Here is a 57671-nt window from a genome sequence, read left to right as displayed (position 1 = left end):
CATTGGGAAACGGGAAATCAATGATAAATCGCAGTCGTCGCACAAAAGCGTCATCCATATTCATACGCAGATTGGTTGTCAGAATGGTTATTCCTTCGTACTCTTCCATTTTCTGCAATAAATAACTGATTTCTAAGTTAGCATAACGGTCATGGGCATCTTTTACTTCACTGCGCTTACCAAATAGGGCATCTGCTTCATCAAATAAAAGAATAGCATTGGCGTAGGTAGCAGCAGTAAAAATCTGATTGAGGTTCTTTTCTGTTTCCCCAATATATTTACTCACAATTTGGGACAGGTCAATTTTATATAAATCAAGTTGTAATTCTTGGGCGATGATTTCCGCCGCCATGGTTTTACCTGTTCCTGGGGTTCCAGAAAACATGACATTTAACCCCCTACCCTGGGATAATTTACTGGCAAAACCCCACTTTTCCCACACTAAATGCTGATGCTTGACTTGATTACAAATTTCCCTTAATAAATTATTTTGATTATCTGGTAATACAATATCCTCCCAAGTATACTTGGGTTGAATTTGACGGGCTAGACCGCCTAAATCTTGCCCTGATAAGCTTCTGACAGCAGTAAATAAATCCGTTAATGTTATCAGTTGTTGTTGACTAGATTTTCTGTCACCAAACCCTGATACTGTAGTTTTCCAGGCCACTTGATGAGTTGCAGTGGCAACAGCATTGGCAATTTGTTCAGAAGTAAGACGAAAGCGATCGCTCAAACTATCTAATTCCATATCATCCAGGGCAATATCTGCGGATTGTAAGTAATTTTGCCAATAAAAACGGCGCTGTTCAAAATTTGGCATCAAAAAGGGAATTGTAATGGCTGATATTGCTGTATTTGCCGTATTTACCCCAGGTTTAATATCCCCTAGTATAGTAACTATAGGATATGCTTTTAACTCCTGGATAAAACTGTCATATAAAAGAGCATTTTCTTTAGTTTGCAAAACATCTAAATCTTCTATATACAGCAGAGAATTTTTAAACCTAGCTTCCCGGAATAATAATTTTGTATTCGTTTCAAATTCCCCTTTATTATCGACAATCCGCCCCAATACTGCAATTAACAAAGGTACTCCCAATGATTGGGCGATGGCTTCAGCAGTGTGACGTTTCCCAGATTTATCCTCACCTGGAAAATATAAATTGAGGGGTTTACCTGCTTGCCAATTAGCGGTGATGATAGCGAGTAGACCTTGCTTAAATTCTGGTTTTAAAGGTAATTTATCTAAATTAAATTTAGGGGTAATTAGTTGACAAAAGCCCACAAGTCTGCTATCAATTCCCTGTTCTCCTAATAATATTTGAATAACTTGGGCATCGAGTTTAAGATTATAAGCTAGTAGGGGAGGATCTGTTTGGTGAGATTCTGGGTAAAGGTGGAGTAAATCATGAGTAATTAGGGGCGCACTAGCACTAAAATGAACCCGGCGGGATAATTTCTCTATGGCTGAACTACACAGTAAATTCAGGGCTAAATCTACCGTGGGGCGTTTACAGCGGATATCATCTTGGAGATAGGCGTAAAGTCTTTCATAGCGGCGGTCTAGTTCTGGAGCCAGTGCGATCGCGATAATATTGATATCAAAATCTGATAAATTAAAATTATCCTGTAGCCAGGCTAACCCAGAATTTTCCTGAATCCTATCAGTAAAAAATTCTTTAACCGCAGGTTCTTTAATTGTCAATATTGGTATTCCCGGTTCTCTGTCCAGCAACCTTTGCACTTGTGCGTCATTGATTTGTATTCCCTGATATGGGTTATTAGCTGCCTCTGAACCATAAGCAAATTCCGCGGATGCTATAGCATTTTCTAGCAGTTGATCCAATTTCTGTAGAAGTAGCAGTAGTTGATTATAGTTCCCAATATGCCCGGGTAATGTACTTTCAATCAACATGAGAGTATTTAACAATTGCAAAATATTAATAGCATTTTCATAAAATAAGGTATGGAGAATGAAGAGTAAATTATTCCCCATACTTGATGATAATCAAGGGAATTATTGAACCTTACATGGTAATTTTTGTTGATTGCAGAATGGCATTAAATATTGGTAAATATTTTTCTGCTAATGGTTTTAAAGTTGCCGCATTGATGAGGTAAAAACTAGAATCATTTAATTTGATTAAAGATTGTAGTTGGGAGAGCCGCAACCCGGTATTTTCTTCCGTCCACTCGTAGTGTCTCACATAGGCGGGGTGATCTGCTATTGGAGAATTTTCTTGGCTGATGAGTTGAAATTCATTATAATCCTGTGCCATTTCTTCTAGAGATTCTTCAATCAATGTTTCAAACCAACCAGGATTATTGTTATCAGGTTCTCCTAGTCTGTAACTCATTGTAGAACGATACTCATCGAAATAATCTTCAAAACCCGTTTCTGGTTCGCCAAAGATTCTAAATTGCAATTCACTAATAATTTCTCCACTCCAGTTTTCAGGTACAGAAATAGATATTCCTATTTCCTCATTTAAATAAGTTACCATTGGGGGTAATTCTGCCATGTTTTTCTGCTTTTGATGATAAAAATTTTTGGTTTATCAAACTAAGAAGGGGGATAATTTTGAGCCATTTCCCCCTTTGAAAGGAAACTAAAATTCAGACATCATTCCTCAGATTCAGATTCGCTATTTTTTCCAGATTGATAGATGGATTTACCTATTTTGTATATTTTTTTACCTTTATCATACACCTTGTTAGCGACTCTTTGTCCTTTAGCTGAAAGACGGGCGAATATTTTCTTCTTGACCTTATCTTTAACCTTGCTAGCAATAGCCTTACCAATTCCTTTGACATCGACCTCGATATCACCATCGACACCACCACCAATACCCAGAGTGGTGCTCAAACCACCGCTTAACTTCAGCTTACCGTCCTTAAATTCAAAAGTACCCTCTACCTTACCGCCGATACCTGCTTGCGCCTCTACCTCACCGGAAAGTTTCACTAAAACTTTACCTTTGTATGACAGGGACTTACTACCTTTAGCAGAAGCTCTAGCTCCAGCAAAGGCTTCCAGCTTAACTGATGAACTTATTCCTTTTTTGGAAATGCTGAAATTGCTATCAGCTTTTGCTTCAGCACCCGCAAAAGCTTCACCTGATAACTCAGCAGCTACTTTTAAATTACCGATTTCACCACTTAACTCTATTTCTATATTGCCTTCAACCCCTGCTTTAGCTTCAGCTTCACCAGATAGTTCTAAACCTATCAAAGCTCCCAGTTTAGCCTCACCTTTGGCTGCGCCCTTAATACCCATAAAGGTACTGAGCTTGGCTTTAAAATCTCCTTTGAACTGACCAATTATTGCTTGATGTTCCGTAGAAAGTTCAGCACTTAAGCCGATACTGCTAGATACTTGAGCGATCGCCGAAAAGCCATTGACGATATCCATGACTACTTTAAATTCGGCTTCATTTTGTATTCCTATACTTTTTTTCAGAGAAGTTTCGGAACTATAATTGAGTATATCTGATTCTATTTTAGTTTTCTTAGTAGATTCACCAAAAAAACCTATTTGCTGCATGACTTTTACAGCTTTTTCGATTTGTTCTGGAGATGCTTTATTAATTTTTTCAATTTCTTTTTCTATCCCTTTAGTAATTTTTTCCTCTCTCTCTGTGGTCTTTGTTGTGCCGTTTCTTTCTGAAATTACCTTACTTTTATCTTCCGTAGTTTTTTTCTGAATTATACCCTGTCTTTGCACCAATCCATTATTTTGCTGTACGACGTGGGTTAATTCATGGGCAATTAATTCCTGTCCCTGCTGACTACTAGGTTGATATTCTCCCTGGCGAAAGAAGATATCTTTACCTGTGGTAAATGCTTTAGCTTGTAGAGATTGACTGAATTGATGGGCTTGACTGTCTTTGTGAACACGAACTTGCCTAAAGTCAGCATTAAATGCCTGTTCTAAAGGTTGCTGTAAATTTTGAGGTAGGGATTCCCCTTTCCCTCTTGCTTTTTGGATAGATGCTTCTACATCAGACTGTACCATTGTCTGTGTGGGGTGAGGTACAGACTTACGCATCAATTTTTGGCTGCGAATAGCCTCAACTTCTGGGTGAGGTAATGGCTGGGAACCAGGCTGATTTATCTGCTTAACGACTTGTACCGCTACTTGATCAGCTTCTTGTTCGTATTTATCACCGGCTTGATGAATTCTGAGTTTTGTCTGTACCACATTACCCTGTCTATTACTTGTCAATTCATGGGATAAACCCCGAAATAAGGGGCGACGTTGAATTGATGAGTTATCTGGTAGTTGATGCGGCGAACTTGGGGAGGAAATGAGCTGACCTAGGGCTCTGTTACCAAATATCTCTTGCAGTTCTTCTGCTGGATGGATATCGCGGTTATTGTGAGATGGGCTTGGCTGTTGAGTGGTGGGTTTGGTCTTTTTGGTTTGGCTTTTTCGCAAATTACCCATAATATTAGCCTCTACTTTGTTCATGACAGGTGTGGATGTGAATAATGCTGATGAGATTGTCGATTTTGTCAGCAATAAATTGAGAAAAATTCGACTGGATGCTGCACTTAATGGTTATGGAAATGACAGCAAATAATGGTTTGAGAGAGAAGTGATATTAGTTAATTTATCCGAATTGTCGGTAATTAAGGTGAATATTAACTTTTATGTTCCTTTGACACGAAAGTTAGTAGTGATGAAACTCCCAGTCCCAGAATATTGGGGTGTGGGGTCCGGAACAGGTCCGCCGGGTGTGGGTTGCTGTGCAGGAACAACAACTTGAAATTTAGCTTTAAATGTACTTCCTTTGAGTAAAACGGGTTTGCTGTTACATTTGGTTCTCAGGGCTTTTTGATTGGGGGCGAGGGAGTCTATGGAAAGGATTCCTACGCCGGGAATGGGATGGGAGGGGGTCATATAGGGACAACCGGGAACGATGACGCTTTTTTCATCCCCATCAACACACACCATTTTTTTGTTAATCATGTTTTTACTCGACCCCACTATATTACCAGGAATTACGGTGACAATTGCTTGTCCAAATGGGGGGTTAAACATGGCGATGTCGCCTGTGGTTAAAATATAGTCTGACATAATAATTGGGATAAAAAAATTAATTAATGTTCATCAATCTACCCAAGCTTCTTCTTTAATTGCGGCATCCTTGAGCATTTGGGGGGTAACTCTACCAATGATGGTGTTACCTTGTACTCGTCCGTTATTGTTTAACCGACAAATTTCCAGTACATTCACCCTGGGACTCAAATTAAACTCTTGTTCTACAATGACTTGAGAAACCGGTTGTTGATTGAGATTAAAGTTGATTTTGATGGTGATTTTACCTGACACTGGACAGTCATTAACGTTAGATAAGACGACATAAAACCCTTTGGGATTCTCCAAAAAACGCTGATAGCTAACTTGGTGTGTCCCCCGTATTCCTTGGGCGGAAAATTCTAAGTTAGGCATTAAGGGTCTAAAGGTGGAAGTACAAGATTGAATTCTTAATGTTAAAAGTCTGGCTATTTTTTCTCCTGCGGTTTCTGCTACTCCTGTAAGTTCGACAATTGTTTCTATTTCTATTTTCTTTTTGGCTGGAGAATCAAATAATTTAAAGCGATAAATTCTTTCTAACCATTGGGAGTTATGAACCAGTCGCATGGTTGCGCCGATTTTAGTCCCGATCAATGTATTACCAATTTTGTTTTCTTGATGGCGACGGTAAATTTTTAATTGGGTCTGTTCAGCGTTTGTGGGAATTTGCAAGGATGCACCCACTTGGTTACCTAAGCGAGTATTACCTTCCATGCTGTGCCATAATGGTCTGGGTTTGTAAATTCTTAGCCTGGCATCATGGACTAAACGCATGGTTTCACCGACTCTCGCACCCAGGCGAGTATTACCGTCTATCGGTGTGATTTGGGGCTGATGAATGTTTAAGGGGGGGTCTTGATGGAGATGTAAGGTTTGTTCTGGTTCTGAGTCCAGGCGAGTATTTCCCGGCATTAATTCTAATTGATTCAGGGGGCGATAAATTCTTAAGTTAGGTTCTAAGTCAAAGGGTAGGGAATCAAAGATAATGTGGGAATATTGTTGCCGGTTGAGATGAAAGTTAACTTGAACGGTAATTTTACCTGTGAGTTGTTCACTGCTTAAATTAGATAGGGCAATAAAAAAACCATCAGGATTGCCAATAAATTGTTCATAAAATACAGTTTGTCTGACATCAGGCCCCATCTGGCTGCCATTGGGTTCTAGGGGTAAGTTTTTTCCCTGAATACGAATTAATATTTCTTTTTCTAGGGGATGTTCTGGCGGGTAATTATCGAGTTGAATCCTGGCCTGAATTTGAAATTTTTGTTCTGGGGGTGCATCAAATAAAATAAAGGGGTAACAACCTCCCCATGCTTGGGTAATTTGCATGGTGAGTGTTAAGATTCTTAAAGCATAATAAGTATGGGCGGGTTTTTCTTGGTCAATAATTCCTTTAGAAATGCGGAATTCTCGCCAATATCTCTCTGGGTCAATAACTTGATTGCTGGGTAAGGCCAGTTGAACTTGAAAATAATGGGGTTTGTTGTCAAATTCAAATATAGAAATTGTCCGTTGGGGATAAGTCAAACCGAAACTTTCTAAATAAATTTGCAGCATATTTTTCATGCCGCTAACTGTTCCCCGAAATTTGTACAGGGGAACTATCTTACTAATAAATTGGCGTTTGGTTTTCTCATCCCAATCATCCCGCAAACTTAAAGCTACCCATCCGGCTAACCAGGGTAAAAATTCCGCTGGGGTTTGTTGGGGGTCAAAATAGGTGTGAATTTGATCAATCAGGGTTTCTAAACCCCAGGGGGAGGCTGTATTTTTGTCAACAATTTGGGGTGTAAAATCTGTTTCTTCCTCATTAAATCCACTGAGAATATTTTCAAAGGCGAGTAAAAATCTACCTAAAAAGGGATCTGTTTCCAGATAAGCTGGTAGATATTCTAAATAACTACTTAGTCGTTCTTTTTCCATTTGTCTCCTAAACGTTGCATTGTGGTAATTTCACCAATCTCTAGTGTGACTAATTCATTTTCTTGTAAGGAAATGGCGGTGAGTTGATTTTGGGCGTTTATTTGCCGTCGATGTGCTTCAAATTCGCTGATGTGAATTTGTTCTACATAATCAACTCCTGGTAAATGATCAAATAATTCATAAAGTTCAGAAACATAAATATCTCTGCCAAAGGGATAACCTTGATTATGCCAATATTCTGCACAGGGGAAAGGATTAAAGAAACCTGTGAGTCGGTGTTTGGCTTCTGTTTGCACTGCCTGATATGAGGCACTATCATGTAAATATAAGGTCACCGCAACTTTAATGTTGACATAGTTGGGTTCGACTATGTGCAGACGGGTGCTAATTAGTCTTCTTTGATCAAGAAAATTTTTAATTGTTTTTTTAATAATTTCTGTGTCTGGAGTCTGGATTTTGGGTAAGACGACTAAGGTAATATGTGCTTCTACTAGCTGGTTAATGTCTGCATTTTCCAAGTCTCTTTCTGGTAAACAATTTACCCGCGCCATGATCGCAGCTTCTCCCCAGCATGCGGCTGTTTTGGTTTGCAACCAGTCAAATAAGATGATTTGCTCAAAGTCTGTGGCGGTGACGGCTCGGTAACGTTGCCGTATTTGTACTAGTGTTTTCTGAATTTCTGCTTGTAAAATGGCATTCTGTTGACTGGTTGATTTTGCTGCTTGTAATTTGTAAGGTTCTCCTTGAAGTAGTGTTAAAAAGGCGGATTGGTTGCGATTGGTAATTTGATTGGTGCGATATAACACCATTTCTGTTAACCAGGCGAATAATTCAATCAGGATAATTCCTGTATCTGAGGGGTTGTGATCTGTCCATTCGGGGGCTTCACTGGGAATGAGGCCAATGGCTTCTTGTACTAGGTCGGTATAGGTGCGATCGTCCAGGTTGGGTAAGGGTAATGTCATGGTTTAAGTGTCTCCTGGTAGTTTTAAGGTGACGATATGTTGACCTGAGTAAATCATGGTCTGGATATCGATGACTGCATCGACAGGTTGAATATCTAGGGCGCGGACATACTTAACTCCTGGTACTTTTTCCAGGACAGCATAAAGGTCAGAATGATGAGGTTTACGGCCAAAACTCCATCCCTTTCCCTGATCTCCCCCTGTGAGGGGATGTAAAAAACTATGTATGCGATCGCTCACAGCTAGTTTTACCGCATCAGCATTTTCTACAGCCACCGGTACAATTTCCGTAATTACTCTGATTTCTTGCCATTTGGGTCCTGAGACCACCAGGGTCATTGTGGGGACAAATCGGGCTTGTAAATAATTCCGCACGCGATTGAGTAATGCTAGTGTGGGGGTGGGTTGGCGTTCTTCACCGTAGGGAACGATAATAGCTAAAACTCGACCAGCGCGAATTTCGTGATTGAAAACCTTGATGTTATTTCCTTGTAAAGCTGGCTTAGATGTACCATCAGGTTCTAGCCAGAGTTCTTCTAGCAAGGGATTATAATCAGGAAACATCATTTCTGGGGTGATAATTTTTACCCTGGCTATATCTATAGATGCTTCATAAACTAGGTCTTCAAAATCCTGGGCGGTGACGGCGCGGTTACGGTGGCGCAGTCGTTTGGGCGATCGCTCTTTGAGTTTGTCTAAGGATTCTTGCTCGTTTCCTCCTGTGGCAGCTTCCCAATTAATTACACTGTCTATATAGGGAATAGTGGTTTTGAGTTCGGCTACGGTTTGGGGGGCGCGATTGCCTTTAATACCGCCTCCAGTACAGTATTTACTTAGCCTGATGTTGTTACGTCCTCGTGGGGGAATCATCCCCCCTTGTCCATCACCAAAATAAATTTCCCCCGTTTGGCGGTCAAGAACATAATGACGGTCTCTAGGTGTAGAACTATAAAAATCTGGTACTTCTTGCCAAGGTATCCACACTTCCACTAACCGCCCGGTTTCATCTATGACAGGTGCAATATTTCCTGATGCCTGTACAATAATTTGGCGTTCTTCATCAGGTGGTATTCTCCCTTCTTGAATTTCTAATTTTTCTCCCCGCAGAATGGGGAAATGGGTAGTGGTAAATACTTGTTTTGGTTCGTTATTACTAGAACCTAAAATCTCATTTTCTAAGGTAATAGTTTGACTTGCCCAAACAGTATTAGTGCGAACAGAACGCAGCCGTGGAGGTACGGTAAAATCAGCAGAAGCGGCCAGTTGTTTAAAAAGGTAGCGCATTAAGCCGTATAACCTTAACTGTTGAAATCCTAATGCCCAATTAAAGATATACATCAAGCTAAAGGGCAGATTTTCCCAATTATTTGGCTGTTTTCGAGCGCGTAACCAATACAGTTGTTTACCAAAGTAAGGTGAGGTAAGAAAGTCTGTAGGTCCGATAAATTGAATTAAACCTTTCTCCACGAAGGCTTGGGTTTCATCCTGGACAATTAATGGTTCCCATCCCTTGGGGCTGGGATATTCCCAAACAATTCTCTGTAAATTAATGTCAGTTGTCCCCTGGTTGGCGTTGGGTAAAACTTCTTCTTGTTTTGGGGGTTCGATTTGCAAGTAAAGTGTGTTGGGACGGCGGGGAAATGGTTGATTAAATCCCAAATACAAAGCAGATTGACGATTAAGTTGGGGTGTTAAGGGATGAAAACAACGGATGACTCTACCAGCACGTTGATGATGATAATTTAGGGGTTTGGTGAAAATAACTAAGTTACCATCGCTATCAATGAGTTCAATTTGCTGTTTTTCTGGGTGATTATCATCAAATTTAAGAAACTCACCGATTTTAAAGGGGCTGACATCATCCAGATGTATGACAGTTTCCCCTGGTTGAGCGGCTTGAGATAATCTGACTAACACAGGGGTGCCTTCACAATAGATAAAATCATTGTAGGCATAATAAAAGGCTGGTTTTTCTAAAGCAACTGTATAAGTAATGTTTACCGATTCCACTACAGGCGGATCAAAGGTATCAGGAGTATTTTCCGCCATAGTAAATTTACTTAAGACTCGACTGCCTGCTGTGTAAGCATTGCGGGTGGTATTCTCTAAAATTAGCTTTCTTTGTGCTTCTACTTTGCCAATAATTTTAATTTCTTCTTGGAGGATTTCACCCCCAGAAGTTTGCAGGCGGATAATATTGTCAATTTCTAATTCATCGACACTATCAACGTATATTTCTGATTGTCCAGAGGTGATATTTTGAGCAACCAGGGTGACATCATTATAGACAACATATTTTCTTTCTCTGCCTTTTCTGCCATAAATACCGTTAGTAATTCTGGCACGAATCCAATAATAATTTTCTTCCTGATTCTCAGTTAATTCTGGTAAATTTTGGGGGAATTGAAAGGTAGATGATGTACTATTTTCTATAAACTTAATGGGTGATGAGTTATTGTACCATCTAAATTGATTTTCATTAGTTGTTGTTTCAATAATTTGCCATTCTTGCCCGTTGCCTATTTCCCAAATAGTTTCTAAATCTTGGGTATAGGTCGGTTGATGACTCAATTTAACATCAATGATGATACCGACTCCGGGTTTAATATATTCATTAGCTAGAGGAATAGAAAAAGTATCGTTACGCAAAGGTGTAGCCCCGAAGGGGTAAAATTCTTTGCTTAAATCGAGGGAAGAGGTGTTAAATAAGCAGAGTTTGGGGGTTTGGGTATGATTAATATTAATACTGAAATTAATTTGAGTGATTTCCGGTAAATTTTGCCGGTTGTGTGGTATCAAAGCGACTTTTAACCATTTGGCTTTTTGCCCGTTGATTTCTACAGGCATTAATTTGGGTAACTGTGTTAGGGTAATAATTAATTGTGTTGCATCTGATTGGGTTTGTACATTGGTTAATGTTTGCCATTGTTTTGCATCCCAATAAAACCATGTATCGAGTAATTTTTGCAGTTTGATGGCACTGTCTGGGCTATCAGTATCTATGGTGATGGTAGCAGTTGTTAATTCTGGAATCTTGAAAATTTCTTCACAATTGATATATAAGTAATGCTCCACTGATTGATGACCAGTGAAGGCTAAAAATGGTTGATTTTGGTGAACGGTAGCAGGGATGGTGTGTTCAGTGCGATCGCTGTAATAATCCCGGTCTTCTATGACAAACATTGCTTGTAATTTCGTACCAGTAACCAACAAATCTTGTTCGGTTTCAAAGATAACTTCTTCTTTCTCGTTTTCTAAAGGCGGTGCTGAAATTTGGGTGTGGGCGGGAACAAGGGCATCTACAGGACTACCACCAGCTAAACTAAAAGTGAGGGGGACTCTAGCCGGTTGGGGTGGAGTTTGTTGAGTCCCAATTAAGTTGAGAAATGCTAGTAAGTTGCGGTCGGGAACGCGATTGAGGCGATCGCTGACTACTGTAGCCATGCGGCTAAAAATCCGCATTAGTGCTAAACCCGCATTTGATTTGTTAAAATCTTTACCTGTATATTTCTTAACCAAGGCTTGGGTTTGTTCAACCAAATCTTCATAGCTGCGTTGGTCAATTTTAGGTGGAGGAATAGACATAATTCGCTACTGTAAATAGAAAGGATAAACTAAATTGAAGGCATTATTAGTGGTGCGAACTTGATAATTAATGGAAATGTGCAGCACATTAGGTTGAGAGGGATGGGAAAGCAAATCAATATTTAAAATATCTATGCGCGGTTCCCACTCCACTAGAGCCGAACGCACATCACTAATGATTTCACCCACTGTACCGGCGCTATTTGGTGCAAAAACGCGATCATGAATTCGACAGCCAAAATCAGGACGCATGACACGTTCACCCCTGGCGGTACTTAAAATAGCCCAAATTGACTGACGTACACAATCTTCGTACTTTGCCATTAGCAGTTTTTCTTTGTCATCAAACTGTACAGGATAAGTCCAACCTACCCCTAAAAAATTAATATCCATTACATCACCTCCAAAGCCCCGTTATTAACCTTGACTCCCGCCGCACAGGTAACTTCTAAGCCTGACTTAGCTGCAAATTCCGCTTTAGATTTAGCTTCAATGCTGCAATTTGAACCCGCTTCTATTTTACATTCTTGTTGAGTCTTAATTTCCAGATTCTTACATTCAATGGCAATATCTTTGTCTGTACTTTTGATAGTAATTTTTCCCTTAGCTTCAATATTGATGTCTTCTTCTATTTGGACACTGAGGGAATTTTTCTCACAATCAATGGTGATTATGTTTTTACCACTTTTATCCTCAATAATAATTTTCTCTTTATCTTCCGTATCATCTAAAACAATTTTATGACCACTGCGGGATTTAATCATGCGTATATTATTTTCCCCATCATCATTCTTTAAAGGGGGTTTATCTTTACCATTCCATAAACTGCCTAAAATATAAGGAAAGGCAATATCACCATGTTCAAAAGCCACTAAAACCTCATCATCAACTTCAGGTAAAAAGTAAAATCCCCTATCTTCTCCCGCCATGGGAGTCATGACCCTAGCCCAAGCGCTTTCATCTTCATCTGATAACCAGGGGAACTTGACCTTAATTCGGCCTACTCCATCGGGGTCTTTAATATTAGTAACTACGCCAATAGTGACACCATAAAAGCGAACATTGGGGTCATGTGGTATTAACAAATCTATTCCCATCATGATGCGGTTCTCCTAGCAGTGAATAAAGTACTATAACCCTGGGATTCCGAGTAATTATGTTCGGTTGATGTCACATAATACATTCCACTAAATCGCTTTCCTACTCCAGTTACTTCGATAACTTTGGCAATTCTCAAAGTAGGAATTCCCGGACAAGTTCCTTCAGCGTTTATGTAGGCGATCGCCATATCTTTAAACTGTCCTAAAGCTATTTGGTCAGCTTCTTCTTTGCTAGCTACTGGTTGAATAACTACAGTAGAAACAGATTTACCAAATGTTTCTACCGTCTTGGGACCAGTAGTTTTACCCCCCATTTTACTTCCTTCTTTACCTGCAGCAGCTTTACCTATGACTTCTTTTTTATCTTCCGGTACCCATCCCTTTACTTCCACCTCTTCCACCTGAGACATGGTACTTAAACGGGGTAAAAATTCCCGTAAATTTTCTTCAAACTTTAAACTTACAACCTTTTGACCATCGTTTTGCGGAGGTTGAAAATATAATGTTTTCTTATCAATAACTACTTCATAGCCAATGCGTTCTGCACGACTTTGGAGAAAATCCCAATCAGTTTGATTATGCTGCAAAACATACTCATGTTTTACATCAGTATCCTTAACTTTTGGTGATAGTCCCCTCGCTCTAGCAATTTGACTAGCAATATCACTATCTTTCATTTTCGCATAGGATTTCGTTTTAGTTCCCCGTAACAAACGGTGACGCAGATCATGTCCCCTTACTACTAAGATCGGCGCAGAACTTTGGAGAAACTCAGGTTCTAATCCCGTAATTTCTCCCACAATTACCGTTTTTAATTGATTCTCATAACCCATTTGAATTTCTACTTCATTACCAATCTCAAATAAATCATCATCAATCCAAGTTAATTTACCCTTCGCTAAATCCCAGCTAGCGAATTCCAAGGTAAACATACTTGGTGCTTCTATATCTTCATATACTTTAGCTGAAATTAAATCAGCACTCGCTTGAGCAGAAAGCTTTTGTCCTTTAATTAAAACTTTAATATTAGGAGAAAGAGTTTTTACACCACTATAATCAGACATAGTTCCCTCCTTTAAGTATAACTTTCAATTCGCAAAGGTGGAATTGTCAAAACTAACCCCGGTGGTATTTTACGGGGATTATCTAGCTGGTTTTCCGCTGCAATTATTCGCCATAAATTAGGATCACCATATTCTTCATGAGCAATACTGCTGAGGGTTTCTCCTCTTTTGACAATACGAACCGGATCATCAATTAAATTCTCTTCCTTTTGTTGGTTTTCTGGTTTTGTCCACTCCCTAAATGTACAATTCAAAGTAGCGCGCACAGGTGTACCATCTTCCAAAAACTGGGTTAGAGTTTTCGTCACACTTTCTAATACGCCATCTGGTAATAAAACGCTATCTTTTCCCCCAATAGTTCCCCAAACTAGCTTACATCGAGGTGGTCTTTTGTCGCTTGTCCCAATTCTGGGACGAGTTAAATTAAAAACTTTTTTGGTATATTGTTGGACATTTTCCGGAGGAGAACCTGTGAGAGTGGTATCAAAGAATAACTCTATGGTTAATGTTGCTAAAGCATTAGAAGGAATTAGACTTTTTTCGCCGATTGTCCAACCAGTTTTATTAATTTGTACTTGGTTAGGATTAAACAAAACTTCGATTTCATCGGCGAAATCTCCCTCACTACTTTTTTCAGCTTTAATTTTTAACTTTTCTAGCGCCATTTCCTTTTCCCTCTCCGTTCGCTTTCTATAACTAATCTGCGCATGATTCTCCGTTCTACTTTTTCTATTAAATCATCAACATTAATGTGAGGTGGTATACTCACTCCTTCCAGTGATGTTTTTTGACTTTGGTTAATTGGAGGAGGATGAGAATTAACAGAAGAATGGGATATATTTATTGTTTGGTTGACCGGAATACTATTGCTGATAGGATTTGGTAACTGATGGGATGATGTGCTACGATCAGCCGTTGACATCAAACCTGTCTGGTGATTTAGTTGTTCAGCATTTAAGTTATTTCCCTTTTGTTTAGCAATAGGATAATTAGACCATATTAATGGTTCTAATTGAGGTAAATAAGGTTCAGAATTAACTTTTACTATCTCAGGCTTTTTAGTTCTGGCATAAACTACTACTGTGTTTCTGTTTTCTAATTTTGGCTTAATTAGCCTGGTTAAATTTGAGCTATTTTTTTCAAAATTAATAACAGATGATAAACTTTCAACAATGGGATAAATATGATTATTTTTTTTTACTAAATCGAGTAAAGGTTCTGTAAGTCTTGGTTGAGGTATTTCATTAACTAGAGGGATATCTTGTAATGATTGATTTGGCAAAGAGTTCTCAGGTTGAACTACTGGTAAGCTGATACTGGGTGATGATGTGGTATCTAACTTGCTTTGAATGGGAATTTGTGGGGAAGAGTTGGGATTAACTAGGTTAACTAAGGGTATGTCTTGTAATGATTGATTTGGCAAAGAGTTCTCAGGTTGAACTACTGGTAAGCTGATACTGTGTGATGATGTGGTATCTAACTTGCTTTGAATGGGAATTTGTGAAGTTGGTGTAGTTCCCCCTAGAAAAGAGTTGGGATTAACTAGGTTAACTAAGGGTGTGTCTTGTAATGATTGATTTGGCAAAGAGTTCTCAGGTTGAACTACTGGTAAGCTGGTACTGGGTGATGATGTGGTATCTAACTTGCTTTGAATGGGAATTTCTGAAACATCGCTATTTTCTTTTATTGGGTTTGATGATATTAATTTCTGAGTTTGATTTAAAAAAAAATCTGTTCTTAGAGATTGAGATTGAGTAGAAATATTTGTGTCTAAATTAGGTAAAGAATTATCTGGTTGTAAAACTAATGGTGTTGATTGCGATCGCTGATTTTCTCCAGCAGTTTCTCTAACTGTCATCGCTTTAGCTTTAACAACTGGAAGTTGCTGGTTAATTTGAATAATATCTGATGATGATAAGCTAGAATTTATAGCTTCTGCGGCTTTATTTTTATGGTATTGATTTTGAATATAAATAATAGGGGTTGGTTCTGATTTTAAATTAATCGTAGTTGACCAGCGCTGCATTTGTTGAGCGAGTAAAGGTAGGCGATGCAAAATATCGGGCGATCGCTCAATAATATTTCTCCCCATGCGAATATTAACAACCCCGGGTTTTGTCAACAGACTATTAAATCTTTTGACAAGTTTAGGATTAAGATGTCTTTGCCATGTTGGTAAATTAGTAGATGTCATTGCAGATTTTTAATTAGTTATATTCTGGCATTCAATGCTGATATTATTACCATTTTTATTAAGCTTTATAAACTCCCCTATGCACTAATTCTAAACGTTCAAAAGCCACTTGCGAGCTATCACTAGCATTCAATTGTGGTCCTTCCCAAGCTACTGGATAAGCTTTTTTAAAGTTCCATGCAATTAATTTTGATTGCTGACCATCTCGCACCATAATTGTACCGTTGATGAGACGAATTTTACCCCTGGTAGCATCTTCATACCACTTCCATAAATCATCTCTTTCCCCCAGTCCCCGCACTAAAACTAGATTGGGATAAGTCATGTATTTGGGGAATTGATGAACACGATGATGAACACCCCCTTCTACATAACTTTCTAATTCCAGTCTGCTGCTTAATCCTGTAACTTCTGAAAAGCCACCTACTGTTAAACCATCAATTTCTACCATAAAATTGAAAGCCATATAGGGGTCATGGGCATTCTTATCAGAATTACTGTTCTTTTTTTTTTGCGATTTTGCCATAAACATCCTCCTATTGAGAAAATCCTGAATGTTTAATTACTATTACCTGACTGCTGATTAATCTGCTGATTAATGCGTGCTACTTGAGCTACCCACTGTTGTCTTTCCCAATGTTCCATATTCATTACTTGGTCATAAGACCAATTAAAGTGATAGGAAAGGTAAGCTACCTCCTCTAGAAGACGTTCTGAGGGGTAGCAAACTACTCCCCCACTGGGGAAGTTTCCACTTCAAACTCACCACCGCAATGGGGACAGGAAACCTGAAAGCGTGTATGACCATTTTGATTAATTCGTTGGTAAAAGTCTTGCAGGTAAACCAAGTCCCCAGAAAATAATTCTTCAATAATTTTGGTATTGAGTTGGTCTAAAGTTCCTAGCTTAGTAATCACTCGCGCTAGCAGAATAATCACCAGATAACCAGGATTTCTCTGTACCCTGGGGTCGCGCAGAGGGGCGATTTCATCAAAAGCTGTTGATAGTCGCATAGTTCCTTCGCGATGAAGGTTTCCTTCTGCATCGATGTAGCCGCGAGGTAGGGTAAAAAGAAATTCAGTCTGGTGCATTTTTCCTCACATTAACCAACGGTGATTCCTTCGTGAACAAATTCTAGTGATTCTATTGCTATTTCGCTAGCAGTAGCATTAAAATCTGGTCCGCTCCAATTAGTCGGCCAACAATTTTCTAGGTTCCATCTAATTGTTTCTTCCCCTAAGTCATTAGCGAGAATAATAGAAACGTTTTTGCGCTCTATTTCTTTACCATCCAATAAATCTTTGTGCCATTTCCACAGTTCATCATTATCAGTAATTCCTCGTTTGAGGCTGATGTTACCAAAGCTATTTAAACCAGGTACTTTTCTTTGTCCCAAACTTTTGTCCGTACCTTCTCGATATTCAATCACCGCTCTAGTGGCATTCAAACCAGCACATTCTCTAAAACCTGCATGGACGATACCATCCCACTCTACCCAGAAATTATAACCATTAAATGGATCATGGGTATCTTTAACATTAGGCATGATAATTGCTCCTCAAATTACTAAGATTCGACAAATTTAACGCCGCTACTACCGTGAACTAAGGAAATCACAATAAATTCACTGGGAGTAGTAGGTGCGAAACCAATTTCGGTAATTATCCTTCCAGTATTACGGATTTCTGGCGGGTTGGTTTGTGCGTCACATTTGACATAAAATGCCTCTTCTGTAGTTTCACCCTGAATTGCTCCTTGTTCCCAAAGAGTTTCTAAGTAAACTGTTAATTCCCGCTCTATCCTTACCCATAAATCTGTATTATTGGGTTCAAATACAGCATCGATTAAATGACGTTCTACCCACCGCAGAATGGTGATTTTTAGGCGGCGAATGTTGATGTATTGCCATTCAGGATTTTGACTTAACGTACGTGAACCCCAAACTCTAATTCCCCGACTTCTAAAACTGCGAATGCAGTTAACTCCGCCTCCTGTTGCTGAATTTAGGATTTGCCAATGTACATCGGAAAATAAAAAACTTAAATCCAAAACTCCTTCTAATAAATAGTTAGCGGGAGCGCGATAAACTCCGACTTGGGAATCATTACGCGCATAAATCCCAGCAATATGACCACAAGGAGGAATGTTACAGGAGGCGTTTTCTAGTTTCAGCCAGGGAGTATAAAGTGCACCATTATCGCCAATTAATCCTTGTTGTTGTGCTTTCAAAACTTTGATATCTTCAGTTTTGGAGATATTGAAGGCATCAAGAATGGCAAAGCGATCGCCCATTGTGTCACAATGCTCTAGTATAGCTCGTTGCATTTCCAGAGCTTCTTCTGGAGAGTTTTGCAGAACATCTGGCCCACATACTAAATCGATAATATCTAGTGGTTCGATGGACTGTAAGCCCCTTTGCAGTTCCGCCAGAGTCTGATTTTTTAAACCCACCACATAACACAGACGACCGCCATTTTCAAAGAACCCCCGTACCGCATGAGCTAAATAACTATTAGGTAATGGTTTACCAAAATACTGCACAAACTGAGTCCACAGTGTGAGCATTTGCGGTACAGGATGATGATTTTCCGGAAAATTATTAACCCCAGCAACCCCCAAGAACACCGGAACACCCGTGAGTAAATCTTCACCTGGTATAGCAGGAATATCCTGTAAATATACACCAGGGGCGGTTAAATTGAGGTGTGTGGATGTCTGCATAGGTTAATTAATTTGGGAATAGGTGAATAAGTTACTTTTTAAGTTATTTTTGCTCTCCCACAAGTTGGCTAATGCGGAAGATAACAAACTCTGCTGGTTCTATGACTGCGACACCAATTTCAGTCACTACTTGACCGAGTTTGCGGGTTTCTACAGGATTATTTTCTGCATCACACTTGACAAAGAATGCTTCTTCGGGTGTTAAGCCAAATAATGCACCTTTGCGCCATTCATTGGTCAGGAATGCGGTAATATTGCGGCGAATTTTTGCCCATAGTTCTGGGGTATTGGGTTCAAATACTACCCATTGGGTTCCTTCATCTATGGATTCACGCAGATAATTAAAGTGACGACGAATATTAATATATTTGAAGTCGGGATTATCTTTTCCTGCTCCTAATGTCCGAGCTCCCCAAATGCGGATGTTGCCGTTAAGATTACGAATGCAATTGATACCATCATTATTTAATGGTGCTTGTTTAGCCTTGCTGATATCCTGCTTTAACCCAACCGCCCCTAAAATGGGTTCGTTAGCAGGTGCTTTGTGAACTCCCCTTTTGTCATCTACGCGAGCATAAATACCAGCAATGTGTCCGCTAGGAGGAGCGAATTTTAGGTCTTTACTTACGGGGTCATAAACTTGAATCCAAGGATAGTATACAGCTGCATAGTCTGAGTTTCCTATTAGTTTGTCACTACCCGGCTTCAGTTGGTCGGAGTCAACGGGAATATCTTCTTCCGTGTCCAGAATAGCAAAGCGATCGCCTAAATTGCGGCAGTGAATATCAATTTTTGCTAAGGCTGTTTTACTGGTAACGCCAGGCGCTGCAACAATGGCAATTTCATCAATGGCTTCAAATTTATCCAAAGCTGCATCTAGGTTTGCTTCTTCTGCTACCCAAGTGACAAAACACCTGGTTCCGCCATTTCTGAAGAAGCCATAAACCGCATGGGCGAGGATACTTTGACCAGAATTAGTGGAAAAATCACCAAAAAATTTCTTAAATTCTGTGAAGTTTGTACACAGTTTGACTTCACTTTCAGCAGTTGGTATGGTTTCTGCTGCAGTATCTCCAGTGGCTGGAGCTAGAGTAATGATACCAATAAAACCAGCCGTACTCGTTCCTACACCGACAATTGGCGCTACCCCTGAAGATACTTCTTCAACATAGACACCGGGGGTCAAATAGGTGGGCATGATATGTTTTCCTTTGTTGATAATTGTGATTATCGGACAAATGCAATTGAGAATTAAGAAAATCTCAATTGACGGTTAATTGGAAATCTAATGATTTCACTTCTCCTGTTTGCAAATAGATTTGTTTTTGTTGTTTGGTATATCCCTTAGCTGAAACTATTACTGTAATGGGAGTATTTCTTGCTTCTATACCAACAAGTCGATAATTCCATTCTCCCTGTGATTGTTTAATGATTTCAGTAGAGCTAAAACCGTGGTCTCTACTCCCTTGAATTTCCACTCTAGCCATGCCAATCGCTTCGTTGTCATCTGCACTGGTGATTGTGCCTAGAAGCGTTGTTGGTTTTAATTTTAACTCTGCTGTATTAATAGTATCAAATACAGCAAAATTTTCATCCTCCTTAATAATATCTTTATTATTTTTGGCAGTAATCTCAACTTGACCTTGACTCTTGGCATAACGCCTGGGAGCATCAAATAAAGATGCTTCTAATTGATAGAATCCTGCTGGTAAACTTCTGAAATAGAACCAACCATCAAATATACTTTTAGTCCTGCCTAGTTGAGATTGTTTATTTTTGGGTTTGCAGGGAAAATAGTCAATAATTTCTTGATATCCTTGAAATTTATCCCGCCCACTCAGGTAATTATTTGCCAACAAAGCCTGAAATAATTGCACTTTATCAGCAGTATTCAAGTAAGGATTTCTCAAGTTTTGTCGAAATTCTTGAATTGCTGTAGGTAGGCTGGCTGGGGATGAATCAAGGTCGGTATTCCCTGAGAAACACTGCATTGAGCCTGGTAATCCTAGGAGTTGAGTTTTGAAGATGACAAAGTTAATAAACTCATCAGGAGCGTCAACAATCTTAACCATAGCCCCGGAAATTCCTTCCCCTGTGATGGCATCCTTAACTTGTCCAGCCATTGCTATTTGATGTTGAAATTGTTGTTGCTTTAGCATTTTTTACATAGTAGTTGCAGAACAATCTAAGCATGATGAATCAGATCCAAGGTATGGCACAATGAGGAATTAGCAGAATTGTTAAATTTAAATTCTGTTATTAAATTCTGTTAATTTCCGTGCGTTTATAAAGTACCAGAGGAAATTCTGTTTCTGGTTCTTCCACAGGTACGGAGATTGTTACTGTGTAATTGAGTGCTGCTTTGGGTTTTCCTCCAATTGCTTGCCAAAATTCCCCTAAACTTTGTAAGTAACTAGAACGTAAACCAACTCCTACGGGTAATGGTTCTTGTCCTTTTAAACTACCTTGTAAAATTGCTGCTGGTAAAGTCCGATAACGCAGCAATAATTTCATTACTTCTCCCAAAATGTGATGTTCTTGTTGGGGGTCATCGGAATTAGCCCAAGCAGTAATCAAATAGGAACAATCTATCCTAGCTGGAGGCCGTTTTTTAACGGCTGTGCCGTTTTGGCGACGTTGCACCGACCATTCACTACTCCGCATTTCCAGATTTTCCCGGACATCATACAGAAACAGGTTAATAGCTGGTTTTTGTTTGATAGAACCTTCAAAGGGCATATCAAAACTAATAGCCACGTTGGTTTCAGTTGACCGTTTTAACTCTGGTAATTCGTGAGTTAGTAATTTTTCTAGGGTGCTATCTAAGTCATCTAGCATGAATAAATTCCTATTTGTTTGACTCTATGCACTTAATTTTTGGCAATAACTTCTAGGGTAAAAGTGTCAATTTCTTGGGGTTTGTGATTGTTTTCCCTGTTAGCAATAGCTAATTCTTCTTCTAATACTTGTATTGCCCCGCTAATGCGGAGTAAAGTTTCCCGCAGGCTAGTTTTTTGTACTTCTAAATTAGCTAGTGCTTTCTGTCCGGCTTCGTATTCTGCTGTTAGTACCTGTAGGCGTTTCTCCAGTTGTTCCTTCATTGGTGTCTCACTTGCTGTTGAAAGTTGTTAATCTTCATCAGAAACCATAGGGAACTTCCAAATCATGAGTACCCATTTCTCGTAACCGCAGAGGTTCATTTTGCTTGCTCAGATCAATTCTGACGCTGAGATATGTCACCGGATAGTTACCATCAGACTTTGGTTTAGGAAGCAACTCAGCGGGGATACGAGCGGCGATATAGCGTTGAGTAACCTTACTGTTCCAATGACGAGCGAAGGGGTTATCATAAGTTGCTAGGAATCTTTCCACAGCAACGTATTCTTCAATTGGCTGCCCTTTGTCGCCAATCCTGGCTATTTTAATGCCTGTGTGTGTACCACCATTCGCGAACTCAGATGTGTTAGGTACTACTACATAAAGTAACTTGTCCTGTCCAGAGGATACAATTGGAACTCTTAAATCCAAATTAGTTTTAGGATTAATGAACCCCAGGAGGTCATAATACCAGCTGTCCCCATTTCCTTTGTCTGCCCATTGAATTCCATTTCCCTCACCACCATTGACGTTCCAGTGGTATCCGACGGCGGATTGAGTAGCGTGAGACCAAGGGTTTTTGCTGAATGCCAATCCAGACAGACAGAATTCACCGCTAGTACCTGATTTGGAAATCAGAGCTAGCTTACCCGATCTCCCTGCGGGAATCGGAAGCCATTGGTGTTTGTCCCAATGACTATCAGAAAGAGAACCATCGGGACAGTAGCAATTATTTTTTCTCAATCCACCCGTCCACCGTCCCAGGTTTTCTTTTTCCCCATCTATAAAGAAGGCCTTGATAACGTTCCATCGCTCACCTAAGACTCGCACCCAAACAGTATTGTATCCTTCGGGAATGGTTACTACTGCGCCATTGTCGTCTTCTTCGTTGTTTCCCCCATACCTAATCAGCTTACGATCATTCCACAAGTTAGTTACATAGCTAGTATCGTCGTAACTAGGTTTACCAAATTTAGTAATAGCACCCTGATCTCTGGCGTCAAAAATATCTTGATAAACTATTGGTTCATTGGGATACATCCGATGTCGCATGGGGTTTGTAGACTCTAGATGTAAGGCGCGGATGACACCGTTAACATCTAGTTTTCTCCCTGGACTGGTTGTACCAATACCCACATTACCTGTATCGCGTTCAATGGTGAGCCGTGTGGCGGTCTGGCCAGCGCGATAGGAGATTAACTTGATCACAGATGAAATATCTTCAGCCCCACCGCCTTCCGTTGACCAACCATACAGCCCATCCGGCTGAGTAGAGAGGGAAATTGCCGGTTTTTCCTCTGTGGGAGCATTTAAAGCCGCCAGTCGCTCTTTAATTTTGGCTTCTATGTGTTTTTTAACGGCTTTTTCTGAAGGTACTACATCCGTGCGATCGCTATCTGTGGCGATGGTTTCCGACACAAAACTAATCAGGGATTCCCCTAATTTTAACGACCCGGATACACTCAAGTTACCTTTAATCGCTAAGGATTCCCCATCACTTCTGAGGTTAATTTCTTCACCTTGGCTACTGGGTAACCTCGCCCCGGAATATTGGCGGACACTGTTATCTACTTGCACTTGTCCGTTTTCTACGACGAGTTTAGCTAACAGCACCGTTTTAGCATCTTTGGTTTCAATCGCTTCTAATGTTAACAGGGGAGTTTCTGCAAAGCGAGTGAAACTATCCGGTATTTCTGGTTGTTGTAATACTTTTGGCTCTTGATGATAGCGCAAACACACCCAACATAGAGAATTGATCTTGATGTTGGTTTTTTCTTCTGCTAATACAATTAGATTACCTTCCCCATCAATGGCTGTACCAGCCTTCACCGTAACTGCTGTTTCCCCGGCCATGGCTTCTACTTCTAGACCTTCCACGATGCCGGCTAAATGCAGCCTACTATTAATATAACGTTGGCGATCGCTGAGATATTTATGCGCCAACTCGAAATCTTCATCTAAGAGATATTGTCCAGGAAAATAATTCGGACGTTGTAACGAAAAATTCGTCCAATCTTGTTGCTGCACCATACGAATTTGGTTCCAAATTTTTGGTAGCTATACTTAAGAATGCAAGAAGTTTAGGGTTAAGAAAACTCCATCATCCAACTTAGTGAGTTCAAATCAGGAAAGTGATTTTCATCAAACAATTTGCTTGATATCTAATTCATCATTCCGACATAAACGCAAGTTTTTGTTATTGATAATTAAGCCAATACTTCGCCATTCAACCATCAGATTGCACGGAATAATCTGGCAGAGTCGCTCACATATTGAGTTTAAATCAATTTTCTTGCGATTGTTTTTGTTCGCTAACTTTAGCAGCAGCGACCAGGACAACCATGTATCAAAGTTGAGCCGTAAAACAGTTATCAGTCTAGATAATTATCAGGGAATTTGTCATCTTTTTGTAATAAAAGTAGACGATGAATGAATTGACGCTCTCTAATGCAGGGTAATATGAATTTTTTTCACCAAAAATTTAATAATGTTACAAAATTTTTCAATGGAGCCTCAGTATCGCCACTAGGCCAACAGCCAAAACTTTCTGTAGGCAAGGTTAAATTATAGGGGAGGGATTTTTATTGGTGCATTTTTTGATACACTCTTTAGCGGAAATCCCGACTTCTTCAAGCAGTGGGGGAACTTTGTAATAAGAAAAAAGCCCGGTTGTTATCACCGAGCTTGTAGTTATCAAAATCTATCACAGGAGGTAAAACAATTTGATTACGAATTCAACAAAACTGATTAGTCAGTAGCTTATGCCAAGTTTACCTTGACTACTGTGTTCTTTGCTTCTTCAGCTTTGGGTAAGGTCAAGTTCAAGATACCGTCTTTGTAATCTGCGGTGACATTGTTATTTTGAATTCTTACAGATAGAGGAATCACCCGTTGGAATTTGCCGTAGTAAAATTCACTTTTGGTAGTACCCTTGTCTTCGTTTTTAGTTTCAGATTTACGCTCACCGCTAATATACACAGCTTTTTCTGTTACTTGTATATCTAGGTCTTTTGCGGACATACCTGGCAATTCTAGCTTCAGATGAAGAGCATCTTCAGTTTCTTCTAACTCAGTCGGGGGAAATTTGATAAAATCTTTGTCAAATAATGTAGATACTACTGTTGTGTCTTCAAGTAAACTATTGATTTGACGTTGTAAAGTGCCAATTTCCATCCAGGGATTCCAACGTAGTAATGTCATAATTATTCCTCCATGAACTAGCTTAGTTTTAGTATTTATTGTTTGCACTGGGTTTTGTGCTGACATCTTTATAATATGTAAGGTTTATCTTTCTGTAAATTCGGTTTTTATCACCAAATAATTGATGATTACCGTTCATAATTTTGGTGGGGTAAATATTACGGTTAATGCTAATTTTTAGGTACGGTAAACCATAATAAATAAATAACAGTTACCGGATTATTTTTCATTATGTTGGTCTATTGATCAGTTTTGAAGATAAGTTCTACACTTTAGTGTTTGACAGCGGAAATTGCAGTATGGCATGAATAACTATACAACCAATGTGATGTAAGGGAGATGTACAAGAACGGGCAAGATACCGCCTGACAAGATTCATAATCTTAAACTCGTGAAGTGCGTAAAGAGTTAATCCTCAGTCCTATCCCCTAAAGCCTCTGAAAAAAATAACTTATTTAACATGGCAAAGCAAACCTACGTAGTAAGTTGCAACGCCACAGATGAATCCGGAGGCAGTTCAGAAGTAATCACTCTTGACTCAAGCTATAATGGAGAAAACTAATTCTTTGGCTTATTACCTTAGTTGCATTACTGATTTAATTTAAAGTGGCTCAGGTCGGATTTGAACCAACGACCCCAGGCTTATGAGTCCCGTGCTCTAACCAACTGAGCTACTGAGCCATATTTTTTCATACTTTGCTACTATAGCATATACATTTGGTTATGACTAGTATCTTGAGAGTTTAATTTTTCTGCATTTGAGCTTACGACGGTTTATGGATTAAGTCCTGACCCAGGGAAAATCAAGGGTGGTGTGTTGCGCCATGGGACAACACACCCTACAAAAAAGAAAACAAAACTCTTACTTCTTTGTGGGGGGATACTGCTTTAATACCTGCTGCAAATATTGTCCAGTGTGGGAACCGGGATGATTAGCAATTGCTTCTGGAGTACCCACAGCAATGATTTCTCCTCCTTTATCTCCTCCTTCTGGACCCAAGTCAATTACCCAATCAGCGCAACGAATGACATCTAAATTGTGTTCAATGACTAAAATTGAATTACCTTTATCCACCAATCTTTGCAATACATCCAATAACTTATGGACATCATAAAAAGACAACCCTGTAGTTGGTTCATCAATTAAATAAAGGGTCTTACCCGTAGCACGTCGAGATAGTTCCGTTGCTAATTTTACCCGTTGCGCTTCGCCGCCAGATAAAGTGGTTGCAGGTTGTCCCACTTTGATGTAGCCCAAACCGACATCATATAAAGTTTGCAAACGGTTCACAGCTTTGGGAATGTTTTGGAAAAATTGTAAACTTTCCTCAACGGTCATATTCAGTACGTCTGCAATAGATTTATCTTTGTATTTTACTTGCAAAGTTTCGCGGTTATATCTTGCACCTTTGCACACTTCGCATTGCACATAAACATCCGGGAGAAAGTTCATTTCAATGACATTGACACCTTGACCGCTACAAGCTTCGCAACGTCCACCTTTAACATTGAAGGAAAATTGTCCGGGCTTATATCCCCTTGCTTTAGCTTCTACTGTTTGGGAAAATACATCTCGAATGGCATCAAAAATGCCTGTATAAGTTGCAGGATTAGAACGTGGTGTACGTCCGATGGGAGATTGGTCGATGACAATGACTTTATCAATTGCATTTAAGCCCTTAATTTCGTCCATGTGTGTTGGTAAAGGAACTTTCTTGGTTAAATGATGTTGTAATCCCGGATAAAGTAATTCGTTAATTAAGGTAGATTTACCAGAACCGGAAACACCGGTAACAGCGACGAGTTTACCTAAAGGTATTTCTACATCGATATTTCTTAGGTTGTGGCGATGAGCATTTTTGATGATTAAACTGCGCCCATTTCCTACTCGGCGTTGGTGTGGCGTGGTAATTACTCGTCTTCCCGATAAATAAGCCCCAGTCAAGGAATCTTCTGCTCCTAGTAAAGTTTCTAAATTTCCTTGACAAACAATATGTCCGCCGTGAATTCCAGCACCAGGTCCAATATCAATGATATGGTCCGCTGCACGGATGGTTTCTTCGTCATGCTCAACTACAATTAGAGTATTACCTAAATCCCGTAATTTAGTTAAAGTTTTCAGCAACCGTTCATTATCTCGTTGATGTAAACCAATACTTGGTTCATCTAAAACATAAAGTACCCCAGTTAAACCAGAACCAATTTGTGTTGCTAAACGAATACGTTGGGCTTCACCACCAGAAAGAGTCATGGCGGGACGGTCAAGGGTAAGATAATCTAAGCCCACATCTAACAAAAATTGCAATCTGGCTTTGATTTCTCTTAAGACTAAATCTGCAATTTGCATTTGCCGATGGCTCAATTCTAATTGCTCAATTCTTTGCCCACAATCCCGGATGGAAACTCCAGTTAAATCTAAAATTCCATATTGTCCCAAGCGTACTGCTAAAGCTTCTGGTTTTAAACGTTTTCCTCCACAAACTTCACAAGGTTGGTCAACTAAATATTGTTCTAACTTTTGCTTAATTAACTCGGAACCACCTTCATATTGACGCTGTAAAATCGGAATTACACCTTTAAAATTTTTTGTTCTCCTGTGTTGTGTGCTGGATTCTTCTTTTTCTCCGTACAGCACTGCTTGCTGCTGTGTTACCGTTAGCTCCTTCCACTTGGCTTGTAACTCAAACTCAATAGTCTGTCCCAAACCATAAAGTAATTCCAGATAATAAGAATTATCTTTTTCTGACCAAGGGGCGATGGCTGCGTAAATTGGTGCTTCTGGGTCAGGTACAATTAAATCAGGTGTAAATGTTTTTAAAGTCCCGATGCCATGACAATGGGGACAAGCGCCATAAGGTGAGTTAAATGAGAACAACCGTGGCGATAATTCTTCCATCACCGCCCCGTGGACTGGACAAGCAAAGTTTTCTGAAAATACTAATTCTTCTTCTTTCTCTTGGCCGCTATCAGAGGAGCAACTGACAATAATGTTCGCAATACCACCAGACTGTTTAAGACAGGTAGAGAGAGAATCTACTAAACGCTCTTGAATACCTGGCTTTTTCACTAAGCGGTCGATGACAACTTCTATGGTGTGTGTGGCATTTTTATCTAATTCAATGGAGTCAGATAGTTCGCAGACTTCTCCATTGATGCGTACACGCACGAAGCCTTGAGAAGCAAGACCTGATAACAATTTGCGGTGAGTACCTTTTTTACCCCGAACAACAGGTGCAAGAATTTGGAACCGAGTGCGGTCTGGTAAATCCAAAATGCTATCGCACATTTCATCAATGGTCTGGGGTGCAATGCAGCGATGGCATATGGGACAATGGGGTTCCCCAGCGCGACCAAACAAGAGCCGCAAATAATCGTAAATTTCCGTCACCGTCCCCACTGTGGAACGGGGGTTGTGGGAGGTTGACTTTTGATCAATGGAAATTGCGGGACTTAAGCCTTCAATGGCTTCTACATCTGGTTTATCTAACTGACCTAAAAATTGCCGGGCGTAGGCGCTGAGGGACTCGACATAACGCCGTTGACCTTCTGCAAAAATAGTATCAAAAGCCAAAGAAGACTTCCCCGAACCAGAAACACCAGTAAATACAATCAGGCGATCGCGCGGTAATTCCAAGTCAATATTTTTCAGATTATGTTGCCTAGCACCCCTAATCCGAATGGTATTCTGGTTGTTGCAGTCATTGAATGATGGGGGGAGCTTGTGTTGTGACATATCGGCTTGGTGATAGCTAAGAAGCGGTATGTAATAGTCCTTAATAATACTATCTTTATCTTACTTGTTATACTACAACAGTACTATTTCCGGTATTGATTACGGCAATAAGAGCAGTTAGCTCACAGGGTGTGATGGCTGTAAATCAATATAATTAGCTCTTTTATCTGTGAACGGACTAAATTTCCCTAACTTGCCCATTGAATTGGGTCAGTTTTAACAATTGCTAGCTGTAATTAGATAACTATATAAAAAGCTTTATATAAATCAATTAAAAAGCTGAGAATTTTGAAACATATTTTTTTCCCTCATAGATTATTAATCAAGTTAAAAAAATAAAATATAGAATAGGACTCCACTTTGAGTTAATTTCCCGCCCTATATTTTTTGCAAAAAAATATTAAATTAAACTTAAATAAACCTGAAAATTTTTGTAATAGGATATTACCTTTGTTAAGGTTTCATGGAAACATCACAGTAGTTACTCAGTTACTTATTTACAAGTATTGAGAACTATGAATAATTGTGTCTAATCTTTCAGTAGCAAGGTGAAAAATTTGTCTTGAGTAAGATGGCTTATTTAGGAAAAACAACTAAACTTGCATACTGGCGCATTTATCAAAATAATGGAGTTCAATATGACTTTAGTAAGTCCGGCACAAGCAAAACCTTTAACAGAAGAAGAACTACATAAAATAGACGCTTACTGGCGTGCAGCTAACTATCTTTCAGTTGGGCAAATATATCTATTCGACAATCCACTATTACGAGAACCTTTAAGGGCAGAACACGTTAAACCCAGACTATTGGGACACTGGGGAACAACACCAGGGTTGAACTTGATTTATGTTCACCTCAACCGAGTGATTAAAAAGTACGACCTCAACACAATTTACATTGCAGGCCCAGGTCATGGTGGTCCTGGACTGGTAGCTAACACTTATCTCGAAGGCACTTACAGCGAATACTATCCTAACATTTCTCAAGATGTTGAGGGAATGAAGAAACTCTTTAAACAGTTTTCTTTCCCCGGAGGTATTCCCAGCCACGTTGCGCCAGAAACTCCTGGCTCAATTCATGAAGGTGGAGAATTAGGTTATGCTCTTGTCCATGCCTATGGTGCTGCTTTTGACAACCCTAATTTAATTGTGGCTGCTGTGGTGGGTGATGGCGAAGCAGAAACAGGAGCTTTAGCCACGAGTTGGCATTCTAACAAATTTCTCAATCCGGTTCATGATGGTGCAGTCCTACCTATTCTCCACCTTAACGGCTATAAAATTGCCAACCCCACGGTACTCGCCAGATTGAGTTATGAAGAACTGGAGCATTTATTTGTAGGTTATGGTTATAAACCATACTTTGTGATTGGTAGCGATCCCGCAGATGTTCACCAGCAACTGGCGGGGATTTTAGATAGTGCCATTGCGGAAATTCAAAGTATCCAAAGAGAAGCCCGTGTACATGGTTTCACTAAGCGTCCCCAATGGCCAATGATTATTCTCAAAACCCCCAAAGGTTGGACAGGTCCAAAAAATGTAGATGGTAAAAAAACTGAAGATTTCTGGCGATCGCATCAAGTACCCTTTGCTGAAGTAACTAGCAACCCAGAACACCTCAAGTTACTGGAAGAGTGGATGAAGAGTTATAAACCAGAAGAACTCTTTGATGCTAACGGTAAATTAATTCCTGAACTAGCAGAACTAGCGCCGAAAGGAAATCGACGCATGGGGGACAATCCCCACACCAACGGAGGTATTCTGCTGCGGGATTTGAAAATGCCGTACTTCCCAGACTATGCTGTTGACGTTACCCACCCAGCCACCACTTATGCCCAAGCTACCAAAGCCATGGGAGAGTTCTTGCGGGATGTGATGACAATGAATGCAGAAAGCAATAATTTTCGCATCTTTGGCCCTGATGAAACAGCATCCAATCGCCTCGGCGCTGTACTGGAAGTGACAGACCGGACTTGGGTAGCTGAGGTCCTCCCAGAAGACGAAAACCTCTCCCCCAACGGTCGGGTAATGGAAGTTCTAAGTGAAACCAATTGCCAAGGCTGGTTAGAAGGCTATTTACTCACAGGTCGCCACGGGTTTTTCTCCTGCTATGAAGCATTTATCCACATCATTGATTCCATGTTCAACCAACATGCTAAATGGTTGAAAACTACCCGTCACATTCCTTGGCGGCGACCCATTGCTTCTCTTAACTATTTACTAACTTCTCACGTTTGGCGACAAGACCACAACGGTTTTTCTCACCAAGACCCTGGTTTCATCGACCATGTAATCAACAAAAAAGCCGAGATTATTCGGGTTTATCTTCCCCCTGATGCTAATTGCTTGCTCTCAGTTACAGACCATTGCTTGAGAAGTCGCCACTATGTAAATGTAATTGTTGCGGGTAAGCAGCCATCATTGCAATATTTAGATATGGATGCTGCTATTAAGCACTGCACTAAAGGTCTGAGTATTTGGGAATGGGCGAGTAATGATAAGGGTAGCGAGCCAGATGTGGTCATGGCTTGTGCTGGGGATGTTCCCACCTTGGAAACCTTAGCAGCTGTAGATATTCTGCGTCAGCATTTCCCAGAATTAAAAGTGCGAGTGGTTAATGTGGTGAATTTAATGAAACTACAGCCACAAACCGAGCATCCCCACGGTTTAAGGGGTAAAGAGTTTGATACAATTTTCACCACTGATAAACCCATTATCTTTGCTTTTCATGGTTATCCTTGGTTAATTCATCGTCTGACTTATCGCCACACCAACCACAAAAACTTGCACGTGCGCGGTTACAAAGAAGAAGGAACTACTACTACCCCTTTTGACATGGTTGTGCTCAACGATTTGGATCGTTTTCACTTAGTGATGGACGTAATTGAGCGTGTGCCACAATTAGGTGCTAAAGCCGCTTATGTAAAGCAAATGTTAGAAGATAAGCTGATTGAACACAAGTATTACATTCAGCAATACGGTGAAGATATGCCGGAAATTCGCAATTGGAAGTGGCCTTATTAGGGTTAGCTGAAGATACTAAGACCCCAGTTTCAACTTCCACTGGAGAGACTGGGGTAGTTCATTACCCCAGAGCACTTGATAGCCATATACTAATTTCCGTTTTTTTGGCGGGGAATGGGAGGTATGTAACCCTAACCTTTGGAAACTATTGCTGTATTTAGTTTTCAAGGTGCAGTTGTGCTATACTACGTAAAATTAAAAGTATGAATTGTTTCCCATAGTAACTTTGGCAAGCTGATTCCGTAACGTCTCTACGAAGAGTTCATTGGGAAGGGTTGTTTTTGTGATTTTGAGTTTTTAGGAGAACACTGTCCTACCTCTGTTCTGTCTGTTACCAGAGAGAATGTAAAAGATATATTAGATATATTAAATCCCCCATTAGTTATATTTTCACCAAATTTATGGATGAAAGGCCTACCAAACAAGCCTCTATGAGTCAAGGTGTGGGATAACCTTGGCAAACCAATAACAGTCAATTGACCACAAAAATATAAAAAGAATTATTATGGTAATGATTATCGGGACTTTCAGAAAAAGGTATTTAAACTATGTTGGCTGAAGAAATAGCGAATACAGTGCCTGTAACTGTACTGACAGGATACCTGGGTTCAGGGAAAACCACTCTACTGAACAACATCCTCACCTACGAACATGGTAAAAAAGTAGCTGTAATTGTTAATGAATTTGGTGAGGTGGGTATTGATAATCAATTGGTTATTGATGCAGATGAAGAAATTTTTGAGATGAATAATGGCTGTATTTGTTGTACAGTCCGTGGTGACTTAATTCGCATTATTGGTAATTTGATGAAGCGGCGAGATAAGTTTGACCACTTAGTAATTGAAACCACTGGTTTGGCTGACCCAGCTCCAGTAATTCAAACATTTTTTGTGGATGAAGATATGCAAAATTTACTGTCTTTAGATGCGGTAGTAACTGTTGTAGATGCCAAGCATATCTGGCAACATTGGGATGCAGACGAAGCACAAGAACAAATTGCTTTTGCTGATGTCATTCTGCTAAATAAAACTGATTTGGTAACACTAGAAAATTTAGATGAGTTAGAAAAGCGGATTCGCAGCATGAATGCTATAGCTAAAATCTACAGAACCCAAAATTCGCAATTAGAAATGAGTGCCCTGTTAGGTGTGCAGGCTTTTGACTTATCCCGCGCCTTGGAAATTGATCCGGATTTCTTGGGTGAAGATGCTCACGAACATGATGAAACAGTTTACTCTGTAGCTTTGGTGGAAAGTGGCGAACTAGATGGGCAAAAACTAAACTCTTGGCTGTCAGAATTATTGCGTACCCAAGGGACAGATATCTTCCGCATGAAAGGTATTTTAAATATTGCTGGAGAAAATAATAGATATGTGTTTCAAGGTGTACACATGATCTTAGATGGTAGACCCGATCGCCCTTGGAAACCAAATGAAACTCGTAAAAATGAACTTGTGTTTATTGGTCGCAATCTGAACGAAGTTCAATTGAAGCAAGATTTTCTTGCTTGTTTCCTATAAGTCAGGTACAGAGATTTTCCCATTTCGCCATTTGCTCTTGAGTTATGAATCCCACAGCCAGCAAATCTAAGGAATTTAAAGAACATTATTCAGCGACGCTTTCAGATTATGTCAGTGCCATCGCTTGGTCACCTCATGGTAAAACTTTAGCGGCCACCTCTGCGGCTGGTGAAGTTGTAAGATGGCATGATGGCAACCCCACGACCTTACAAACTGGTGATGGTACATCAGTGGACTGCGTAGCTTTTTCCCCAGATGGCAAGTTTTTAGCCGTTGGTGGACAAAATGGACAAGTAAAAATTTGGCAGGATGAACAATTAATTGCCACACTAGAAAATGCTCCCGCATGGGTAGATCAGCTAGGGTGGAGTCCCATTGGTAATCAACTAGCTTTTAGTTTGGGACGTTACGTCCAAGTATGGGATGCTGATAGTAGGGAAGTTGTTGTTACTCTCAATTTTGATAACTCTTCCGTGTTGGGAATTGATTGGCGTAACGACGGAGAATATCTGGCTATTGGTGGCTATAAGGGAGTTAAGGTTTGGCACAGCCAAAACTGGGATGAAGAACCATATATTTTAGATATGCCTACTGTCAGTACAGTCATGGCTTGGTCCCCTGATGGCAAATTTCTAGCTTCTGGCAATATGGATCGCAGTATCACAGTTTTAGAATGGAATAACCCTGATCCTTGGATCATGCGTGGCTTCCCTGGTAAGGTTCGTCAATTAGCATGGTCAGAAGCTACCACTAAACTAGGTGCCCCGATTTTAGCATCCTCCAGCGTTGAAGGTGTCGTAGTTTGGGAAAAGCTCAAGGATGAATCTTTGGGTTGGGAAGCGCGAATTTTAACTAATCATGTGGACATTATCACAGCGATCGCCTTTGCCCCTCAAAGCTTCCTGCTCGCTTCCGCCGCTAGTGATGGTTGGTTGTGTTTGTGGAACAAAGCTAAACAAGTTTCCCAAGTACTGACCGGTGTTTCCGGGGGGTTTTCTAGCCTAGCTTGGCATCCTGAAGGTAAATTTCTCGCCGCAGGGGGTGACAAAGGGGAATTACTTGTTTGGTCTAAGCTGGCCAGAGGTCAAGGATTCGGACGTAGTTGATAATACATAATCATGCAGGTTGAAGGCGCTGAATTTATTGGCTATGCTGTATCAGAAATAGTATTTATCCCTGAATTATGAACATAGCCAAAATGATTTTGCTTGCCTGTCCTGTATTTCTTGCATCTATACTGATAGCAAATTCAGCACAGGCATCTAGTCTTAAACCTGCATCTGATACACAAATAATTGCTGTAGCATCTACCCAGTCAATGGAACAATTAGTCACCCTTGATAGCAGCAAACTATCTCATCCCATTATGGATCAACTTGGTTGCAATTGCGCTGTTTGTTTTCAGTCTAAATTCCAATCTCTACAAGGCAAATTGCCATCTTTAGATTTTTAGTTAAAGCCCTAAATATTTTTAGGACGCAGCATGGCTGTGTCCTTTATCATTACTTTAAAAATAATTAACTGCCGATAAATTAAGTTATTTCCATGCCAACTATCCTTAAAATTATTATTTGAAAATGATTATATTCTTGATAAATTTACTGAGGAGTTAATCATGCTAAAAAAAACACCATCAAATAACTCCTTAAGAGCTGGATTAATAGTGTTAACAATTGGATTTATTGGCTGTGGAAATCAAGGAGCAACCAACTCATTCACACAGACAAACATTCGGATAGATGAAAATCTACCCCGGGTTGTTGCCACTACCAGCATAATTTGTGACTTAACTAGACAGGTAGCTGAAAATACCATTAATCTGATTTGCTTGGCTGTTCCCGGTCGCGAATCCTACATTTATCGAACCACACCCGAAGACCGTGAGGTTATTGCACAAGCCAGTGTAATTCTCCACAGTGGCTACAATTTAGAACCAGAATTAAACAAAATCCTGGCAGAAAGTCAAAGTTCTGCATCTAAAATAGCTGTTAATCAGCTAGCAGTCACTCAACCACAACAAATTCAGTTATCCGGTCAAAAATTAATTAACCCTTATATTTGGCACAATGCCAAGAACACCATCAAAATGGTGGATGTAATTAGCAAGAATTTGGAGAAGTTAGCACCTGAAAATGCCACATTATATATTGATAATGCCAAATTTATTAAAAATGAACTAACTCAGCTTGATAGTTGGATCAAATCAAGAATAAATACTATTCCTGAGGGTCAACGCAAATTAGTCACAACTAGCAATTTCCTGAATTATTACACCACAGCCTACGGAATTTCTTTGGTAGGAGCGTTAAACAAGATGGGTAGTAGACAAAATCCCACCAATTCACAAATAAAAAATTCGGTGAAAACCATTAAGCAAGCGCAAGTACCAACAATTTTTGCCGAAACAACGCTTAATTACCAATTGATACAACCTGTAGCTAAACAGGCAAATGTGAGACTGTCAAGAAGGTTACTGTATACTAATGGATTGGGTGAACCAGGAAGCGAAGCAGATACCTATCAAAAACTCATGGTTGCTAATACACGGACAATTGTCGAAGGCTTGGGCGGGACTTACTTAATTTTTGCACCAAAAGTTCCCCAGTGACGTGGTAAGTTGGAACCCCCGGATTCATCCGTGGGGTAGTTCAGAGCTTTATGTAAAATCTGTATCACTAACGCAAAAATAGTCAGGACTTTAATCCTTTTTGCTCAGGTGTGGAAGCACCAGAGGAATAAAGTCCCTCACTAACATAACCTCACCCCCAGCCCTATTTTTTGTAATCAGAATATCTGAGGTAATTCAACTTTTGTCGAGATTTTACTTTCTCGATATGTTGTTACTTTTTGATAGACAACTCTGTTTTATTATTTACTATCTCTAAGTATTCATTGCGAGTTCCATCTAATCGGTAGTGGTCGCAAATTTGGCAGAGTTTTAAGATATCTATTTTGGTGAATACTTTTTGATGCTCAATGTTGTTATCATTTCTCCACCGCCAGAAAGTTGTCCGATCAATACGCCGATTACTATCAGGCCATCTTCGTCGGGATAGAAACTCTATCACTTCATCTTCATGGAGCGAATAGTTCTTTGGCAACTTCATGAGTTTTTCTTTTAATTCTGTTAACGGAATAAGTGGGTCTAGCTGCGATAGTTTCATGTCAGCAAGCTCTGATATTTTTATATTAGTCCAATTATGCGGAATGTTTTATGCACATTTTTTTATAGTATTAAATTGCACTGTAACTCTCTTAATTTAATAGCGAATGAAAATAAGAGGTGAATAAATGAATATATATCTTTATTTTTTTACTCTGGTTTATACCTCGATTTCGCTAAACAAATACTATAGAGTTACATTATTTATTTACAGAGAATAAACTGATTAATATACAAGTGCAAGTCATATGCAACAAAATTACTATTAAATAGTGGTGATAATATTATCAATAGGATGATGGAGTTAATAAAGAATCAAAATAAATGACTTTGTTTCCGGGGTGCTTGATAGATGGTTAATTGATCAAAGAGCCATACTTTTCAGTCAACATGATTGTAGGTTGGGTTAAGGGAGAACGCAACCCCACGAAATGCTGAAAACGTTGTCTTTTTTCCTCAACCCAATCTAGGCATTTAATTTTTTGGGCTTCTAACTGAAGCAAATTTTGATAAAGTTGTAAACATAACAAATAGTCCACAAAAATTACCCAAGTATCAGCTAATAGATAGATTTATTTCTAAGTATTGACACTATGTAGGCTTATGATCCAAACGAGTTGCTTGCTCTAAGGCTATTTTTTCTTTAGCCCTTGTGGCATAGGATTGTAATTGAGCGCGATCGCAACCTGTAAGAATACTCAAGTTTTCTCCACTCATACCCCGCATCAACATTTCTACACACCAAGTATCTTGTGCTTGAGCGATGGTAGGCGGTTTTCCTTGAGGAGTTAACAATCCCTGGGTCCATGTTTGCCAATGTTGTAATAAATCTGATTCTCTCATAGCTTGACCGGTTTTATTCAAAAACATGGTGGGTTCAGTGTCTTTACGACTTTTTAACCATTTGATTAAAGGGTTGTTGCTGTAGGAACCATAACGTTTACCCAAAATCCACTGATTAACAGGAACTTGGCGGCGAAATTCCGGGGTGGTAATTTGCAGGAAGTGTCGGGAACTATCACAGATTTGGTGGTTTTTCCGCAAAGTGATAATTTCCTTCAAAGATAACCCAGTAGCAAATAACACATAAGCCAAAGCATAATCTTGTGTTCCTAACTTCTTGGCTTGTTGTAAAATTTTGTGAACTAAACCTACAGGTAAATCAACCACTTCCCGGACATTTTCTGGAACTTTTGCTGACCTTCCTGAAGATGACATAGCACCATGTAAAAACAAAACTACTAAATTTTCTAAAAAATCATCACGATTTTCCCATAGTTCATGAAATTCACTGGTAAATTCAATCACCGCATACCCCAGGATCATTCCATTTAGCAAACTAGCTAATTTTTCCGCAGGGAGATAGGTATTTAAGTCTCCTTGGTGAATAACAGTGGCTAAATACTGTGCTACATAGCGGTTTGCTTCAGTTAACCCATGTCCTAAAGCCCGGCGATTTTCCGTTGGGTACTGATTAGCTTCACCCACCATAGACCGAACTAACTCCGGTATCCGTTCCAATGCGTGTAAAGTATCACTTGCATAATCTTTGAGTGCTTGGTGTATGTCAGCAGGAGGAGTAGCCCTTTGTACCAGGGACTCTCCTAAATTCTTGAAAGCTGCGGATTCTTCTAGCACAGACAATAAAAGTCCATGCTTATTACCAAAGTTCCGGAATAATGTGACTTCGTTGACTTCTGCTTTTTCAGCGATTTGGCGGGTTGTGGTGGCGCTGACTCCCTGAGCTGTAAATAATTCCAGTGCTGATTGAATTAAACGTTGACGAGCTGAAATAGGATGAGATGGCATAGGGAATAATGCAAGTGATACTTGCATGAAAACATTTAGTCTGCTAGCATAACAAATGTAAGTGATACTTGCTTTTCTTTACTGTCACTAACTGCTGTGCAGAGTGGGCAAAATCCTGCTGGGGTTGCACCAAGAAGTAGCAAATCGCTTCATCATCCATCAACAAGAATTTTTATGACTGGCAAGTTTCTGACGTTTACCCCTGAGACAGGAGATCCACTTCGTCTTCGGTGGGTAAACGTAGCATTTTTTGGTGCATTTCACGCTTTAGCCCTGCTAGCGCCTTGGTTTTTCTCTTGGCCAGCGCTAGCTTTGCTCATGTTTCTGCACTGGTTGTTTGGAAGTATCGGCATTTGTTTAGGCTATCACCGATTATTAAGCCATAAAAGTTTCCAAGTACCAAAGTGGTTAGAATATGCCATTGCCATTATTGGTTCCTTGGCTTTACAAGGAGGGCCGATTTTCTGGGTTGGTGGACACCGCCAACATCACGCCCACACAGAAGATATCAATCTAGACCCATACTCTGCTCAACGAGGATTTTGGTGGAGCCATATACTCTGGATTTTTTATCCACGTCCCGAATTTTTTGATTATCAAATTTATCACAAATACGCTCCTGATCTATCAAGACAACCTTTTTATCGCTGGCTAGATCGCTATTTCTTGCTCATGCAAATTCCCTTCGCTTTGCTGTTGTACTTCTTAGGGGGTTGGCCTTTTGTAATTTACGGCGTATTTTTGCGCTCGGTCTTACTATGGCATTCCACTTGGCTTGTCAACTCAGCATCACACCTCTGGGGTTATCGTACCTTTGAAAACAATGATGGCGCACGTAATCTCTGGTGGGTATCTCTAGTCACTTATGGAGAAGGTTGGCACAATAACCATCACACTTATCCCTACATGGCCAAATCTGGTTTATCTTGGTGGGAGATTGACATAACTTGGTGGAGCATTAAACTTTTGCAGATTTTAGGTCTAGCCAAAAAGGTAGTTTCTACTCCTCCTCACAGGGTCAAGCTCAAATAAAATCCCCTCCCAATATTACTGAATTATTAACGGTGAGAGAGCTTTGGATTGATTTGTTATGCCGACTGCAGATCAACGCCGTCGGCTTGTTCACAGATTTTCTAAAGCAGATTTGACATAGCTTTTGAGTTTTTCCGTAATTTCGGGAGATAAGTTCTGGCACTAATCTGCCCAACCCCAGCTAGGAATGGGCGGACTGCAACGAATCTTAAGTTGGTTCATGGTTTTGTTCATAAGAAAAAGCAATAAACCAACTATCACCAGTACGAGATATTGTGATTGTTTTCCATATAGTGCGTGGTAAACCTTCCTAGGTCTTGACCCATCCAATGGTCGCTAGCTTGACTAATTTTACACCCAGAGGCATAGATTTACCTCTAGCATCAATGGTAAAAAAGTCGTGAACTAAACCTCGATTTAAACAAAAAGTTTTCATTGCTAGTATCTGATTTTTAAGTTCTAGTTTTTGTCTAAATTTCCGTTTCCGGAATTAGTTTGCCGGTTAAACCCCGCAAATTATGCTCAGGTCGGCGGACTATCAAAACTGCGGATATTTCAGTTAGACCCTAATCTACCATCACTTCTATACCCACTCTTTGCGAAACTTTTTGTGTACTTCATCATAAATAGATTTTAATAGCCAAGGTAGAGATTACACTGACTCAAAAAATTCACAAAGATTTGGGTAAAAATTTATAGCAATTGTCTGTAGATATTGACACAGAAATGTTGACTGTCCAAGTTGTGCGTCCGTGATAAAAAATTTGAGCAATTAATGACTCTATTCTCAATAGACAATGAACTTTATCTGGGTAAAACGCAAAAATTGTAAATTTTTATTGCAGGATTCAACACTTCTGATATTGACAATACTATATCCTGGTGACTGTCCGCCAAAAAACCAGAAAATGACGATATGTAGCAGTAAATCTGCTCAATAGTTAAAAGACTGATCCAGGTTGAGTGAATTTTCTCCAGAAAGTTAAATATTAATTAAACTTTCGCTTCAATCTGCATAGAGTATCAGGAAAAACATAAAATTTTAATCTAGTTGTCTAAAATATAATTCACATAATAAAGAAATAATTTATCCAGGATAAATATTCCCATGCTTGATGCTTAATTGAGCAGGTAAACTGTAATTAAAGGTAGTATATAAGAGGTAAAAAGGTAGAGCATACCGCCAAGGAAGCAAAAAATACAAAGCAATTCAGCCCAGTGTCCCCAAAGTATGGCATGGGAAGTAATTTTGTCTAAAGCATGAACTAAATTTAGTAATAATTTTAATTCAGGTGTAATGATGATTTAGGTTAAGTTATGAAAGTGCAGTTATTTGAGCAAAAGCGGGTGAAGGTTAAAAGAAGATTGAGTTTAGCTGTGGTTACCCTATTGACTGCAATTACCACTATTTCTTGTAATCAAAACAAAGATGTGTTGGTAACAGAAATAGGAATCACTCCTCCTAACAGTACAATAGCCCAAACATCGGCAGCTGGTAATCTCTATGTTCAGGGGAGGAATCAACATATTAGAGGTGACTTGCAAGGAGCCATCACTACATATGACCAAGTTATTGATGTAGATCCGGATTATGCTCAGGCTTATAAGAGCAGGGGTTTAGCTTATTTTGATGCGGGGGAAAAGCAAAAGGCCATCGCAGATTACAATCAAGCTATTAATCTTTCTTCTGATGATAGCGAAGCCTACAATTATCGAGGAAATGCCCTCGCTTCTACAGGAGATAACCAACGAGCGATCGCTGATTATAATCAAGCGATTCGCCTGTCCCCCCGCTATGCTGAAGCTTATAATAATCGGGGCAATGCTCGCGCGGCCCAAGGAGATAATAACGGGGCCATAGATGACTTTAACCAAGCCATTAGCCTGGATTCTCGCTATGTTGTTGCTTACAATAACCGAGGTAATGCCCGTGCTGCTCTAGGAGATAGGCAAGGTGCGATGGCTGATTATAATCAGGCTATTCGCCTCAATGCTAATTTTGGGCCTGCCTACAATAATCGAGGAAATGCCCGCGCTGCTGAGGGAGACAAACAGGCTGCGCTTCAAGACTTGCAACAAGCCGCAGCAATTTTTCAACGCCAAAATAGTAATGACTTGTATCAACAAGTAATGAACAATATTAGAGAGCTAGGGCAATAACAACACTGTATTTTAAGTTTTCAATGAAACTTTCAATTTTTGTAAAAGTTCCTCGTCTTCTTCATCTATTTACCTAATAAAGATTCAAATTCAGCTTGTAAAGATGTGATGTCTGCCAGCCTAGCAATAAGTATATTCTCATGGCCTGCATCAATTAAACGTACTTTCCAATAACGAATACTCTCGGCGTTGTTGACCCAAAACTGCACTACAGCATCTCTGACTTGTTCCGTATTCCAACCCCTTTTAACTGGTAAGGGTTCCACAGATTCTAATAACGCATCTAACGTACATTTATGGGTACTTAGATACTCTACGCCTCTTCTATGGCGTTGGTTGAGGGTCTGTTGTTGATGATTAAAAAATTCCCAAGTAGGAGATACGCCTACAATATCAAAAGTGTATTTCATTCCAGTCCTCCTAATCATTAATTAGTGATGTGGAAAATATTGATTGTGTTTATGATGCCCATATTATTTTGACAATAAAGCATCTCCAGCCATCTAAAAAAAACATTTGTTTTTGCCTATGAACTGGCAAATTTTTTTTAGCAAAGTTAGCACTCTCATCTGTTGAGTGCTATAATTCTTCTAGCTATTTCTATTTATTGTAATACTAAAAAATCTTGCTCATCATTATCAGAGGTAGGTTGTATTTTAGATATTTTCGTAACAAATGGCAGAGGTGAATTAGCCGCTCTAGCTGCTGCTGCTTTGTGGGCTATCGCTTCCGTGTTATACGGTATTGTGGGAAAGCATATTCCCCCCCTAAAACTGAATTTGCTCAAGGGAATAGTAGCCATCGTATTCCTGATATTAACCGTCTTGCTAACTGGAGAATCTTTGCCCACCTCAGCCCCCATGACAATTTTTCTGCTGTGCTTGAGTGGGGTGATAGGTATCAGCTGGGGTGATACAGCTTTTTTGGCGGCGATCAATTATTTGGGACCACGCCTAGTATTACTCATAGGCACTCTTGCTCCTGCCATGACCGCCATCGCGGGTATGATTTGGCTGGAGGAAACTTTAAAAATCAGTGCTTGGTGTGGGATTTTCCTGACTATTTGCGGAGTTGCTTGGGTAATCACAGAACGAATTACCGACAGCAGCGATGATTCTCCCACCCACCTATGGAAAGGCATCGGCTGGGGGTTGTTAGCAGCGGTGACCAATACTATTGGTACAATTATTTCCCGCCTAGCATTTACCACTGGTACCATGACATCTCTGTGGGCTGCTTTATTGCGCTTGGGAGCAGCAGAATTAATTCTCATAGCTTGGATGTGGTTACCCAACCGCCAGGCCCAAGCATTAACCCTTCCCCACAGGCAATTTTGGCAGGTGATTATTACCGCTTGCTTTGCCGCTTTTTGTGGTACTTATTTGGGTATTTGGCTACAACAAACAGCAATTAAATTCACAGCTGCGGGAATCGCCTCAACTTTGTTACAGACTAGCCCAATATTTGTCATTCCCATGGCTATGTGCATTGGTGAAAAAGTGAGCTGGCGAGCGATGGCTGGTGTAATCATTGCTATCATTGGCATTGGATTATTATTTTTTTCCTAGCCGTTGAAAAGACATTGCCAACATCCCGTAACATTATGGCAATTTGGCAGACAAAATTTCTCTCTTGCAGTTTGAATAGAAATATCAGCCGGATGACTGAAACAATTTGCTTCATTCTACGAGGGATTGATTACCTCTAGTCTCAGAAATCCCGCTCTATTGCCAGTTGCTGATACTCGCGCTGTAAATTGTCCCCATAGGGTTCACACAGGTAGTTACAGCACGAGATCACCACTTCAGTGCAACTGGCTAGAAATCAAAGCAAAAACAAATACCACTTCCGCACTGACCTAGGGGAAAATCAAGGATTTAATACAATAATTAAGTTCTTATTAATTAGATTATTTTTCCGGCTTTACATGTTTAACTACTTCCATGTAGATATTAATCTCACTAACTTCTAAATCATGCTCAACTCTAGTTACGCGCCAATTTTCTTTATTTAGGTAAATTTCTTCCCCTATTCTGGGAGTAAACTGTAAATCATAGAACTTTTTTAGATAATCTTTTTGTTTTTCTTCCCATAATATAACTTTGACTACTTCTCTACTCATTGTTGCTCCTATTTTGTTAACAAATCAAAGCCAGTATTTTGATCATATCCATAGGGCAAGTTTATCTTACTAATTCAATGTCATAACGTAGTTAAAACCACATTTCGCAAATTGATATTTTGGTAACAAAAAAGCGGTAGTTGCCGGACATGAAAACGAAACCCCCCACCAATAATTTTAGTAATTGTTAGCTTTGATTAAATTAAGTGCTTGCTGTCCCCTGATTACACTGTCTTGGATATTGAGGACGACAAGGACTTCCCCAACACACTTGCCCACTAGGCATATTAGTAAACACACTACTACGAGCCCCAATAACAGCATTAGAACCAACTTCTACTCCCGGCCCCACAAAACAATCTGCTGCTATCCAAGCTCCATTGCCAATGGTAATTCTTGCTGTTTTCAAGCCAAAAGCAGGATCTTGAAAATCATGGCTACCAGTACACAAATAAGTTTTCTGGGAAATAACGCAGTGTTCACCGATATTAATTTCATCCAAGCTGTATAAAATTACATCATCACCAATCCAGCTAAAGTCCCCAATGCTTACTTTCCAAGGGTAGGTGAAACGGACAGTAGCTCTAACTATCACATTTTTACCAATTTTAGCGCCAAATATTCGTAGTATATTACAACGCCAACCACTGAAAGAATGAGGAATCAGGGGAAATGCCATGGCCTGTACAAACCACCATAACAAAATATACCAACCGGAACGCCCGCGATCAAACCAGGATTGGTCATACTTACGTAAATCCACAAAAGGTTCATTATTAGTCATTGGTGATTAGGAAATAAATGAAATAAGATCCACATTCCTCGATAATGGAAAAATTTTTGATTATAAAAACTAATATTTTTAATGATTACAAGTTATTGTTTTTTATTCATGAATAGTAAGCCTTGAAGAGCAGCATTTAAGTAACCTATTTGCCCATAAGCATATACAAGTTTATCAAAACGTTCTGCCGGATCGGAAAAATATTTTAATGCCTTGTATAAACCCCGTAAAAATCCCTCGCTACCTTTTTGTAATTGGCGAATGTGGGCTTTACCAGCAAGTTGTTCACGATAGCATTCACTAATGCCCTGCCACCAGCCGCGATTTAAAAACCAGGAGCGTTTCAGACGTTCTGGAGCGACATTGTGAGCAACTAAAGCTTCCGGGAGGTATGCAACTTGCCAACCACGCTCAAGGGCAAATTCTGTCATTTGTAATTCTTCGTTGGATAACAAGTTTTTTCCCACTCGACCAAGGTGAGGATCAAAACCACCAATTTCTTCTAGAAAACTGCGGCGTAGAGAGTAATTTAAGCCTCTAGGGGTTAAACCCGGCTGTTGAATGTAAATTATGCTATCCCCTAAATCGTATGCTCCCAAATTAGCGGCTAACCCAGGAGATAGCCAGGGTGGTGGTTCGGTGTTTGCAGGCCATAAGAGGGTAACTTTGCCCCCGGCGATGGCCAATTTAGGGTTATTCTCATAGGCCCCACAGAGGAATTGTAGCCAGGAAGCGCTGGCTACGGCATCGTCATCTAAATAAGCGAGAATTTCCGCACTAGCAACTCTTGCTCCAGTATTGCGGGCTACAGATAAACCAATGGTAGGTTCAAAGACATATTTAACACGCGAATCCTTGAGTCTTGGTGCTACAACTTCACCGGTGCGATCGCTAGACCCATTATCCACAACCACAACTTCAAAGTCACCAGTAAAATCCTGGGCTAACAAACTATCAATAGCAGCACCTAAGTACATATCTCGATTGTGAGTGCAGATGATGGCAGAAATTTGCTGATCTGGCATAGGATGAATTGTAAATTCATTGATTTTTCAGTTGTCAGTTTAGTCGAGACACAACAACATTAAATGCCAACTCAGCCCAATTTCTTTTTCAAGTTATATTCAAGTCTGTTGAATGTTGCTGTGTAAAACTACCAGAGCTTCTGCCAATTGACTCAGGCGGGTTTCTAAATACTGTTTACGTCCCAAAAGTTGGCGTAATTTTTGGTGACGAGCGATGGCCATACTCACCCTAGGCAATTGATCTGCTGGACAAGGACGTGACCGGACTTGACCACAAGAATCCAAACCACAGAGATTATAATCTGTACGCATGGATTGATCAGATACTTGCTTGTTTGTTGTAGAAATTTCTTCTACGTAGTCCATCACCTGAACAACTTCTCCATGCCGAAGTGTGGCGGTTCTTCCCTGTTCTGGTTCTTTGATGTTGGATTCTAACCAGCCGTTAATAATAGGGCCTTCTAAGTAAATGTCTTGAATTTGCTGTAGGATTGTTTGCAATTCTGTTTGCCAACCGGCGATATGTTCTTGAATTTCTAGCAATATATTCATTGCTAATGCTGGATTAGCTCCGTGGCGATGGTTACTAAAGCTGGGATTTTTGAACTTGGGCAGAGTGGGTATTTTGCCACCAATCTCCTGTGCTGGAAAGGTTTGTACAGATTGGTGCTGAGGAGAATTGTGCCGTGGGGATTCTTGGCATGGCTGATCTGTTTGTTTTACAGATGGGGTATTTATACTTGCTTGAGAGTCTTTTGCTCCCACGCTAATCCTAAAGGAGAAAGATGAGTTCAAGGAATCACCTGCCTCTGTGGAAGCACTGCTACGATTCCCTAAATCATGTAAAGTTGCCTCAATGCGTTTTAAACCTGTTTTCATAGAAATATCCGGAAATGTATTTTTATCACTATTGTGGAACAATTCAAAAAGAGGTGCTTAGGTTCATCGCTTTCGCCAATTTTGGCATAAACAGTCATGATGGTGCTATCTTGAGTTGGTGAAATTTATGAGCAATAAACAATAGCTGTTATCTAAGGATATAGTTTTGGGGAAAGTTATTTTAGTTACAGGTCCCGCCAGGTCTGGTAAAAGTGAATGGGCGGAAACTCTGGCGGTTAACTCAGGAAAAACCGTTGTTTACGTGGCAACAGCTACAGACAACCCAGATGATCCCGAATGGCACAAACGTATTCAACAACACCAAGAACGTCGTCCTTTACATTGGCTAACCCTTTTAGTACCTGTGGAATTATCCGCTACCTTGGCAGATGCCAAGCCAAATACTTGTCTTTTGGTTGATTCTTTGGGTACTTGGGTAGCTAATCTTTTAGAACAAGATGAAAATACCTGGCAAAACATTTTGGCAGAGTTATTAGAAACTGTGCAATTGGTAGCTGCGGATATGATATTTGTAGCCGAAGAAACAGGTTGGGGTGTGGTTCCAGCTTATCCTCTCGGTCGCCAGTTTCGCGATCGCCTGGGTTGCTTGGTCCGGGAGCTAAGTACTGTTTGTGAAACTGTTTATTTAGTTACTGGCGGTCATGTTCTCAATCTCAGCATTCTGGCTACACCATTACCGACATCAAAATTTTAATTTAAATTTAAGCATTGCAGTGCAAAAATCACTCTGCAAAAATTTAGAATTATGGCATGGCAACTAAACAAGAAGTAAGGATGTATCTTGCCTACTGGTTTCAGTTGGGTAAGAAAGTAATTACCAGCAAGGGTAAGGCAAGCTTTTTGCCCAAACCAGTGCTAAGAGGCGATGGCTATAGTCAAGAATTTGAAGACTGTTGGCAAAAAATTCTCTCGCAAACCACAGGCGACTGTTACCTAGAGGGTACATATGAAACTATTAGCGAACTATTAACACCAGCTTGGGAAATTTTAGCTTGTGGTCGTTGCCGGATGCCAGTACCCCTGCGAAGCCTTGGTATGCCTCCCCTGGGATGTCCTTGCAATGATTTATTTGACTGGCCTAATAGCGAATTGCCAGCACCGCGCAGCCCAATTAACACCCAAGAGCAACTGATGCTCATTCGCAATCGGCTACAAGGTGATATCTCTTCATGATTTAACATAGATTATCGGTGGGTTTGGCGTTAATAATTAATAAATACAGCAGATTTCGTTCTTATGAAGTACAAATCATAATCATGAAACTTTTGTGGGGTGGGCATCTTGCCCGCCAATACTGTATATCACCACACCGGAAAGTGCTGTAGATGTACATGGTGTGGCATAATTTCCATCGCCATAATTCCCCATGTATTCTCGTTGCAAACATCACAGATGATTTGCTCAACTCCTTCGGCTAGTGAGATTGACGAATTACCAATTACGAATTAGGAATTACTTGCCTTTGAGCCTCGTACAACATCAAAGCAGCTGCGATGGCCACATTCAAAGACTCTACTCCCAAAGCTAGGGGTATTTTCACTTGCTTATCTGCTATGCTGGTTAAATCTGGGGACAAACCAGCACCTTCATTGCCAAGTAGAATTAAACTCGGTTTTCGCCAGTCTACATCCCAGTAAGTTAAGTTGGCGGTGGGTGAAGTGGCTACCACCTGCATTCCTGCTTCCTGGCTTTGTTGTGCGATAGTTTTTAAATCTGAAGTTACCGCCATTGGTACACGAAACCACTGTCCAGCAGAAGCACGTATAACTTTCGGGCTATCTAAATCTACACTATCTTGACTCAGCCATAATCCCGTCGTACTGGTAGCCGCAGCTGTGCGAATTATTGTTCCTAAGTTACCAGGATCTTGGATAGTTTCCAAAGCTAAGACTAAACCTCTAAAAGGCACTTGATTTTGATTAATCACCCGTTTGGCTGTGGCAATTACTCCGTCTGGTTGCACCGTTGTAGCGATGGCCGCTAAAACTTCCTTACTTACTATTTCTGCTCTCTCGCTGTGGTTACAAGCTTTTTCCCACAGGGCGGTGTGTGCCGTTTGCCATTCTGGTGTGCAACACACTGTTACAAGCGGATAATTTACCACACAAGCTTCTTGCAACAGGTGTGTTCCTTCGAGTAAACACAATTGTTGTTTGTGCCGCTCTCTGGTGGAGTGTAGCTTGCGGATTTGTTTAACTAAAGGGTTTTGTAGACTTGTTAACACATGGGGATTTGGAATCAATCCAAAGTTAATATGCGGAACCCGGGACTTGAACCCGGAAGCCTTGCGGCACTAGAACCTGAATCTAGCGCGTCTGCCAATTCCGCCAGTTCCGCTTACAGTTATGTTTATCGACAACTACCCATCATTACCTATATACGTACTTTTGTCAAGTGCCATCGCTAAAAGCTTGTGCCCTCTGTATTGGCTTTCCTGCTGACTGTAATTGTTAAATGTTCATAAAGGCTACTAGAGCTGGTTTACAGGCTTTACTTAAATAATATTTAGATCAGAATTTCTTGATACAAGATCTAGGACACAATGTAGACAAACCAACTCTTTGCTGTAGAATCAAAACCAACTCCTAACCTATAAAATTACGTATTTTTTTGGAGGTAGGCTTATTAATCCTTCCAGCAGCTTACCAGATGGTAAGCTTTCTCCTGAAGCAGACTCCTCAGTCTTGCAAATATGGGGTGGGCATCCTTTGCGAGGTCATGTAAAAATCAGTGGTGCTAAAAATTCTGCACTAGTGATCATGGCTGGTTCTTTGCTGTGTTCAGGCGATTGTCGCATCCGCAACGTTCCGTTCTTGGCGGACGTAGAGCGAATGGGTCAAGTTTTATCCGCTTTAGGTATTGACATCACAAGACAAGACGACATTTTAGATATCAACGCCCGGGAAATTACTACTTCAAAAGCTCCCTACGAACTAGTTACGCAACTCCGGGCTAGTTTTTTTGCCATTGGCGCAATTTTGGCACGGCTAGGAGTGGCACAAATGCCATTACCAGGTGGTTGTGCTATTGGAGCCAGGCCAGTTGATTTGCATGTCCGAGGACTGCAAGCAATGGGTGCGGAAGTGCAAATTGAACATGGCATTTGTAATGCTTATGTTCCAGGCAGTAGTGGTAGGTTGCAAGGAGCAAAAATATACTTAGATAGCCCCAGTGTAGGGGCAACGGAAACTTTAATGATGGCCGCCACCCTCGCAGATGGCGAAACCATCATTGAGAACGCTGCACGGGAGCCGGAAGTTGTTGATTTGGCTAATTTTTGCAACGCCATGGGAGCCAAGATTCACGGTGCAGGCAGTAGTCAGATTACAATTGTGGGCGCTCATAAATTGCATTCTGTTGACTACACCATTATTCCTGATCGCATTGAGGCGGGAACGTTCTTGGTTGCCGGAGCCCTCACTCGTTCCGAAATTAGTATGTCACCAGTATACCCTAACCACTTAATACCAGTAATTGCTAAATTGCAAGAAATTGGTTTAACGATAATTGAGGATGCACCAGACTGTTTACGTATATTGCCAGCGGAAACTCTCAAAGCCAGGGATATTGAAACCTTACCTCACCCTGGGTTTCCCACGGATATGCAAGCCCCATTTATGTCCCTATTAAGTGTGGCAGAAGGTGACAGCCTCATTAACGAATCTGTGTTTGAAAATCGCCTGCGTCATGCTTCTGAGTTGAATCGCTTGGGAGCAGATATTCGTGTTAAAGGTAACGCTGCTTTCGTGCGGGGAGTACCAACATTATCGGGAGCACCAGTAATAGGTACGGATTTACGGGCATCGGCAGCGTTGGTTTTAGCAGGACTGGCAGCCAATGGACAAACGACATTTCAAGGACTACACCATCTTGATCGCGGCTATGATCGAATTGATCTGAAATTACAGCAACTAGGAGCGAAAATCCTGCGCGTGGGCGATAGACCTAAATAACATGGGATGCCTGGTAGTAGCAAAGTATGAGCATCAAGAAATTGAATGAATTAATGCTCATACGTTATTTGTATCAAAGCGGAAACGCGGCACGGGTAACTAAAGTTGCCTTCACAATCTCTAGCCCAACTTTCCACAAGTTTACTAACCCTCCTTGTTTTAGCTCTCGCCATCTTTTGCAAGCTATCCCAAGCCCTCGGAGTTCGACATATTCTATGAACTTGCTTGACTTCCGAGTGCAAGGCTGGCTTATTTTTTGCGCTTTTTGTACCTTGTTTAGATACAACAACAGCAATTATTGGGAGGTGATTTAAAGATATGCCACAAACTACAAAACCATCATTTGTTTTAAAGTGAAACTGCAACCGAAAATTGCCAGTCCAAAATCCAAAATAGATTAACTGGGGACTATCACTCAGCACTCGTTATACTAAACATGGGAGGCTGTTGATATTTTGTTTTTCCAGCTTACTAGATCATGTCCTTGTTTAAAACACCGCTCATCGGTTTAAAAGCTGATTCATTTCGTCATCCGTTAGACCTACAAGCCACCACATCTCTCAAGCAGATACCAGGTCTGGATGTGATGGTGCGAAATTTCCTCGGGCCCATGGCAGAACAGGTTTTTTATGTGGAAAATATTGCCTCCAGTGTCCTGGTGGGGGAAAAACAACTGCCTGATTTACACAAATTATTGTTAGAAGCCTGCAAAATCCTGGATATAGAGCCTCCTCAGTTATATGTACGGCAACATCCAGCTCCTAATGCCTACACCTTTGCTATGCGGGGTAAGCAACCTTTTATTGTGCTCCACACCTCCTTGGTTGATATGCTCACACCAGAGGAAGTACAGGCAGTAATTGCCCATGAGTTAGGTCATCTTAAGTGTGACCACAGCGTTTATCTAACACCTGTAAATTTATTGGTATTAGCAGCAGCAATTGTACCTAATGTTGGCACATTCATTGCCCAAGCAATACAGGCGCAGTTACTAGAATGGGTACGCTGTGCTGAGTTTACCTGCGATCGCGCCGCTCTGTTAGCAACCCAAGACCCAAAAGTGGTAATGTCAGTGTTAATGAAGTTAGCGGGTGGTTCACCTACTCTAGCGCCGCAACTTAATTTAGATGCCTTTGTTGCCCAAGCTCGTGCTTACGATGATATTAGTAAAACCGAACTGGGTGAAATGGTTAAAGAAGCTCGCACAGCCCAATTAACTCATCCAGTCCCAGTACTACGAGCTAGAGAAATTCACCTCTGGGCAAGCAGCAAAGAATATCAATCTTTATTACAAGGTGATGTCCTCAAATCTACAAATACAATTGCATCTCAGGGTAACTGGCGCAATTGGTAAACCCCCTATGCCAGCAACGTGCGTTAGGTGTTATGCCATAACGCACTTCATTCACCACTTTCTACCCATAGAATTACATAGCAAAAAAAATTTTCAATTTACTTGTTGCAAATTCATTAAATAAGCTATAATGGCATGGTTACACCCAAGGGCGGGTGGCGAAACTGGTAGACGCACCACACTCAAAATGTGGCGACCTTGCGGTCATAGGAGTTCGATTCTCCTCCTGCCCACTGTTAGTAGTTACATCAAACCTGTCCTAAAACAGCAGCATCAGGGTGAGTAGCTACTAGGGTCAGAAAGCAAGACTATATTGCTACAGTCAAACTAACCCATATTTTTCACAATTCAGAGACTCAAAAGAGTATGAATTGCCCTGCTGTTATATCTGTTTTATTTTCAAGGTTCGGATATATATTTGTTAACTATGTTTGGTTAGGCGGAGATGATAAGCACACAAAGCTAATTCTTTGGCTTGATCTTGAGGACTAGCACGAGTAGGCTGTTTCCCCTTGTTCTATGACAATTCCTACCTGAGCAGCTTTACTTTGAATACTCTGAATCAGTCTTCCATAACTCCATTGATGGAAGTTTATTCAATACTGTTTAGCGTATTTTTTCTGGATTTCCACTGAGCCAGGACATTTTGTTTCTGCTAGAGATTGAATCTCACTCTGGATAATCTCCCCCATATCTCCCAGCTTGGGTAAGACAATACTCCAAGCTTTGTAGGTTTGGGCCATCGCAACTATTTCTTTTGCTAAGAATCTGTCTATATACCGTCCTAACTCAGATGCGCCAAACTCATTGGGTGAGAAACTTTTTTGGGCTTTATGTCGTTGGTGAGATAAATATCGCTGTTGTCGTCGCTGGCGATTCAACAGTTCATAATTATCACCAAGTAGCTGTTTAATACTGCGATAAACCAAGACTTTGTTTGCGATCGCATCCACTACGGCTACGGTGGCAGGTTTTTCTAACCCTAGGCTTACTCCCACTAAAATATGTGATTGACCTTGGTACAGGGGTTGACTAGGACGATCATAGGAATTGTTCAAGCGAGTCAGTGTTGTTTGTTTCCGCTGAATAAATGCTTGCTGGTTATCGGTTAAGTCACTCTTCTTCTTCATGTTGGTGAGTATTTTGGCAATCTCTTCTGCTCTCTGTTGGCGAACTTGTTCTGTGCCTTCAGCAGTCCACAGGCGATTATCAACACAGCAAGAAAGGGTCAATCGGTTTAGCCAAGGTTCACCTTTACTCTCTCCTTCTTGCCAACCTATACGACCATTTCTGAGAGTGAACAAGGCACTGGAATATTGATTTTTGCTTTTGCGTTTAGTCTGTTGGTCTTCTAAGAAGTGTTTAAACCAGTGCAGTTGACGACTATCGCAATATACTTCAAAAGTTAGGTCAGTCAAGCCATTGAAGTGAACGCACAGCCTACCTTTTTCATTTGTTGACCAAACTAGGTCTTCGCTCGTTTCAAAAGTCAGGGGAAAGGGAAGAGAACTTAATCGGCTTAAGAGAATATCTTGCCAGCGTTTGCCCTGAATGATAGGAGATTCTGAACTCTTTTGTTCAGCTTACTCTTAATGCACTAGTTGACTGTTACGGAAGTTCAATCAAAATAGCTGAAATAGTGGTTCTGATGTATTGAATTTCGGTTGCTATAGTTGTGTAATATTCCCGTTGCCATCGATGCTACATAAGAATTACAGTATATCTGTAAGAATAAATTGCTACATACTTATTATGACAACAGATTAAGTAGTTGTGGTAAGGAATCAGGGGAAGCCATATTTATGAAAACACTTAAGGAACTTTGTACGCCACGCTCGAATATATTTGATCGCTCAAGAAAAGATACGGTATTAGATTTAACAGACTTGATTGAGCAAAAAATTAATGCAGAGGATTTTTTTGCTGAAAATTATTTGACTGATGGGATGAAACGGCTTCTCAGAGAGGCTTTTCATCGCTTTGATGGCAGTTCTAGTCAGGGTGTCTTTGTTCTTACTCAAGCAATGGGCGGTGGTAAAACCCATAATATGATTGCTTTAGGACTATTAGCCAAAAATCCAGAGTTGCGATCGCAGGTGATGGGTAAGCTTTATGAATCTTCCAGGTTGGGAACAGTTCGTGTGGTTGCTTTCACCGGTAGAGAAAGTGATACACCCTTGGGGGTGTGGGGTGCGATCGCTCAACAGTTGGGTAAAAAAGAACAGTTTAATCAATATTATTCACCGTTGGCTGCACCAGGACAAACAGCCTGGGTTGACCTTCTCAAAGGAGATCCGTTACTCATCCTTTTAGATGAACTCCCACCCTACTTAGATAATGCCAAATCTAAACAAATCGGTAATTCAGATTTAGCGCAGGTAACATCAACCGCCCTAGCTAACCTTTTAAGCGCCGTTGCTAGAGATGAATTAGCCAATGTTTGTGTGGTCATTGCCGACTTAAAAGCCACCTATGAAGGCGGTTCTGAACAAATTAATAGAACCTTGGAAAACCTGAAAGGGGAAGTAGGAAGGGCAGCAATGACATTAGAACCCGTTGCTTTGAATACTGATGAACTTTATCATATTCTTCGCAAGCGGTTGTTTGAAAGACTACCAGATGAGAGCGAAATTTTAGAAGTTGCCCGTGCTTATGCGAAAGCAGTTAGCGATGCCAAACAAATGGATATCACCAACGCTTCCCCAGATAAGTTTACTACTCAACTTAAAGAATCTTATCCTTTTCATTTTGCTATCCGCGACCTTTACGCCCGGTTTCGAGAAAACCCCGGTTTCCAACAGACACGGGGTTTAATTAGATTGATGCGAGTAGTAGTATCCAGGTTATTTGATGCTACACGAGGTAAAGCTGATCTCCTTTACTTAATTCATGCTCATGATATTGATTTAAATGATCCTGATACTTTAGCAGAAGTTCGTCAAATTAACAGTACATTAGATAATGCGATTAGTCATGATATTGCTTCAGAGGGGCGAGCGATATCTGAAATTATGGATGCTAATTTAGGTGGTAGTGATGCTGAAGATGCCAGTAAATTACTATTAGTTTCTTCTCTTTCTAGCGTTCCTAATGCTGTGTTAGGTTTGTCTCCCTCAGAGGTGGTTTCTTATCTATGCGCTCCTGGTAGAGATGTTTCTAAAATTCCTAAAGATATTCTAGGTGTTCTCTCCACTAAAGCTTGGTATTTACATTCTAATGCAGAGGGAAAACTTTATTTTAGAAACCTTCAGAATTTAGTAGCTAAACTTAAATCTACAGCTGAAGCTTATAATCGAGAATCTTCATTAAAGGAACTGCGAACTTTCTTGCTCAAGGCTTTTGAACCTGCTATGAAAGATTGTTATCAAGAAGTATTAGCACTGCCTCCTATAGATGAAATTCAAGTTAAATCTGATAAAGTTACTCTTGTAATTTATGAACCCTATGTGAGTGGTAGCTTAAATCCAGAGCTACAAAGACTTTATAATGATTTAGATTATAAAAATCGAATTCTATTTCTTTCTGGACAGCGAGGTACTTTAGAAAATTTGCTAGAAACAGCAGCAGAATTAAAGGCTATTAGTTATATTCTCAATGAGATGAGAACTCAAAGGGTAACAGATAATGATCCGCAACAAATGGCAGCTAAGGATATGCAGGATAACATTAAGTTGCGTCTGCTTAGTGCTACCCGCGAAGCATTTACTACCCTTTATTATCCAACCAAGGATAGTTTGATGTCTGCTGATTTCCAGATGATTTTCAATGACAACAATTATAACGGTGAAATGCAGATTCGAGAAACATTGAAAGGTAAACAGAAATTTACTGAAGATGTATCTAGTGATTCTTTCCGGAAAAAGTGTGAACAGCGACTATTTACTCAGAAATCAATGATTTGGTCTGAAGTAAAAAAACGGGCTGCAATTAATTCAGCTTGGCAATGGCATAAAACAGATGCTCTTGATATTCTTAAAGATGACTTAATTCATAAAGACCAATGGCGTGAAGATGGTGGTTATGTAGAAAAACCTCCTTTCCCCAAACCGCAAACTGATATCCGTATCAAAGAGAAACACCGCAATAATGATACAGGGGAGGTTGTCTTAGAATTAACAGCAGTCCATGGTGATACTATTTATTACGACATTGGTGCACCGGTGACTACAGCTTCTCAAGCTGTTTCTGACCTCAAAAGCTTTACCACTACAGAATTACAAATTAATTTCCTGTGTGTTGATTCCCAAGGAGAACATGAAACCGGGGATTCTCGAACTTGGCGCAACCGTATCACCATTAAATCTCGTACCTACCAAAGTGGTAATGATAAAATGGTGCAAATAGAAGCCGCCCCTCATGCCACTATCCGCTATACTACAGATGGTTCTGACCCCAAACTTAGCGGTGGTATCTACAATGATCCGTTTATTGTGCCACCGGGAACTATTTGTGTTTTGGCGATCGCAGAAAAACAGAATATTATTTCCGAGGTTCACCGACTAGACATTGAATGGGATAAAATAGATAACTTTCAGGTCAATCCCGCTAAACCAGCCATTTGGAACCGGGAACATCACCTCACTACAACTAAAGAAACTTACGAGTTGATAGGACGGTTGAAAAAATACCAAGCTGTGGTTTTAAGTCCACGTATCAACGTGAGTATTACTGGAGGACATTGGGTAGAGCTATCAGTAGATAGCAATATGGTGTTTGATGCGGATAAATTAGAATCAGCCGTGAATCTTTTGCGCTCTCTACTAGCTGATGGAGAAGTAGAAATTGAAACGGAATCTATTAAATTTTCTACCGGACAGCAACTTTTAGACTGGGTAGCAGAAGTAAAAACTGAAATAAATCCTCGTGAGGTAAAACAGTAGTGGTAATTAAAATCAAATCGGCTGGTTTTGGTTTCGTTCCCACTGAGTCGGGACATCATTTTTTAGTCACTATTCCCACTAAGAAACAAGAGAATATTTTCATTTCTGAACATTTTACCTGGAATGAAAACGAAGCCCAACAAGAGTTAAGTTTTGCCTTGGGAAATGAAGATAATAAAATACGGGTAATTTTACCCCGGTTGAAATGGGAAGGAATTGCTGATACTGTGAAAGCTGAATTTAACCAGCGTCTCAAGCAAGATGGGCTAAAAAGTGGGCAATGGAAAGCTGGTAGAATTCCCCTCTCTCGCTTGTTTGGTAAGGAATTGGTATTATTAGCTTGGGCAATAGAAGATGCAGAACCAGCTTTGATTCCCGTTGCTATCAAAAACTGGCTGGGACTAACTGCTGAGGAGCGTTGGTGGTTATTTACCATGACTAACGCTGCTACGGGTCACGCTATTTCTGGACGGGGTAAAGGTTGGCGTAAAGCCGTACGCTACGCTTTGACAGAAAACCCTGTTTCTGATTATTGTCCCCAAAAAATAGAGTTACCACTGTTTGATTTACGTTAAAATTTTGGTTTTTCGGTACTTGTTATGCTAAACCGGAGGGTTGAGAGGAGGGAACAGGGAACAGGGAACAGGGAACAGGGAACAGGGAACAGGGAAAAATTTTAATTTTCTAGTCTTTTGATGAGACTAATAATCATTCTGCTTTCTTCTCGTAATAAGTCAAGAATTACTTCAATGTCTTTTTCTGAGCATAATTCTACTCGTTTAGATAAAATTAGGTGAGTTTCTAATTCATTAACTGACCCTTGCGCTATGTTTAAAAATCTTACATATTCTCCTCTATATCGTCGTCCATATCCTTCGGCTATATTAGCTGGAATGGATGCTGCACTTCTTCTGATTTGCTGAACCATAGCATATAATTCGTCTTTAGGAAAAAGTTTAGTAAGAAAGTAGCATCTTTCAGCAATATCCATCCCTTTTTGCCAAATCATTAAGTCTTTAAAATCATTAATATCTGACATTCTTTCTGTTCCCTATTCCCTATTCCCTATTCCCCGTTCCCTATTCCCCGTTCCCTATTCCCTATTCCCCGTTCCCTATTCCTTATTCCCTATTCCCCGTTCCCTATTCCCTATTCCCTATTCCCTATTCCTTATTCCCTATTCCCTATTCCCTATTCCCCGTTCCCTATTCCCTATTCCCCGTTCCCTATTCCCTATTCCCCGTTCCCCGTTCCCTATTCCCTATTCCCCGTTCCCTATTCCCT

48 protein-coding genes, 3 tRNA genes and 1 pseudogene (1 of these 52 running past the window's edge) are annotated in these 57671 nt (G+C 40.3%); 15 read left to right on the top strand and 37 right to left on the bottom strand.

Translation table 11 applies throughout. The annotated features are described in order from the left end of the window. The 25 genes and pseudogenes from NWP25_RS01060 to uvrA all read right to left on the bottom strand — a co-directional run. A protein-coding gene (locus NWP25_RS01060) for an AAA family ATPase (protein ID WP_280698706.1) crosses the window boundary here: on the bottom strand, window positions 1-1918 show its 5' portion. The gene continues 254 nt to the left of window position 1, outside the view; only the first 1918 of its 2172 coding nucleotides appear in the window; its start codon is at window positions 1916-1918; its stop codon lies beyond the left edge, outside the window. Window positions 1919-2030: 112 nt separating this feature from the next. Next, window positions 2031-2525, bottom strand: a complete 495-nt coding sequence (locus NWP25_RS01055; RefSeq protein ID WP_280652596.1) for a DcrB-related protein — start codon at window positions 2523-2525, stop codon at window positions 2031-2033. 101 nt (window positions 2526-2626) lie between these two features. Beyond that, window positions 2627-4474: an eCIS core domain-containing protein gene (locus NWP25_RS01050; protein ID WP_280652595.1), complete on the bottom strand. Its 1848-nt coding sequence runs from the start codon at window positions 4472-4474 to the stop codon at window positions 2627-2629. Window positions 4475-4654: 180 nt separating this feature from the next. Then, window positions 4655-5083 carry a hypothetical protein gene (locus tag NWP25_RS01045; RefSeq protein ID WP_271733416.1) on the bottom strand — a complete coding sequence of 143 codons (429 nt, stop codon included), beginning with the start codon at window positions 5081-5083 and terminating at the stop codon, window positions 4655-4657. A 33-nt stretch (window positions 5084-5116) separates the two neighbouring features. Beyond that, window positions 5117-7006, bottom strand: coding sequence for a phage tail protein (locus NWP25_RS01040; protein WP_280652594.1), 1890 nt, complete (start codon window positions 7004-7006; stop codon window positions 5117-5119). Then, window positions 6988-7971, bottom strand: a complete 984-nt coding sequence (locus NWP25_RS01035; protein ID WP_280698705.1) for a baseplate J/gp47 family protein — start codon at window positions 7969-7971, stop codon at window positions 6988-6990. Before NWP25_RS01035 ends, NWP25_RS01040 begins: the two co-directional genes overlap by 19 nt. Window positions 7972-7974: 3 nt before the next feature. Further along, complete coding sequence (locus NWP25_RS01030; protein WP_280698703.1) at window positions 7975-11556, bottom strand: baseplate J/gp47 family protein; 3582 nt, start codon at window positions 11554-11556, stop codon at window positions 7975-7977. Window positions 11557-11562: 6 nt separating this feature from the next. Next, on the bottom strand, window positions 11563-11949 hold the full coding sequence (locus NWP25_RS01025; protein WP_280652591.1) for a GPW/gp25 family protein: 387 nt from the start codon (window positions 11947-11949) through the stop codon (window positions 11563-11565). Next, window positions 11949-12656, bottom strand: coding sequence for a phage baseplate assembly protein V (locus tag NWP25_RS01020; RefSeq protein WP_280652590.1), 708 nt, complete (start codon window positions 12654-12656; stop codon window positions 11949-11951). The genes NWP25_RS01025 and NWP25_RS01020 overlap by 1 nt, the downstream gene beginning before the upstream one ends. Continuing rightward, a complete protein-coding gene (locus tag NWP25_RS01015) occupies window positions 12653-13720 on the bottom strand; it encodes a phage late control D family protein (protein WP_280652589.1) in 1068 nt (355 codons plus the stop codon). The genes NWP25_RS01020 and NWP25_RS01015 overlap by 4 nt, the downstream gene beginning before the upstream one ends. Window positions 13721-13731: 11 nt before the next feature. After that, on the bottom strand, window positions 13732-14385 hold the full coding sequence (locus NWP25_RS01010) for a CIS tube protein (protein ID WP_280698701.1): 654 nt from the start codon (window positions 14383-14385) through the stop codon (window positions 13732-13734). Continuing rightward, window positions 14376-15914 carry a hypothetical protein gene (locus NWP25_RS01005; RefSeq protein ID WP_280698699.1) on the bottom strand — a complete coding sequence of 513 codons (1539 nt, stop codon included), beginning with the start codon at window positions 15912-15914 and terminating at the stop codon, window positions 14376-14378. The genes NWP25_RS01010 and NWP25_RS01005 overlap by 10 nt, the downstream gene beginning before the upstream one ends. Before the next feature lie 58 nt (window positions 15915-15972). Then, window positions 15973-16440 (bottom strand): phage tail protein, encoded by a 468-nt coding sequence (locus NWP25_RS01000; RefSeq protein WP_280650063.1) that lies wholly within the window; start codon window positions 16438-16440, stop codon window positions 15973-15975. A gap of 32 nt (window positions 16441-16472) precedes the next feature. Further along, window positions 16473-16625, bottom strand: a pseudogene (locus NWP25_RS18485) (DUF6760 family protein); the annotation flags it as partial. Between the two features lie 17 nt (window positions 16626-16642). Next, complete coding sequence (locus NWP25_RS00995) at window positions 16643-17005, bottom strand: phage tail assembly protein (protein ID WP_271733759.1); 363 nt, start codon at window positions 17003-17005, stop codon at window positions 16643-16645. An 11-nt stretch (window positions 17006-17016) separates the two neighbouring features. Then, window positions 17017-17460: a phage tail protein gene (locus NWP25_RS00990; protein ID WP_280650064.1), complete on the bottom strand. Its 444-nt coding sequence runs from the start codon at window positions 17458-17460 to the stop codon at window positions 17017-17019. A 20-nt stretch (window positions 17461-17480) separates the two neighbouring features. Beyond that, entirely contained in the window at window positions 17481-18635 is a 1155-nt protein-coding gene (locus tag NWP25_RS00985; RefSeq protein ID WP_280650065.1) for a phage tail sheath family protein, read from the bottom strand. A gap of 43 nt (window positions 18636-18678) precedes the next feature. Next, window positions 18679-19833, bottom strand: a complete 1155-nt coding sequence (locus NWP25_RS00980) for a phage tail sheath family protein (RefSeq protein WP_280650066.1) — start codon at window positions 19831-19833, stop codon at window positions 18679-18681. Between the two features lie 64 nt (window positions 19834-19897). Next, entirely contained in the window at window positions 19898-20794 is an 897-nt protein-coding gene (locus tag NWP25_RS00975) for a peptidase associated/transthyretin-like domain-containing protein (protein ID WP_280698697.1), read from the bottom strand. A 100-nt stretch (window positions 20795-20894) separates the two neighbouring features. After that, a complete protein-coding gene (locus tag NWP25_RS00970) occupies window positions 20895-21473 on the bottom strand; it encodes a DUF4255 domain-containing protein (protein WP_280650068.1) in 579 nt (192 codons plus the stop codon). Between the two features lie 32 nt (window positions 21474-21505). Next, window positions 21506-21736 (bottom strand): hypothetical protein, encoded by a 231-nt coding sequence (locus tag NWP25_RS00965; protein WP_280650069.1) that lies wholly within the window; start codon window positions 21734-21736, stop codon window positions 21506-21508. A gap of 37 nt (window positions 21737-21773) precedes the next feature. Beyond that, on the bottom strand, window positions 21774-23762 hold the full coding sequence (locus tag NWP25_RS00960) for a hypothetical protein (RefSeq protein WP_280698696.1): 1989 nt from the start codon (window positions 23760-23762) through the stop codon (window positions 21774-21776). Between the two features lie 729 nt (window positions 23763-24491). Then, a complete protein-coding gene (locus NWP25_RS00955) occupies window positions 24492-24932 on the bottom strand; it encodes an Hsp20/alpha crystallin family protein (protein WP_280650027.1) in 441 nt (146 codons plus the stop codon). 607 nt (window positions 24933-25539) lie between these two features. Then, window positions 25540-25613, bottom strand: a tRNA-Met gene (locus tag NWP25_RS00950). Between the two features lie 181 nt (window positions 25614-25794). Continuing rightward, window positions 25795-28665, bottom strand: coding sequence for an excinuclease ABC subunit UvrA (gene uvrA, locus NWP25_RS00945; RefSeq protein WP_280650028.1), 2871 nt, complete (start codon window positions 28663-28665; stop codon window positions 25795-25797). 638 nt (window positions 28666-29303) lie between these two features. Here uvrA and NWP25_RS00940 point away from each other — a divergent pair. The 5 genes from NWP25_RS00940 to NWP25_RS00920 all read left to right on the top strand — a co-directional run bounded on the left by NWP25_RS00940 (window position 29304) and on the right by NWP25_RS00920 (window position 35813). Then, window positions 29304-31685: a phosphoketolase family protein gene (locus NWP25_RS00940; RefSeq protein ID WP_280698695.1), complete on the top strand. Its 2382-nt coding sequence runs from the start codon at window positions 29304-29306 to the stop codon at window positions 31683-31685. Window positions 31686-32233: 548 nt separating this feature from the next. Beyond that, complete coding sequence (locus NWP25_RS00935; RefSeq protein ID WP_280698690.1) at window positions 32234-33205, top strand: CobW family GTP-binding protein; 972 nt, start codon at window positions 32234-32236, stop codon at window positions 33203-33205. A gap of 44 nt (window positions 33206-33249) precedes the next feature. Next, window positions 33250-34311 carry a WD40 repeat domain-containing protein gene (locus NWP25_RS00930; RefSeq protein ID WP_280650031.1) on the top strand — a complete coding sequence of 354 codons (1062 nt, stop codon included), beginning with the start codon at window positions 33250-33252 and terminating at the stop codon, window positions 34309-34311. 77 nt (window positions 34312-34388) lie between these two features. Next, a complete protein-coding gene (locus NWP25_RS18610) occupies window positions 34389-34658 on the top strand; it encodes a hypothetical protein (protein ID WP_280650032.1) in 270 nt (89 codons plus the stop codon). 162 nt (window positions 34659-34820) lie between these two features. Continuing rightward, a complete protein-coding gene (locus tag NWP25_RS00920; RefSeq protein WP_280698689.1) occupies window positions 34821-35813 on the top strand; it encodes a metal ABC transporter solute-binding protein, Zn/Mn family in 993 nt (330 codons plus the stop codon). Between the two features lie 232 nt (window positions 35814-36045). Here the strand turns inward: NWP25_RS00920 and NWP25_RS00915 are convergent, their stop codons facing one another. Together NWP25_RS00915 and NWP25_RS00910 are read right to left on the bottom strand one after the other, a co-directional pair. Continuing rightward, window positions 36046-36369: a hypothetical protein gene (locus NWP25_RS00915; RefSeq protein WP_280650034.1), complete on the bottom strand. Its 324-nt coding sequence runs from the start codon at window positions 36367-36369 to the stop codon at window positions 36046-36048. 590 nt (window positions 36370-36959) lie between these two features. Next, window positions 36960-38204, bottom strand: coding sequence for a TetR/AcrR family transcriptional regulator (locus tag NWP25_RS00910; protein WP_280698688.1), 1245 nt, complete (start codon window positions 38202-38204; stop codon window positions 36960-36962). A 147-nt stretch (window positions 38205-38351) separates the two neighbouring features. Between NWP25_RS00910 and NWP25_RS00905 the strand changes: the two genes are divergently transcribed. Beyond that, window positions 38352-39209, top strand: coding sequence for an acyl-CoA desaturase (locus NWP25_RS00905; RefSeq protein ID WP_280650036.1), 858 nt, complete (start codon window positions 38352-38354; stop codon window positions 39207-39209). A 310-nt stretch (window positions 39210-39519) separates the two neighbouring features. On the opposite strand, the gene NWP25_RS00900 is transcribed toward NWP25_RS00905, so the two are convergent. After that, a complete protein-coding gene (locus NWP25_RS00900) occupies window positions 39520-39645 on the bottom strand; it encodes a hypothetical protein (protein WP_280657567.1) in 126 nt (41 codons plus the stop codon). A gap of 881 nt (window positions 39646-40526) precedes the next feature. On the opposite strand from NWP25_RS00900, the gene NWP25_RS00895 reads away from it, so the two are divergent. Then, entirely contained in the window at window positions 40527-41369 is an 843-nt protein-coding gene (locus NWP25_RS00895) for a tetratricopeptide repeat protein (protein ID WP_280650038.1), read from the top strand. A 65-nt stretch (window positions 41370-41434) separates the two neighbouring features. On the opposite strand, the gene NWP25_RS00890 is transcribed toward NWP25_RS00895, so the two are convergent. Then, entirely contained in the window at window positions 41435-41779 is a 345-nt protein-coding gene (locus tag NWP25_RS00890) for a hypothetical protein (protein WP_280650039.1), read from the bottom strand. A gap of 303 nt (window positions 41780-42082) precedes the next feature. Between NWP25_RS00890 and NWP25_RS00885 the strand changes: the two genes are divergently transcribed. Continuing rightward, entirely contained in the window at window positions 42083-42937 is an 855-nt protein-coding gene (locus NWP25_RS00885; RefSeq protein ID WP_390903481.1) for a DMT family transporter, read from the top strand. Window positions 42938-43278: 341 nt separating this feature from the next. Here NWP25_RS00885 and NWP25_RS00880 read toward each other — a convergent pair whose 3' ends face one another. The 4 genes from NWP25_RS00880 to NWP25_RS00865 form a co-directional block, all read right to left on the bottom strand. After that, on the bottom strand, window positions 43279-43491 hold the full coding sequence (locus NWP25_RS00880; RefSeq protein ID WP_280650040.1) for a hypothetical protein: 213 nt from the start codon (window positions 43489-43491) through the stop codon (window positions 43279-43281). A 202-nt stretch (window positions 43492-43693) separates the two neighbouring features. Beyond that, window positions 43694-44275: a hormogonium polysaccharide biosynthesis acetyltransferase HpsU gene (hpsU, locus tag NWP25_RS00875; RefSeq protein ID WP_280650041.1), complete on the bottom strand. Its 582-nt coding sequence runs from the start codon at window positions 44273-44275 to the stop codon at window positions 43694-43696. A gap of 92 nt (window positions 44276-44367) precedes the next feature. Further along, the gene (locus tag NWP25_RS00870; protein WP_280650042.1) at window positions 44368-45300 is read right to left on the bottom strand and encodes a glycosyltransferase; all 933 of its coding nucleotides are present in this window, start codon (window positions 45298-45300) and stop codon (window positions 44368-44370) included. Between the two features lie 99 nt (window positions 45301-45399). Further along, complete coding sequence (locus NWP25_RS00865) at window positions 45400-46179, bottom strand: hypothetical protein (protein ID WP_280650043.1); 780 nt, start codon at window positions 46177-46179, stop codon at window positions 45400-45402. A 166-nt stretch (window positions 46180-46345) separates the two neighbouring features. On the opposite strand from NWP25_RS00865, the gene cobU reads away from it, so the two are divergent. Together cobU and NWP25_RS00855 are read left to right on the top strand one after the other, a co-directional pair. Beyond that, window positions 46346-46894: a bifunctional adenosylcobinamide kinase/adenosylcobinamide-phosphate guanylyltransferase gene (gene cobU / locus NWP25_RS00860; protein WP_280650044.1), complete on the top strand. Its 549-nt coding sequence runs from the start codon at window positions 46346-46348 to the stop codon at window positions 46892-46894. Between the two features lie 56 nt (window positions 46895-46950). Further along, entirely contained in the window at window positions 46951-47373 is a 423-nt protein-coding gene (locus tag NWP25_RS00855) for a hypothetical protein (protein WP_280650045.1), read from the top strand. Window positions 47374-47638: 265 nt separating this feature from the next. Here NWP25_RS00855 and NWP25_RS00845 read toward each other — a convergent pair whose 3' ends face one another. Then, on the bottom strand, window positions 47639-48424 hold the full coding sequence (locus tag NWP25_RS00845) for a TrmH family RNA methyltransferase (RefSeq protein ID WP_280650046.1): 786 nt from the start codon (window positions 48422-48424) through the stop codon (window positions 47639-47641). A gap of 31 nt (window positions 48425-48455) precedes the next feature. Next, window positions 48456-48537: transfer RNA gene (locus tag NWP25_RS00840), tRNA-Leu, on the bottom strand. Window positions 48538-48824: 287 nt separating this feature from the next. On the opposite strand from NWP25_RS00840, the gene murA reads away from it, so the two are divergent. The 3 genes from murA (at window position 48825) to NWP25_RS00825 (ending at window position 51740) form a co-directional block, all read left to right on the top strand. Next, the gene (gene murA / locus NWP25_RS00835; RefSeq protein ID WP_280650050.1) at window positions 48825-50153 is read left to right on the top strand and encodes a UDP-N-acetylglucosamine 1-carboxyvinyltransferase; all 1329 of its coding nucleotides are present in this window, start codon (window positions 48825-48827) and stop codon (window positions 50151-50153) included. A gap of 478 nt (window positions 50154-50631) precedes the next feature. Then, window positions 50632-51507 (top strand): M48 family metallopeptidase, encoded by an 876-nt coding sequence (locus tag NWP25_RS00830; RefSeq protein ID WP_280650047.1) that lies wholly within the window; start codon window positions 50632-50634, stop codon window positions 51505-51507. A gap of 149 nt (window positions 51508-51656) precedes the next feature. Beyond that, window positions 51657-51740: transfer RNA gene (locus NWP25_RS00825), tRNA-Leu, on the top strand. A 363-nt stretch (window positions 51741-52103) separates the two neighbouring features. On the opposite strand, the gene cas12k is transcribed toward NWP25_RS00825, so the two are convergent. Next, on the bottom strand, window positions 52104-53000 hold the full coding sequence (gene cas12k / locus NWP25_RS00820) for a type V CRISPR-associated protein Cas12k (RefSeq protein WP_280698708.1): 897 nt from the start codon (window positions 52998-53000) through the stop codon (window positions 52104-52106). A 309-nt stretch (window positions 53001-53309) separates the two neighbouring features. On the opposite strand from cas12k, the gene NWP25_RS00815 reads away from it, so the two are divergent. Both NWP25_RS00815 and NWP25_RS00810 read left to right on the top strand, forming a co-directional pair. Beyond that, window positions 53310-56387 (top strand): DUF499 domain-containing protein, encoded by a 3078-nt coding sequence (locus tag NWP25_RS00815; RefSeq protein ID WP_280698687.1) that lies wholly within the window; start codon window positions 53310-53312, stop codon window positions 56385-56387. Next, a complete protein-coding gene (locus NWP25_RS00810) occupies window positions 56387-56962 on the top strand; it encodes a DUF3780 domain-containing protein (RefSeq protein ID WP_280698686.1) in 576 nt (191 codons plus the stop codon). The genes NWP25_RS00815 and NWP25_RS00810 overlap by 1 nt, the downstream gene beginning before the upstream one ends. Before the next feature lie 101 nt (window positions 56963-57063). Here NWP25_RS00810 and NWP25_RS00805 read toward each other — a convergent pair whose 3' ends face one another. Continuing rightward, window positions 57064-57426: a four helix bundle protein gene (locus NWP25_RS00805; RefSeq protein ID WP_280698684.1), complete on the bottom strand. Its 363-nt coding sequence runs from the start codon at window positions 57424-57426 to the stop codon at window positions 57064-57066. Between the last annotated feature and the right edge of the window lie 245 nt (window positions 57427-57671).

The sequence above is a fragment of the Umezakia ovalisporum Ak1311 genome, assembly GCF_029891685.1.
GTDB classification, from domain to species: Bacteria; Cyanobacteriota; Cyanobacteriia; order Cyanobacteriales; family Nostocaceae; genus Umezakia; species Umezakia ovalisporum.
The sequence above is the reverse complement of the archived record's forward strand: the minus strand, read 5'-3'. Positions and strand labels throughout refer to the sequence as shown.

Coding starts and splice junctions, on each gene's coding strand:
- NWP25_RS00995 (WP_271733759.1), bottom strand. CDS start 17,005: ATGCACCAGACTGAATTTCTTTTTACCCTACCTCGCGGCTACATCGAT.
- NWP25_RS01030 (WP_280698703.1), bottom strand. CDS start 11,556: ATGTCTATTCCTCCACCTAAAATTGACCAACGCAGCTATGAAGATTTG.
- NWP25_RS00830 (WP_280650047.1), top strand. CDS start 50,632: ATGTCCTTGTTTAAAACACCGCTCATCGGTTTAAAAGCTGATTCATTT.
- NWP25_RS01015 (WP_280652589.1), bottom strand. CDS start 13,720: ATGTCTGATTATAGTGGTGTAAAAACTCTTTCTCCTAATATTAAAGTT.
- NWP25_RS00920 (WP_280698689.1), top strand. CDS start 34,821: ATGCTAAAAAAAACACCATCAAATAACTCCTTAAGAGCTGGATTAATA.
- NWP25_RS00910 (WP_280698688.1), bottom strand. CDS start 38,204: ATGCAAGTATCACTTGCATTATTCCCTATGCCATCTCATCCTATTTCA.
- NWP25_RS00900 (WP_280657567.1), bottom strand. CDS start 39,645: ATGAAAACTTTTTGTTTAAATCGAGGTTTAGTTCACGACTTTTTTACC.
- NWP25_RS01010 (WP_280698701.1), bottom strand. CDS start 14,385: ATGGCGCTAGAAAAGTTAAAAATTAAAGCTGAAAAAAGTAGTGAGGGA.
- NWP25_RS00970 (WP_280650068.1), bottom strand. CDS start 21,473: ATGCTAGATGACTTAGATAGCACCCTAGAAAAATTACTAACTCACGAA.
- NWP25_RS00980 (WP_280650066.1), bottom strand. CDS start 19,833: ATGCCCACCTATTTGACCCCCGGTGTCTATGTTGAAGAAGTATCTTCA.
- NWP25_RS01045 (WP_271733416.1), bottom strand. CDS start 5,083: ATGTCAGACTATATTTTAACCACAGGCGACATCGCCATGTTTAACCCC.
- NWP25_RS00960 (WP_280698696.1), bottom strand. CDS start 23,762: ATGGTGCAGCAACAAGATTGGACGAATTTTTCGTTACAACGTCCGAAT.
- NWP25_RS01005 (WP_280698699.1), bottom strand. CDS start 15,914: ATGACATCTACTAATTTACCAACATGGCAAAGACATCTTAATCCTAAA.
- NWP25_RS00905 (WP_280650036.1), top strand. CDS start 38,352: ATGACTGGCAAGTTTCTGACGTTTACCCCTGAGACAGGAGATCCACTT.
- NWP25_RS00865 (WP_280650043.1), bottom strand. CDS start 46,179: ATGAAAACAGGTTTAAAACGCATTGAGGCAACTTTACATGATTTAGGG.
- hpsU (WP_280650041.1), bottom strand. CDS start 44,275: ATGACTAATAATGAACCTTTTGTGGATTTACGTAAGTATGACCAATCC.
- NWP25_RS01055 (WP_280652596.1), bottom strand. CDS start 2,525: ATGGCAGAATTACCCCCAATGGTAACTTATTTAAATGAGGAAATAGGA.
- NWP25_RS00985 (WP_280650065.1), bottom strand. CDS start 18,635: ATGCAGACATCCACACACCTCAATTTAACCGCCCCTGGTGTATATTTA.
- uvrA (WP_280650028.1), bottom strand. CDS start 28,665: ATGTCACAACACAAGCTCCCCCCATCATTCAATGACTGCAACAACCAG.
- NWP25_RS01025 (WP_280652591.1), bottom strand. CDS start 11,949: ATGGATATTAATTTTTTAGGGGTAGGTTGGACTTATCCTGTACAGTTT.
- NWP25_RS01050 (WP_280652595.1), bottom strand. CDS start 4,474: ATGAACAAAGTAGAGGCTAATATTATGGGTAATTTGCGAAAAAGCCAA.
- NWP25_RS01000 (WP_280650063.1), bottom strand. CDS start 16,440: ATGGCAAAATCGCAAAAAAAAAAGAACAGTAATTCTGATAAGAATGCC.
- NWP25_RS00855 (WP_280650045.1), top strand. CDS start 46,951: ATGGCAACTAAACAAGAAGTAAGGATGTATCTTGCCTACTGGTTTCAG.
- NWP25_RS00975 (WP_280698697.1), bottom strand. CDS start 20,794: ATGCTAAAGCAACAACAATTTCAACATCAAATAGCAATGGCTGGACAA.
- NWP25_RS00815 (WP_280698687.1), top strand. CDS start 53,310: ATGAAAACACTTAAGGAACTTTGTACGCCACGCTCGAATATATTTGAT.
- NWP25_RS00805 (WP_280698684.1), bottom strand. CDS start 57,426: ATGTCAGATATTAATGATTTTAAAGACTTAATGATTTGGCAAAAAGGG.
- NWP25_RS01035 (WP_280698705.1), bottom strand. CDS start 7,971: ATGACATTACCCTTACCCAACCTGGACGATCGCACCTATACCGACCTA.
- NWP25_RS00990 (WP_280650064.1), bottom strand. CDS start 17,460: ATGCCTAATGTTAAAGATACCCATGATCCATTTAATGGTTATAATTTC.
- NWP25_RS00930 (WP_280650031.1), top strand. CDS start 33,250: ATGAATCCCACAGCCAGCAAATCTAAGGAATTTAAAGAACATTATTCA.
- NWP25_RS00955 (WP_280650027.1), bottom strand. CDS start 24,932: ATGACATTACTACGTTGGAATCCCTGGATGGAAATTGGCACTTTACAA.
- NWP25_RS00915 (WP_280650034.1), bottom strand. CDS start 36,369: ATGAAACTATCGCAGCTAGACCCACTTATTCCGTTAACAGAATTAAAA.
- NWP25_RS00880 (WP_280650040.1), bottom strand. CDS start 43,491: ATGAGTAGAGAAGTAGTCAAAGTTATATTATGGGAAGAAAAACAAAAA.
- NWP25_RS00935 (WP_280698690.1), top strand. CDS start 32,234: ATGTTGGCTGAAGAAATAGCGAATACAGTGCCTGTAACTGTACTGACA.
- NWP25_RS00895 (WP_280650038.1), top strand. CDS start 40,527: ATGAAAGTGCAGTTATTTGAGCAAAAGCGGGTGAAGGTTAAAAGAAGA.
- NWP25_RS01040 (WP_280652594.1), bottom strand. CDS start 7,006: ATGGAAAAAGAACGACTAAGTAGTTATTTAGAATATCTACCAGCTTAT.
- NWP25_RS00890 (WP_280650039.1), bottom strand. CDS start 41,779: ATGAAATACACTTTTGATATTGTAGGCGTATCTCCTACTTGGGAATTT.
- NWP25_RS18610 (WP_280650032.1), top strand. CDS start 34,389: ATGAACATAGCCAAAATGATTTTGCTTGCCTGTCCTGTATTTCTTGCA.
- NWP25_RS00870 (WP_280650042.1), bottom strand. CDS start 45,300: ATGCCAGATCAGCAAATTTCTGCCATCATCTGCACTCACAATCGAGAT.
- NWP25_RS01020 (WP_280652590.1), bottom strand. CDS start 12,656: ATGATGGGAATAGATTTGTTAATACCACATGACCCCAATGTTCGCTTT.
- NWP25_RS00965 (WP_280650069.1), bottom strand. CDS start 21,736: ATGAAGGAACAACTGGAGAAACGCCTACAGGTACTAACAGCAGAATAC.
- NWP25_RS00940 (WP_280698695.1), top strand. CDS start 29,304: ATGACTTTAGTAAGTCCGGCACAAGCAAAACCTTTAACAGAAGAAGAA.